Annotated in this window: 53 protein-coding genes and 1 riboswitch (1 of these 54 only partly in view); of the genes, 21 read left to right on the top strand and 32 right to left on the bottom strand. The window is 64.3% G+C overall.

The features are described from left to right. The 18 genes from ACLKOZ_RS02330 to ACLKOZ_RS02245 all read right to left on the bottom strand — a co-directional run. Positions 1-646, bottom strand: the 5' portion of a protein-coding gene (locus ACLKOZ_RS02330; RefSeq protein WP_436472512.1) for a DUF501 domain-containing protein. The gene continues 26 nt to the left of window position 1, outside the view; the window shows 646 of its 672 coding nt (coding positions 1-646); the start codon lies at positions 644-646; the stop codon falls past the left edge of the window. A gap of 27 nt (positions 647-673) precedes the next feature. Continuing rightward, positions 674-1,336, bottom strand: a complete 663-nt coding sequence (locus ACLKOZ_RS02325) for an FtsB family cell division protein (protein ID WP_436472511.1) — start codon at positions 1,334-1,336, stop codon at positions 674-676. Positions 1,337-1,492: 156 nt separating this feature from the next. Then, positions 1,493-2,773, bottom strand: a complete 1,281-nt coding sequence (gene eno / locus ACLKOZ_RS02320) for a phosphopyruvate hydratase (RefSeq protein ID WP_337346663.1) — start codon at positions 2,771-2,773, stop codon at positions 1,493-1,495. A gap of 130 nt (positions 2,774-2,903) precedes the next feature. After that, positions 2,904-3,500: a MazG nucleotide pyrophosphohydrolase domain-containing protein gene (locus ACLKOZ_RS02315; protein WP_337346751.1), complete on the bottom strand. Its 597-nt coding sequence runs from the start codon at positions 3,498-3,500 to the stop codon at positions 2,904-2,906. A gap of 61 nt (positions 3,501-3,561) precedes the next feature. After that, the gene (locus ACLKOZ_RS02310) at positions 3,562-4,707 is read right to left on the bottom strand and encodes an adenosine deaminase (RefSeq protein ID WP_337346664.1); all 1,146 of its coding nucleotides are present in this window, start codon (positions 4,705-4,707) and stop codon (positions 3,562-3,564) included. 39 nt (positions 4,708-4,746) lie between these two features. After that, positions 4,747-5,475 (bottom strand): DedA family protein, encoded by a 729-nt coding sequence (locus tag ACLKOZ_RS02305; protein WP_337350063.1) that lies wholly within the window; start codon positions 5,473-5,475, stop codon positions 4,747-4,749. Between the two features lie 179 nt (positions 5,476-5,654). Continuing rightward, a complete protein-coding gene (locus tag ACLKOZ_RS02300; RefSeq protein WP_436472510.1) occupies positions 5,655-6,314 on the bottom strand; it encodes a DedA family protein in 660 nt (219 codons plus the stop codon). A gap of 5 nt (positions 6,315-6,319) precedes the next feature. After that, positions 6,320-7,633, bottom strand: a complete 1,314-nt coding sequence (locus ACLKOZ_RS02295) for a thymidine phosphorylase (RefSeq protein ID WP_436472509.1) — start codon at positions 7,631-7,633, stop codon at positions 6,320-6,322. Then, positions 7,630-8,049 (bottom strand): cytidine deaminase, encoded by a 420-nt coding sequence (locus ACLKOZ_RS02290; protein WP_436472508.1) that lies wholly within the window; start codon positions 8,047-8,049, stop codon positions 7,630-7,632. Before ACLKOZ_RS02290 ends, ACLKOZ_RS02295 begins: the two co-directional genes overlap by 4 nt. Before the next feature lie 5 nt (positions 8,050-8,054). Further along, complete coding sequence (locus tag ACLKOZ_RS02285; RefSeq protein ID WP_436472507.1) at positions 8,055-9,380, bottom strand: ABC transporter permease; 1,326 nt, start codon at positions 9,378-9,380, stop codon at positions 8,055-8,057. After that, a complete protein-coding gene (locus tag ACLKOZ_RS02280; protein WP_436472506.1) occupies positions 9,377-10,750 on the bottom strand; it encodes an ABC transporter permease in 1,374 nt (457 codons plus the stop codon). Before ACLKOZ_RS02280 ends, ACLKOZ_RS02285 begins: the two co-directional genes overlap by 4 nt. Next, positions 10,743-12,368: an ABC transporter ATP-binding protein gene (locus ACLKOZ_RS02275; RefSeq protein ID WP_436472505.1), complete on the bottom strand. Its 1,626-nt coding sequence runs from the start codon at positions 12,366-12,368 to the stop codon at positions 10,743-10,745. The genes ACLKOZ_RS02280 and ACLKOZ_RS02275 overlap by 8 nt, the downstream gene beginning before the upstream one ends. Before the next feature lie 178 nt (positions 12,369-12,546). Then, positions 12,547-13,653 carry a BMP family lipoprotein gene (locus ACLKOZ_RS02270; protein WP_436472504.1) on the bottom strand — a complete coding sequence of 369 codons (1,107 nt, stop codon included), beginning with the start codon at positions 13,651-13,653 and terminating at the stop codon, positions 12,547-12,549. A gap of 287 nt (positions 13,654-13,940) precedes the next feature. Further along, on the bottom strand, positions 13,941-14,963 hold the full coding sequence (locus ACLKOZ_RS02265; protein ID WP_436472503.1) for an NADP-dependent oxidoreductase: 1,023 nt from the start codon (positions 14,961-14,963) through the stop codon (positions 13,941-13,943). Beyond that, entirely contained in the window at positions 14,960-15,391 is a 432-nt protein-coding gene (locus ACLKOZ_RS02260; protein WP_436472502.1) for an organic hydroperoxide resistance protein, read from the bottom strand. Before ACLKOZ_RS02260 ends, ACLKOZ_RS02265 begins: the two co-directional genes overlap by 4 nt. Positions 15,392-15,434: 43 nt before the next feature. Beyond that, the gene (locus ACLKOZ_RS02255; protein ID WP_436472501.1) at positions 15,435-15,869 is read right to left on the bottom strand and encodes a MarR family winged helix-turn-helix transcriptional regulator; all 435 of its coding nucleotides are present in this window, start codon (positions 15,867-15,869) and stop codon (positions 15,435-15,437) included. 123 nt (positions 15,870-15,992) lie between these two features. Then, complete coding sequence (locus tag ACLKOZ_RS02250; RefSeq protein WP_436472500.1) at positions 15,993-17,201, bottom strand: amidohydrolase; 1,209 nt, start codon at positions 17,199-17,201, stop codon at positions 15,993-15,995. 89 nt (positions 17,202-17,290) lie between these two features. Next, complete coding sequence (locus tag ACLKOZ_RS02245; RefSeq protein ID WP_436472499.1) at positions 17,291-18,424, bottom strand: mannose-1-phosphate guanylyltransferase; 1,134 nt, start codon at positions 18,422-18,424, stop codon at positions 17,291-17,293. Between the two features lie 257 nt (positions 18,425-18,681). Here ACLKOZ_RS02245 and sdhC point away from each other — a divergent pair, with 257 nt between their 5' ends. The 5 genes from sdhC (at position 18,682) to ACLKOZ_RS02220 (ending at position 23,087) form a co-directional block, all read left to right on the top strand. Continuing rightward, positions 18,682-19,062 carry a succinate dehydrogenase, cytochrome b556 subunit gene (gene sdhC, locus ACLKOZ_RS02240; protein ID WP_082576094.1) on the top strand — a complete coding sequence of 127 codons (381 nt, stop codon included), beginning with the start codon at positions 18,682-18,684 and terminating at the stop codon, positions 19,060-19,062. A gap of 3 nt (positions 19,063-19,065) precedes the next feature. Further along, positions 19,066-19,536, top strand: a complete 471-nt coding sequence (locus tag ACLKOZ_RS02235) for a succinate dehydrogenase hydrophobic membrane anchor subunit (RefSeq protein WP_337346678.1) — start codon at positions 19,066-19,068, stop codon at positions 19,534-19,536. Between the two features lie 101 nt (positions 19,537-19,637). After that, positions 19,638-21,437, top strand: coding sequence for a succinate dehydrogenase flavoprotein subunit (gene sdhA / locus ACLKOZ_RS02230; RefSeq protein ID WP_436472498.1), 1,800 nt, complete (start codon positions 19,638-19,640; stop codon positions 21,435-21,437). 1 nt (position 21,438) lies between these two features. Further along, complete coding sequence (locus ACLKOZ_RS02225) at positions 21,439-22,221, top strand: succinate dehydrogenase iron-sulfur subunit (RefSeq protein ID WP_307051608.1); 783 nt, start codon at positions 21,439-21,441, stop codon at positions 22,219-22,221. A 95-nt stretch (positions 22,222-22,316) separates the two neighbouring features. Further along, entirely contained in the window at positions 22,317-23,087 is a 771-nt protein-coding gene (locus ACLKOZ_RS02220) for an alpha/beta hydrolase family protein (protein ID WP_337346680.1), read from the top strand. Here the strand turns inward: ACLKOZ_RS02220 and ACLKOZ_RS02215 are convergent. The 8 genes from ACLKOZ_RS02215 to ACLKOZ_RS02180 form a co-directional block, all read right to left on the bottom strand. Further along, positions 23,044-24,099: a YihY/virulence factor BrkB family protein gene (locus tag ACLKOZ_RS02215; protein ID WP_436472497.1), complete on the bottom strand. Its 1,056-nt coding sequence runs from the start codon at positions 24,097-24,099 to the stop codon at positions 23,044-23,046. The two genes, ACLKOZ_RS02220 and ACLKOZ_RS02215, sit on opposite strands and share 44 nt — an antisense overlap. Before the next feature lie 37 nt (positions 24,100-24,136). Next, positions 24,137-24,742 carry a 2'-5' RNA ligase family protein gene (locus ACLKOZ_RS02210; protein WP_436472496.1) on the bottom strand — a complete coding sequence of 202 codons (606 nt, stop codon included), beginning with the start codon at positions 24,740-24,742 and terminating at the stop codon, positions 24,137-24,139. A gap of 4 nt (positions 24,743-24,746) precedes the next feature. Continuing rightward, complete coding sequence (gene trpS, locus ACLKOZ_RS02205; RefSeq protein WP_436472495.1) at positions 24,747-25,859, bottom strand: tryptophan--tRNA ligase; 1,113 nt, start codon at positions 25,857-25,859, stop codon at positions 24,747-24,749. A 17-nt stretch (positions 25,860-25,876) separates the two neighbouring features. Beyond that, positions 25,877-26,710 carry an exodeoxyribonuclease III gene (locus ACLKOZ_RS02200; RefSeq protein WP_436472494.1) on the bottom strand — a complete coding sequence of 278 codons (834 nt, stop codon included), beginning with the start codon at positions 26,708-26,710 and terminating at the stop codon, positions 25,877-25,879. A 10-nt stretch (positions 26,711-26,720) separates the two neighbouring features. Beyond that, positions 26,721-27,284, bottom strand: coding sequence for a hypothetical protein (locus ACLKOZ_RS02195; RefSeq protein ID WP_337346685.1), 564 nt, complete (start codon positions 27,282-27,284; stop codon positions 26,721-26,723). Between the two features lie 132 nt (positions 27,285-27,416). Next, a complete protein-coding gene (locus tag ACLKOZ_RS02190) occupies positions 27,417-28,250 on the bottom strand; it encodes an ABC transporter permease (protein ID WP_436472493.1) in 834 nt (277 codons plus the stop codon). Further along, on the bottom strand, positions 28,247-29,071 hold the full coding sequence (locus ACLKOZ_RS02185; protein ID WP_436472601.1) for an ABC transporter permease: 825 nt from the start codon (positions 29,069-29,071) through the stop codon (positions 28,247-28,249). Before ACLKOZ_RS02185 ends, ACLKOZ_RS02190 begins: the two co-directional genes overlap by 4 nt. A gap of 19 nt (positions 29,072-29,090) precedes the next feature. Further along, a complete protein-coding gene (locus ACLKOZ_RS02180) occupies positions 29,091-30,020 on the bottom strand; it encodes an ABC transporter ATP-binding protein (protein ID WP_337346753.1) in 930 nt (309 codons plus the stop codon). Positions 30,021-30,248: 228 nt separating this feature from the next. Between ACLKOZ_RS02180 and ACLKOZ_RS02175 the strand changes: the two genes are divergently transcribed. After that, a complete protein-coding gene (locus ACLKOZ_RS02175) occupies positions 30,249-30,689 on the top strand; it encodes a CHRD domain-containing protein (protein ID WP_436472492.1) in 441 nt (146 codons plus the stop codon). A gap of 86 nt (positions 30,690-30,775) precedes the next feature. Here the strand turns inward: ACLKOZ_RS02175 and ACLKOZ_RS02170 are convergent, their stop codons facing one another. Further along, positions 30,776-31,687, bottom strand: a complete 912-nt coding sequence (locus ACLKOZ_RS02170) for a bifunctional methylenetetrahydrofolate dehydrogenase/methenyltetrahydrofolate cyclohydrolase (protein WP_436472491.1) — start codon at positions 31,685-31,687, stop codon at positions 30,776-30,778. Between the two features lie 8 nt (positions 31,688-31,695). After that, entirely contained in the window at positions 31,696-32,994 is a 1,299-nt protein-coding gene (glyA, locus tag ACLKOZ_RS02165) for a serine hydroxymethyltransferase (RefSeq protein WP_436472490.1), read from the bottom strand. 137 nt (positions 32,995-33,131) lie between these two features. Next, positions 33,132-33,217, bottom strand: a riboswitch (ZMP/ZTP riboswitch). Between the two features lie 42 nt (positions 33,218-33,259). Between glyA and purU the strand changes: the two genes are divergently transcribed. The 3 genes from purU to ACLKOZ_RS02150 all read left to right on the top strand — a co-directional run bounded on the left by purU (position 33,260) and on the right by ACLKOZ_RS02150 (position 35,421). Next, a complete protein-coding gene (gene purU / locus ACLKOZ_RS02160; protein WP_436472489.1) occupies positions 33,260-34,120 on the top strand; it encodes a formyltetrahydrofolate deformylase in 861 nt (286 codons plus the stop codon). Between the two features lie 29 nt (positions 34,121-34,149). Next, on the top strand, positions 34,150-34,824 hold the full coding sequence (locus ACLKOZ_RS02155; protein ID WP_436472488.1) for a class I SAM-dependent methyltransferase: 675 nt from the start codon (positions 34,150-34,152) through the stop codon (positions 34,822-34,824). A gap of 78 nt (positions 34,825-34,902) precedes the next feature. Next, positions 34,903-35,421, top strand: a complete 519-nt coding sequence (locus ACLKOZ_RS02150) for a gamma carbonic anhydrase family protein (RefSeq protein WP_436472487.1) — start codon at positions 34,903-34,905, stop codon at positions 35,419-35,421. 94 nt (positions 35,422-35,515) lie between these two features. Here ACLKOZ_RS02150 and ACLKOZ_RS02145 read toward each other — a convergent pair whose 3' ends face one another. Both ACLKOZ_RS02145 and ACLKOZ_RS02140 read right to left on the bottom strand, forming a co-directional pair. Continuing rightward, positions 35,516-37,210, bottom strand: coding sequence for a flavin monoamine oxidase family protein (locus ACLKOZ_RS02145; RefSeq protein ID WP_436472486.1), 1,695 nt, complete (start codon positions 37,208-37,210; stop codon positions 35,516-35,518). Further along, a complete protein-coding gene (locus tag ACLKOZ_RS02140) occupies positions 37,207-38,745 on the bottom strand; it encodes an amino acid permease (RefSeq protein ID WP_436472485.1) in 1,539 nt (512 codons plus the stop codon). The genes ACLKOZ_RS02145 and ACLKOZ_RS02140 overlap by 4 nt, the downstream gene beginning before the upstream one ends. 132 nt (positions 38,746-38,877) lie before the next feature. Here ACLKOZ_RS02140 and ACLKOZ_RS02135 point away from each other — a divergent pair, with 132 nt between their 5' ends. Further along, complete coding sequence (locus ACLKOZ_RS02135; RefSeq protein ID WP_436472484.1) at positions 38,878-40,539, top strand: PucR family transcriptional regulator ligand-binding domain-containing protein; 1,662 nt, start codon at positions 38,878-38,880, stop codon at positions 40,537-40,539. Here the strand turns inward: ACLKOZ_RS02135 and ACLKOZ_RS02130 are convergent. Then, positions 40,518-41,312, bottom strand: a complete 795-nt coding sequence (locus ACLKOZ_RS02130) for a nitrilase-related carbon-nitrogen hydrolase (RefSeq protein ID WP_436472483.1) — start codon at positions 41,310-41,312, stop codon at positions 40,518-40,520. The genes ACLKOZ_RS02135 and ACLKOZ_RS02130 overlap by 22 nt on opposite strands. A 207-nt stretch (positions 41,313-41,519) precedes the next feature. Here ACLKOZ_RS02130 and ACLKOZ_RS02125 point away from each other — a divergent pair, with 207 nt between their 5' ends. From ACLKOZ_RS02125 to ACLKOZ_RS02110, 4 genes are all read left to right on the top strand, one after another. After that, positions 41,520-42,719, top strand: a complete 1,200-nt coding sequence (locus tag ACLKOZ_RS02125) for an ROK family transcriptional regulator (protein WP_436472482.1) — start codon at positions 41,520-41,522, stop codon at positions 42,717-42,719. A 121-nt stretch (positions 42,720-42,840) separates the two neighbouring features. Continuing rightward, a complete protein-coding gene (mmsA, locus tag ACLKOZ_RS02120; RefSeq protein ID WP_436472481.1) occupies positions 42,841-44,427 on the top strand; it encodes a multiple monosaccharide ABC transporter ATP-binding protein in 1,587 nt (528 codons plus the stop codon). A gap of 19 nt (positions 44,428-44,446) precedes the next feature. Next, positions 44,447-45,733, top strand: coding sequence for a multiple monosaccharide ABC transporter permease (gene mmsB, locus ACLKOZ_RS02115; RefSeq protein WP_436472480.1), 1,287 nt, complete (start codon positions 44,447-44,449; stop codon positions 45,731-45,733). 56 nt (positions 45,734-45,789) lie between these two features. After that, positions 45,790-46,884, top strand: a complete 1,095-nt coding sequence (locus tag ACLKOZ_RS02110; RefSeq protein WP_376048915.1) for a substrate-binding domain-containing protein — start codon at positions 45,790-45,792, stop codon at positions 46,882-46,884. Positions 46,885-46,999: 115 nt separating this feature from the next. Here the strand turns inward: ACLKOZ_RS02110 and ACLKOZ_RS02105 are convergent, their stop codons facing one another. Beyond that, positions 47,000-48,469, bottom strand: a complete 1,470-nt coding sequence (locus ACLKOZ_RS02105; RefSeq protein WP_436472479.1) for a pectate lyase family protein — start codon at positions 48,467-48,469, stop codon at positions 47,000-47,002. Between the two features lie 348 nt (positions 48,470-48,817). On the opposite strand from ACLKOZ_RS02105, the gene ACLKOZ_RS02100 reads away from it, so the two are divergent. From ACLKOZ_RS02100 to ACLKOZ_RS02070, 7 genes are all read left to right on the top strand, one after another. Beyond that, a complete protein-coding gene (locus ACLKOZ_RS02100; protein WP_436472478.1) occupies positions 48,818-50,269 on the top strand; it encodes an ABC transporter permease in 1,452 nt (483 codons plus the stop codon). Between the two features lie 2 nt (positions 50,270-50,271). Continuing rightward, positions 50,272-50,979: an ABC transporter ATP-binding protein gene (locus ACLKOZ_RS02095; RefSeq protein ID WP_436472477.1), complete on the top strand. Its 708-nt coding sequence runs from the start codon at positions 50,272-50,274 to the stop codon at positions 50,977-50,979. A 90-nt stretch (positions 50,980-51,069) separates the two neighbouring features. Continuing rightward, entirely contained in the window at positions 51,070-52,140 is a 1,071-nt protein-coding gene (locus ACLKOZ_RS02090) for a Gfo/Idh/MocA family protein (protein WP_436472476.1), read from the top strand. A 129-nt stretch (positions 52,141-52,269) separates the two neighbouring features. Further along, the gene (locus ACLKOZ_RS02085; RefSeq protein WP_436472475.1) at positions 52,270-53,199 is read left to right on the top strand and encodes a hypothetical protein; all 930 of its coding nucleotides are present in this window, start codon (positions 52,270-52,272) and stop codon (positions 53,197-53,199) included. 86 nt (positions 53,200-53,285) lie between these two features. Beyond that, the gene (locus ACLKOZ_RS02080) at positions 53,286-54,515 is read left to right on the top strand and encodes a hypothetical protein (RefSeq protein WP_436472474.1); all 1,230 of its coding nucleotides are present in this window, start codon (positions 53,286-53,288) and stop codon (positions 54,513-54,515) included. A 250-nt stretch (positions 54,516-54,765) separates the two neighbouring features. Next, entirely contained in the window at positions 54,766-55,974 is a 1,209-nt protein-coding gene (locus ACLKOZ_RS02075; RefSeq protein ID WP_436472473.1) for a serine/threonine-protein kinase, read from the top strand. Continuing rightward, a complete protein-coding gene (locus tag ACLKOZ_RS02070; protein ID WP_436472472.1) occupies positions 55,971-56,471 on the top strand; it encodes a hypothetical protein in 501 nt (166 codons plus the stop codon). Before ACLKOZ_RS02075 ends, ACLKOZ_RS02070 begins: the two co-directional genes overlap by 4 nt. The last annotated feature ends 28 nt before the right edge of the window (positions 56,472-56,499 follow it).

Raw genomic sequence — 56,499 nt, 5'->3', positions numbered from 1 at the left:
CGGACTTGCGGACCGGTGCGGGACGGCCAACGATATCGGGCAGACCCTGGGGTCCGTGCCTGCTCAGGTCCTTGGCCGGAGCCTCCCCCGCGGTGTCCCAGGCGCCGTCGCAATAGCAACGGTCCGCTGTCCACCATTCGCTGATGTCCGCGATGGCCTCATCACCGAGAGGGTTGACTCCCGGACCGGCCGCCAGCGAGTGCCCCACGAGGACGTGCAGGCATTTGACGCGGGTGGGCATGCCTCCGGCGGAGATACCGTCAATCTCCGGGACTGCGCCCACTCCTGAGCGTTCCCCAATGGCGGCCCGGGCTGCCAGGTACTCTTCGTGCGCCGACCGGTAGGCAGCGGCAAGCGGCTCATCGGCGGCCAGCCGCTCATTCATGTCGTTCATCAGCCCGGCGGCCTCCAGCCGGGAGACCGCTGAGGTGATCACGGGATGCGTCAGGTAGAAAGTGGTGGGGAACGGTGTGCCGTTGCCCAGCCGCGGGGCGGTGGCGGCCACGAGCGGGTTCCCGCAGACGCAGCGCGCCGGGATCTCCACAACATCGCGGACGGGCCTGCCCAGCTGGCGGCTAAGCACTTCGAGATCGTGCGCTGATGGCTGGCGGGACTTCTCCGGCGCAGTTGCCGTGTTTTCTTCCACTGGCGCGGCCATCCTTCCTCTATTGGTTCAGTCTGTGGCCGCACGCCTGATGGACTCCCACAGGGAATCCACCCACGGCAGATCGGCGGGGTCTTGTGCTTCAGCAGCGGACTGGCTGCTGCTGCTACCGGCCGGCAAGTCGCTGCCGAATACCCAGTAGCCGGTCTCACCCGGCATAACCATGTTAATGCGGTCGCGGGCCTGTTGTTTCACGTAGTTGGGGTCCTGCCACCGCGATACCTGTTGCCGGAGCGTGTCCTGCTGTGCCTGGCTGGCCGCAATGTCGGCATTCAGGGCGGCGATTTCGGCCCTTTTGTCGAAGAAGATCTTCACCGTGGGCGCCAGCATGATGGTGATCGCAATCATGACCACGGCCAGCGCGAGCATCCGCCCGGAGAAGGCCTTGGCCGGGACCGGATGGCCGTCGTCGTGTGCCGCATCCCTGGCGGGGCCGCCCTTCCGCGTTCCGCCCTTGCCAGGAAGGTGGACGCCGCTCCCCCGCGTCTTCGTCGCCGGCGCCTGAGTGTCCCTGTTTGCTGGGGCGGCGCTTTTAGCAGAGGCCACTTTGTCCTTGGTCCCGCCGAAATCGGCCCGGATGACCTCAGCTTTCCCCGCGGCTTCCTTGGCTGGCTCCGTGGTGGCTGGCGGCCGAGTGGCGGCCCTGGGAACTTTGGGACGGCGGGTAGCCATGACACTCCTGAAACGTGCGGCCTGCTGCGGCAGCAACTGTCTGCGCGGGACAACCCGCGGCTGAACAAAACCAGGCCGGGTGGACAGCCCGGCGAAACAAAAACCGGTGGCTATGGTCTTTCAACCATAACCACCGGTCAGTTGTTTATGCGGCTACTAGCCCTTGAAACGCGGGAACGCGCTGCGGCCGGCGTAGCGTGCAGCGTCGTCGAGTTCTTCTTCGATGCGCAGCAGCTGGTTGTACTTGGCCACACGCTCGGAGCGGGCCGGAGCGCCGGTCTTGATCTGGCCTGCATTGGTGGCCACCGAGATGTCAGCGATGGTGGTGTCCTCGGTCTCGCCGGAGCGGTGCGAGGTGATGGTGGTGTAACCGGCGCGCTGGGCCAGGCTGACGGCGTCCAGCGTCTCGGTCAGTGAACCGATCTGGTTGACCTTCACCAGGAGCGAGTTAGCCGTCTTGGTGTCGATGCCACGCTGCAGGATGGACGGGTTGGTGACGAAGAGGTCATCGCCAACGAGCTGGACCTTGTCACCGATGGTGTCGGTGAGGGTCTTCCAGCCTTCCCAGTCGTTCTCGTCAAGCGGGTCCTCGATGGAAACCAGCGGGTAGTCGGCGACGAGCTCGGCGTAGTACGCGCTCATTTCGGTGGCGGACAGTGCCTTGCCTTCGAACTGGTAAGCACCGTCGGTGAAGAACTCGGAGGAGGCGACGTCCAGTGCCAGGGCGATGTCCTGGCCCGGGGTGTAGCCGGCGTTCTTGATGGCTTCCTGGATCAGGTCCAGCGCTGCACGGTTGGACGGCAGGTTCGGTGCGAAGCCGCCCTCGTCGCCGAGGCCGGTGGAGAGGCCCTTTTCCTGCAGGACGGCCTTGAGGGCGTGGTAGACCTCAACGCCCCAGCGGAGTCCCTCAGAGAAGGTTTCGGCACCCAGCGGGACAACCATGAATTCCTGGATGTCGACGTCGGAGTCGGCGTGTGAGCCACCGTTAAGGATGTTCATCAGCGGCACGGGCAGCACGTGGGCGTTCGGACCGCCCAGGTACTTGTACAGCGGCAGGTCAGCGGAGGCTGCAGCTGCGTTCGCAACGGCGAGGGAGACGCCGAGGATGGCGTTGGCGCCCAGCTTGCCCTTGTTGGCGGTGCCGTCCAGGTCGATCATGGCCTGGTCGATGCTGCGCTGGTCAGTGGCGTCGAAACCGGTCAGGGCCGGAGCGATCTGGTCGATGACGGCGTCAACGGCCTTCTGGACACCCTTGCCGAGGTAACGGCCTTTGTCTCCGTCACGGAGCTCAACAGCCTCGTGCTCACCGGTGGAGGCACCGGAGGGAACTGCCGCGCGGCCGATCTGGCCATCGGAAAGCAGGACTTCAACTTCTACGGTCGGGTTGCCACGGGAATCGAGGATCTCGCGGGCGTGGATGGCATCGATAAGCGCCATGAATATGCTCCTTATGGGCGATAACTGGGAGTCTGACAGCGGAAAATTAGCGGAAAACTCGACGTCCTCGTCAGGGACAAGAGTAGTCGAGAGTGGTGGAGGTTACGGAAACCTATCCAACCCCCGGACGTCATGAAGGCGCGTTGCTGCCCTCATAAGCGGCCTGGTAGCGCCGGACTGCGCCCCGGAGGGCACGTTCGGCGTCGAATCCCTGACTGCGCGCGGAGCCGACAACGGCGAGCAGCAACTCGCCCAGCTCCTCTTCTGTTTGCACGGAGGGGGTTTCGACTTCCGGGGATCGAGCATGTGGGGACCCGGAGCGGGCTGCCCGGTCCAGCGCCTTCTGTGCCTTGGCCAGGGCCGGCAGCGCGTGCGGAATACCCTCGAAGGGGTCCTTGCGTTCTGGACGTTCAGCCCTCTTGACGGCATCCCATTTCTGCACAATCTCCTCGACAGTTGCCGGAAAGCTGTCCTGCAGGGAGCCGTCGGGCCGGAATACGTGCGGGTTGCGCCGGACCATTTTGGCCGTCAGCCCGCGGGCAACGTCGTCGAACGTAAAGCTTCCCCGCTCCTGGGCGAGCCGGGCGTGCAGCACCACCTGGAGCAGCACATCGCCGAGCTCGCCTTGGAGTTCGGAGTCGTCTGCGCCGGTCTCGATCGTCTCGGCGACCTCGAACGACTCCTCCAGGAGGTACTCCACCAGGGACCTGTGGGTGAGCGCGCCCATCCACGGGCAGTGTTCCCGCAGCTGGGCTATGACAATCAGCAGCCGTTCAACGGGGGTCTGGTCAGCCAAGGTTTGCGTAGGCGTCGTTGATGTACTCCACTAGCGCTTCCTTCTCCTCAAGGGGCAGGAAGGACGCCTCCGCCGCGTTGAGGGTGAGCTCGAGGAGGTCGTCGAGGTCGTAGTCGAAGGTTTCCACCAGGAGCTCGAACTCGTCAGTCAGGGTGACGCCGCTCATCAGCCGGTTGTCGGTGTTGATGGTCACGTTGAACCCGAGCTGGTAGAGCATGTCCAGCGGGTGGCTCTCGATGCCGTCGCCGAAGCCGGCAATCGCCCCGGTCTGGAGGTTGGAGGAGGGGCAGATCTCCAGGGCGATGCCGCGGTCCCGGATCCAGCTGGAGAGGTCACCCAGGGTGACCAGGCCGATGCTGTCCTCATCGCTCTCAGCGTCATCTTCGTCGTCGAACTCCACCATGATGTCCTCAGCGATGCGGACGCCGTGGCCAAGACGCAGAGCCCGGCCATCGACCAGGGCGGACTGGATGCTCTCGAGTCCGGCGGCCTCGCCGGCGTGCACCGTCGCGGGGAAGTTGTGCTCTGCCAAGTAGGTGAACGCGTCCTTGAAACGGGAAGGCAGGAAGCCGTCCTCGGCGCCGGCGATGTCGAAGCCGACCGCTCCCTTATTGCGGTGGCGCACAGCGAGTTCGGCAATTTCCTGGCCGCGGTCCGCGTGCCGCATTGCTGTGATCAGCTGGCCAACCTGGATCTCGCGGCCGGTCTCGGCCACGGCGTCGACGCCCGCTTCGAGGCCTTCCTGCACAGCCTCCACCGCTTCGTCCAGTGATAGGCCCTTCTGAAGGTGCTGTTCGGGAGCCCAGCGGACCTCGCCGTAGACCACGCCGTCGTCGGCCAAGTCTTCAACGAACTCCTTGGCGACGCGGAACAGGCCTTCCTTCGTCTGCATCACCGCCACCGTGTGGTCGAACGTCTCCAGGTAGCGGACCAGCGAGCCGGAGTCAGCGGACTCACGGAACCATTGGCCCAGTGCCACCGGGTCATCGGAGGGAAGCGTGTGGCCAACGGCCTCGGCAAGTTCGATGATGGTGGCGGGGCGGAGACCGCCGTCCAGGTGATCGTGAAGGGAAACCTTGGGCAGGCTCTTCAGGTCGAAATCGATGGCAGGGGCAGCGTCAACAATGGGCTCAGTCACGTACCAACCTTAGGGTCGGCGGACGCGCAACGCCAGCCGCTACTGGGTGCCAGGCTCAGGGTCCCCGGACGAGGAGGCCAGGATCGGGGCAGACCCTGCAGGCAGGGGTTGCGCCCCGTCCGGTCCGCCGTCGAGCCATTCATCCACGACTTCGGCGTCGTTGCGGGCAAGGTGCTTGTGCCACCAGCGCAGGGCGTGGTCGATCACGATGCCCAGGACGATCGCGAACACCACGGCAATGCCTGCACTCAGCAGCGGGTTGTGGTGGAGCCACGGGAACGAGCTGGCAAGGAGGCCGATGCCGATCGAATAGCCCACCCACGTAACGCAGGCGAACGCATCCAGCAGGAAGAACCTGCGGTGCCCAAAACCGGTGCTCCCGGCCACATAGTTCACGGCTACACGGCCCCAGGGGATGTACCGGGCCGTGAAGATGAGGACCGCCCCGCGCTTTTCGAGTTCATATCTCGCCCAGCCGAAAGCCTTCTGCACCTTCGGGCGTCGCATCCATTTCCAGCGGTCCAGGCCGATCCTGCGGCCCAGGAGGAAAGCCATGTTGTCCCCCGCGATGGCACCGATCAGGGCGGTGACGCCCAGGATCCACAGGTTGGGCTCCCCACTGTGGCGGGAAAAAGCTGCCAGCGCAACGATGAGGGTCTCGCTGGGGACCACCATCGCGAAGCCGTCCACAAAAAAGAAAACCAGCAGAACTGGGTAAATCCACCACTGGCCCGCTGCATGGAGCACGGCCTCATTGATAAACTCCACGCGGGTCTTGCTCCTAGACGAAAAAATGACGCAGCCAAAAGTGACGGAAATCGCTCTTCAGTGTCCCACGGCCAGGGCGTCGTTCGCTACGTCCCGGCCGTGGAAGTACGCTTCCAAACTTAGCGGCAGGCGGGCCGCTCCGTCGTCGTCCTGCGGGCTGATATCGGCAAGGTGCCGCGTCAGTCCCTGGGCGGAGTCCCGCCGTCGGCCGAGGCTTCGGGGTCCTTCATCCGTTCCACCACCGGCACCCTCCCGCGGATGCGGTTGATGACGAGGTCTACAACGATGCCGAGCGCCACGGCACAGACAATGGCGATGACTGCGCCCAGCAGGTGGTTATCCTCGAACCACTGCCCGAAGAACAGCCCGATGCCCACCGAATAACTGGCCCACAGGGTTGCCGAGAGTACGGTCAGGGCGACGAACCGCAGCCGCGGATAGTGCGTCACACCGGCGGTGAGGTTGACTGCCACGCGTCCGATCGGCACAAACCTGGCCACCAGGATCAAGGACGCAGGCCGTTTCCGCAATTCCCCACCTGCCCAGCGGAAGGCACTTTGCATCCGGGGGCCGCGCATCCAGGACCAGCGGTGTGTCCCTACCCTCCGCCCGATGACATAGGCGATGTTGTCGCCGAGGAAGGCGCCCATGCCTGCAACCAGCATGAGCAGCCAGGGGTTGGGGACATCCGCGGTGGCGGCCACTGCGGCCAGTCCCACCACCACGGATTCACTGGGTATCGGGGGAAAGAAGCCATCAATAAGGCAGCAGGCCAGAACGAGGAACAGAACCCAGGGCTGCCCGGCGGCGGCGAGGATGAAATCGTTGATGGCCTGCATTGTCCCTATGCTATTCGGTCGATGATGAGCTGCTGGGCCGGACGCGAACCTTCCGGAGCGATCACCACCGCGCGCTCCAGTACTTCTTTAGCGCGCGCGAACTTCTCCGGGGTGTCGGTGAGCAGTGTCATGAGGGGCTCGCCTGCGCGCACCATGGCGCCTGGCTTGGCATGCATCCGGACGCCGGCGCCGGCCTGGACACGGTCCTCCTTGCGGGCACGTCCGGCGCCAAGGCGCCAAGCCGCAACACCCACCGACAGGGCGTCGAGTTCAACGAGTACGCCGTCCGCCGGTGCGTAGATGACTTCCGATTCCTTGGCCACCGGCAGCTTGGCCCGGGGATCCCCTCCTTGGGCCTGGACCATGCGGTCCCAGACGTCCATGGCCCGGCCATCCTTCAGCGCGGCCCTGGGGTCGGCGTCGTGGATGCCGGCGCAAGCCAGCATCTCCTCCGCCAGCCGGACTGTGAGTTCGACGACGTCTTCCGGCCCGCCGCCGGCCAGCACCTCCACGGATTCCTCCACCTCGATGGCGTTGCCGGCGGTGAGGCCCAGGGGCGTGCCCATGTTGGTGAGCAGCGCCACGGTATTGACGCCGGCATCCTTCCCGAGGGCCACCATGGTCTCTGCCAGTTCCCGGGCTTGGGCCTCGTCCTTCATAAACGCGCCACTTCCCACCTTGACGTCGAGGACCAGCGACCCCGTGCCTTCGGCGATCTTCTTGCTCATGATCGAGGAGGCGATCAGGGGGATGGCTTCGACGGTGCCCGTGACGTCGCGGAGGGCGTAGAGCTTTTTGTCCGCAGGCGCCAGCCCGGCACCTGCGGCGCAAATCACGGCGCCTACATCCTGGAGCTGGGCCATCATCTCGTCGTTACTCAGGTCTGCCCGCCAGCCGGGAATCGACTCCAGTTTGTCCAGCGTGCCGCCAGTGTGGCCCAGGCCGCGGCCGGACAGCTGTGGTACCGCCACGCCAAAAACGGCTACGAGCGGCGCCAGCGGGAGCGTGATCTTGTCGCCCACGCCGCCGGTGGAGTGCTTGTCGGACGTAGCCTTCACACCGCCGTCGGGCCGCCGCAGGCCCGAGAAGTCCATCCGCTCGCCCGAGGCAATCATGGCCGCGGTCCAGCGGGATATCTCCGCCCGGTTCATGCCGTTCAGCAGGATGGCCATGTTCAGTGCCGCCATCTGTTCGTCGGCTATTGCACCCCGGGTGTAGGCGTCGATCGTCCAGTCGATCTGCTCGGGGCTCAGTACGCCTTTATCCCGCTTGGTGCGGATGATGTCGACGGCGTCGAACGCGTCAGTTCTTTGGGTCACGTCCAGTCCTCCAGGTTTTGGGGGCCAAATGCATCGGGCAGCACCTGGTCCATCGTCTTGATGCCTTGGGTGGTCATCAGCTCCATGCCGGGAGCGCGGAACTCATAGAGCAACTGGCGGCAGCGGCCACACGGCATCAGCACGTGGCCGGAGGCATCCACGCAATAGAAGGCGCGGAGCAAACCGCCTCCCGTCATGTGCAGGTTGCCTACCAGCGCGCATTCGGCGCAGAGTGACAGTCCGTAGCTGGCATTCTCCACGTTGCAGCCGCTGACGATGCGTCCGTCGTCGGTAAGGGCTGCGGCCCCCACATGGAACTTCGAGTACGGCGCGTAGGCGTTGTGCATGGCGGCCACTGCGGCCGTTTCAAGCGCCGGCCAGTCAACGGGGTTCGTGCCCTTCGCAGGTGTCTCCATGGCCGTCAACCCTTGACGTACGGGATGCCGCTGGCCGCCGGCGGCCTGGAACGTCCCACCAGTCCGGCGACGGCGAAGACGGTCACCAGGTAGGGCAGCATGGCCATGAACTGGCTGGGCACGGGGGTCCCGATGATAGTCACGATGCTCTGGAGGTTGTCCGCGAAGCCGAACAGCAGGGCGGCAAAGAAAGCTCCAATGGGGTTCCACCGGCCAAAGATCAACGCGGCCAGGGCAATGAATCCGCGACCGCCGGAGATCTCCTTAGTAAAGCTGTCGATCGCCACCAGGGTGAAGAACGATCCGCCGATGCCTGCGATGGCGCCGCCGATGGTGACGTTCCAGAAACGCGTTGCGTTGACCTTGATGCCCAGGGTGTCCGCCGCCTGCGGGTGTTCGCCCACGGCACGGACCCTTAGCCCCCATTTGGTCTTGAAGAGGCCAAGCCAGACGACGATGACCGCGACGTACATCAGGTAGCCCACCAGCGACTGCTTAAACAGGATGGGCCCAAGGATCGGGATACCGGACAGCACCGGAATTTCGATGTTGTCCAGGCCCACGGGCGAATTGAACTGGGCCTTGTTGGCCTGCATGACGGTACTGAACAGGAAGCCGGTGAGGCCGGACACCAGGACGTTGAGGACAACACCCACAATGATCTGGTTGACCAGGTACTTGATGCTGAAGAGCGCCAGGACCATGGAGACGACGGCACCCGCCACTGCTGCGGCAAGGAGACCCAGGAAGGGGTTCCTGGTCATCGTCGCCACCATGGCGGCGGTGAAGGCACCGCCGAGGAGTTGCCCTTCGATGGCTATGTTGACCACGCCGACACGTTCACACAGGACCCCGGACAAGGATCCGAACACCAGCGGTACTGCAAGGGTGACGGATCCGGCGATCAGGCCCGCAAGCGAAATGCTGGGCGTACGCGCTCCGCCTACCACCCAGATCAGGAAGGCCGCCACGAAGAGTACGGTGAAGGTAATGGGCAGCCAGGCCGGTGCTGCCTGGGCCTTCGTTTTGAGGAAGACCGCATACGCTGCGAGCCCCAGCAGGATCACCGAAAGCACCAAGCCGCCAAGGAACGCGGGCACTTCGAGGGCCGGGAGCTGGAAGAAGTCACTGCCGGTGGAAATGCCAAACTCGGCAGTCTGGTTAGGTCCCAAGAGGCCAAAGAAGACAAAGGCGACGAGTGCCAGGAGCGCCAGCATCACGGGGGTCTTCCATGTCACTGGCTTGGCCGAGACTCCTTGGGACCGGTTGGCGGCCTGCGGGGTCCCAGGCTCGCGTTTTCCTGGCAGGGGCGAGGTTGCTGTTGTGCTCATGCTGCGCCTCCGGTGGTTGCTGCCTGCTGGGACCTGCCGGCTTTAGCCGGCTTCCTGCGCCGTGGATTCAGCCCGAAAACGGCCCGCACCAGCGGCGGGGCCGCGATGAAGAGGACGATCAGGGACTGGACCACCAGGACGATGTCGATGGGGGTTCCGGTCTGGATCTGCATCTGCACGGCGCCGGCGCGGAAGGCGCCGAACAGCAACCCCGCCGCGAAGGTGCCCCACGGCGTCGAACGTCCCAGCAGCGCAACGGTGATCGCGTCGAAGCCGTAAGTGGCAGCCACCCCGTCGGTCAGGACCTTTTCCGTGCCTGCTACCTGGGCGACCCCTGACATGCCGGCGAGGGCTCCCGCGATTGCCATCACCAGGATGGTGGAGCGGGACACGTTGATGCCGGCTGTCTGGGCCGCCTTGGGGTTTGCCCCCACGGCCCGGAATTCAAAGCCAACCGTGGAACGGTTGAGGAGCCACCAGACCAGGATGGTTGCGGCGATGGCCAGGATGAAGCCCAGGTGCAGCCGGTACTGTGAGCCGAGGATTTGGGGGTATACCGCGGTGGCGTCCAGGATGGGCGAGATGGGGTTGGATTCGCCCGGTCGCTGGAAGGCCGGCGTGTTCAGCAGATAGCCCAGGAAGTACAGCGCCACATAGTTGAACATGATGGTCACGATGACCTCGTGGGCGCCTGTCCGGGCCTTGAGGAGCCCCACCAGCCCGCCCCAGAGTGCGCCGCCCACGATGCCGGCTACGAGGACCAGCAGCAGGTGCAGTCCCACCGGGAGGTGCAGCGCGAAGCCAACCCACGCGGCAAGGATGCCTGCCATGACGATCTGGCCTTGGGCACCGATGTTAAAGAGGCCCGCGCGGAATGCCAGGGCCACACCCAGGCCAGCCGTGATCAGGGGCGTCGCAATGGTGAGGGTCTCCATCAGCGGGGCAAACTGGACAGCCACGCTGGAAGCCATCGGGTTGAAGATCGCACCCTGGAACAGGGCTACATAGGAGCCAGTGGCCGCGGTCCAGACAGCGGAGAGGAAATCCGTGGGCCGGGCAAACAGGTACGTGGAGGTCGCACCCACCCGCTCATCGGTGCTGGCTATCAGCAGGCCGCCGATGACGAGGGCAAGCAGCACAGCCAGCAGGGAAACCATGCCGCTGCCGGTGAAGATCCGCCGGGCCAGTGTCTCGGGACCGCCAGGCAGCTTGCCGCTCTGCGCCGTGGCCGGAACCGCCGAAGGTTCCATGGCTCCCCCGGCAGTATCCAGGGCGGCAACCGCGGCAGTCTCCTCGGCAGCGGGACTGTCCTCATGGGGTTTCTCAGCAGGTCGGTCAGCCGCGTGTTTGCGGGGGTGCTTCTCAGACATGGTCGCCTCCTTCGGCGCTGGCGGTGGAGGTTCGTGGGGTTTCAGGGGTGCCTGTTTCCCGGCGCCCGTTCTCTGCGGGCAGGTTCCCTGCGTGCGCAGTGTCCGTTGGTGTAGCGTCCTCCGGCGATATCCCGGCCATCATGAGGCCGAGGACGTCCCTGCCCGTGCCCGCCGGGACGATGCCCACGAGCTTGCCCTTATAAACGACGGCAATCCGGTCGGCGAGTTCCATCACCTCGTCCAACTCCGTGGACACGATCAGCACAGGCGTTCCGTGGTCGCGTTCGGCAACGATCCGTTTGTGCAGGAACTCGATCGAACCAACATCAACACCGCGTGTGGGTTGGGAGGCGATAAACAACCGCAAGGGCCGGGAGAGTTCCCTGGCCATGACTACTTTCTGCTGGTTGCCTCCGGACAGCGTCCCTGCAGCCAGGGACCCTGACTCGGTGCGGACATCGAACTCGCCAATGCGCGTCTTCGCGTTCTCCAGGACTTTCGCCGGGCTCATGCTGATCCCCTTGGCGAACGGGGGCTGGTCGTAACGGTCCAGGACGAGGTTCTCTGCGATGGAGAACGTTCCGATCAGGCCGTCCACCGAGCGGTCCTCCGGAACAAAACCGACGCCGGAGTTGAGGACATCTTTGACGCTGCGGCCCAGGAGTTCTTCACCGTCGAGCATGATCGAGCCGTGAACCCGATCTTGCAGGCCAAGGATGGCCTCGGTCAGTTCCGTCTGCCCGTTTCCCTGGACCCCTGCCAGCGCCAGGATCTCGCCCCGGGCGATGTCGAAGCTGATGCCGTCTACTACGTGTTGGCCACTCGGGGCAATGACGGTGAGGTCCTTGACCTGGAAGGTCTTCTCCTGGGGCTTGGCTGGAGCCTTGTCCAGGGTGAGGCTGACAGCCCGGCCGACCATCATCGATGCCAATTCCGCCGTGGGGGCCGCAGGGTCAGCGCTGCCCACAACTTTGCCGCGCCGGATCACGGTGATGGTGTCGGACACCGCCTTCACCTCACGGAGTTTGTGAGAGATGAAGACGATCGAGGTTCCGTTGCTTTTGAGCTGGCGCATGATGTCCAGCAGCTCATCGGTGTCCTGTGGCGTCAGCACCGCCGTCGGCTCGTCGAGGATGAGGACCCTGGCGTCGCGGACCAGCGCCTTGATGATTTCCACCCGCTGCTGCACGCCCACCGGGAGGTCCTCCACCAGGGCATCGGGGTCGACGTCGAATCCGTAGCGGTCCGAGATCTCCCTGATCTTGCGCCGGGTGTCGTCCAGGTTGAGGAAGCCGCCCGCCTTGGTGGATTCCGCGCCAAGGGCTACATTCTCGGCAACCGTGAAGACAGGAACGAGCATAAAGTGCTGGTGCACCATGCCGATGCCGGCAGCCATGGCGTCGCCGGGGCCGCGGAAGGAAACTGGTTTGTCGTCAATGAGGATTTCGCCCTCGGTGGGCTCGTAGAGCCCATACAGCACATTCATCAGGGTGGACTTGCCGGCCCCGTTCTCGCCCAACAGACAATGGATCTGTCCGGGTTCAACCACCACGTCGATGTGATCGTTGGCGAGCAGGGAGCCGAAACGTTTGGTGATCCCTCTGAGTTCAAGTTTCAAAACTCTGACCAATCTCGAAGCGTCCGGTGAATCCCCACCGGACGGGATATGTGGCTGCAGCACCAGCCTAGTGCGTGCAGTCCTGCGTGGGCGGTCTCGCGGACCAGCGAACTCCAACAAAAAGCGCCACCGCCCGGCCAGTCGATGACCATCCGGGGGTGGCGCTCAGTGAAGGTGGCTAAGCCTTGGGGCTTGCCGCCGACTCGACCTTCAGCTTGCCGTCGATGATGTCCTTCTTGAGCTGGTCCAGCTCGGACTTCAGCTCAGCCGGGACCTCGGCGTCGAAGTTGTGGAAAGGTGCCAGCTGGACGCCGTCGTTCGCCAAGGTGCCAACATAGGGCGTGTTGGTGAACTTACCGTCCTTGTCGTCCTTAACCACGGTTTCAACGGCGTCGCCCATCAGCTTCATGACCGAGGAAAGCATGATGTCCTTGTATTCCGGTGCGGTCAGGAAGCCGTCGGAGTCAACCCAGATAAGCTTGACGTCCTTGCCCGCAGCCTTCGCCTCCATGAGAGCCGCGCCCGCACCCTTACCCACCGGACCGGCGACGGGCATAACGATGTCAGCTCCCTGGTCCAGGAAGTTCTGGGTGAGCTGCTTGCCCTTGTCCTGCTTTTCGAAGTCGCCGGTGAAGCTGCCGTCCTGGGTGGCTTTGTCCCAGCCAAGGACCTTGACGTCCGTGCCCTTCTTTTCGTTGTAGTACTTCACGCCATCGGCAAAGCCGTCCATAAAGATGGTCACGGTGGGGATCTTCCGGCCCCCGAAAGTGGCTACGCTTCCGGTCTTGGTGGTTCCTGCGGCCAAGTAACCGGACAGGAACGCGGCCTGGGCGGTGTCGTAGATGATCGGCTTGACGTTGCTGATGGGCGGGTCGTAGCCGAAGTCGATGATGGCGAAGTGGCTGTTCGGGTTGGCCGCGGCTTGGGCCTTGGTGGCATCGCCGAGCAGGAATCCGACCGTCAAGGTGAGGTCGCAGTTGGCTGCAACCATCGCCCGCAGGTTCGGCTCGAAGTCGTTGTTGGTCTTGGACTCGACTTGGTTGATCTTGATGCCCAGATCGGCTTGTGCCTTCTTCAAGCCCTCGTACGAGGACTGGTTGAACGACTGGTCATCGAATCCGCCGGAGTCCGAGACGATGCAGCCGGTGTAGTCACTGGCCGTCGCGGTGGGGCTGCCGGCTTCGGGAGGCGCACCGCAGCCGGTCAAGAGGAGTGCGGTAGCACCCATAGTGGCCACGCCTGCGACTGAACCGCGTTTGAGGTGTGCACGCAGTGATGTCTTCAAGATTCCTCCAGGATGAAGAGAGATGCGCTACGACGGGAATTCAATGAGTGTCTGTTTCAACCCTGAAATTCTGTTTTCACTGACGGTCCGCAGCACTGCGCCGAAGCGCTCTGATGAAAGCTACTTTAGTGGCCTGCGCCACTACCGGTAACACATCCCGGGCCGATCCTGAAGATTGTTGAGATTTTGTTACCAAGCAGTAGGTACCACGCCTATATGGCGCGGAGAAACACTTCTGGCCCCGTCGAAACGGGGCCACAAGTGTTCGTCTGTCCTGGAGGACGGCGCTAGAGGCGAACCAGCATCTTCCCGGTGTTCGCGCCGTCCAGGAGGTCCATGAAGGCCCGCGGAGCGTTCTCCAGTCCGTCCACTACCGTCTCGTCGTAGCGGACCGAACCGTCCGCCAGCCAGGCCGACATCTTCTGGAAGAACTCCGGTCCGTGCTGGCGCTGCCCGCCCACCAGGAACCCGCGCAAGGTGAGCTGCTTTCCGATGGCGAGCATGAGGTTGCGCGGAGCCGGTGTGGGCTCGGTGGAGTTGTATTGGGCGATGGCGCCGCACATGGCCACGCGGCCGCCGACATTCAGGACCGCCAGCGCTGCCTCCAGGTGCTCACCGCCCACGTTATCGAAATACACGTCGATGCCTGCGGTTCCGGCGGCCATTGCGAGCTGCTCCCGCACGGGCCCGTCGTGGTAGTTGAACGCAGCATCGAAACCCAGCTCCAGGAGCCGTTCAACCTTCTCGGGGGTTCCCGCACTGCCGATGACACGGGAAGCGCCCATCGCCTTGGCAATCTGACCCACGAGCGACCCCACAGCACCAGCGGCACCGGAAACGAACACGGCATCCCCGGCCTTGAAGTCCGCCACCTTAAGGAGTCCGGCATACGCCGTCAGGCCGGTCATGCCCAGGGCCCCGAGGAACGCCGACGCCGGCGCGAGGTCGGTGCGGGCAACGGATGCTTTGTCTGCGTCCAGGACAGCGTATTCGCGCCAGCCCAGCTGATGGACGACGGCGTCACCCACCTTCCGTCCCTCGGCCCTGGACGCGATGACCTCACCAACGGCGCCGCCGTCGAGCGCTGCATCCAGCGCGAAAGGCGCCGAGTAGGACTTGACGTCATTCATGCGTCCGCGCATGTAGGGATCCACCGAAATGTAGAGGTTCCGGACCAGGATCTGGCCCTCCTTGAGCGCCGGCAGCGGTGCCTCGGCCAGGCGGAAGTTCTCCTGAACGGGGCGCCCGGTGGGGCGCGATGCCAAGTGGATTTCACGGGTGGATGTGGGTAGTGCAGTTGTTGTGCTCATGCTGCGAACTCCAGGATTTTGATGTCCACCGTCATGTTTCCGCGGGTGGCGTTGGAGTAGGGGCAGATCTGGTGCGCTTTGGCTACCAGGCTTTCGGCCGTGGCGAGGTCAACGGCAGGGACAGCAATTTCCAGTTCCGCTGCGAGGCCATAACCAATGCCGTCCTCCAGTGCCCCGAAATGGATCTTGGCAGCCACCGCCGAATCGGTAAGATCGGCACGCTCCTTGCGCCCTACGAGGCGGAGTGCCGAATGGAAGCAGGCAGCGTAGCCGGCGGCGAAAAGCTGCTCCGGATTGGCGCCCAGGCCGTCTCCGCCCAGTTCCACGGGGCTCGCCAGGCTGACATCCAGCTTCCCGTCCTTGGTGCGTGCGTTGCCGTCCCGGCCTTCGCCGGAAGCCAGGGCCTCGGCCGTGTAGAGAGTCTTCATGTGTGTCCGTCCTGTTGGATATGGATGCCGGAAAAAGTGGTGGTCAGTGCGAGCGGTGGAGTGCTTCCGTGAGCCTGCCGAGAGTGGCGCGGAGCTGTTCGAGTTCCTGGTCCGAAAGTCCGGCAGCATCGGCAAGATGCTGGGGAATCCCGCTGGCCTTGCTGCTGAGCGCCCGCCCGGCCGCGGTCAGGTGGATGGCTACGCGGCGTTCGTCTTCGCCGGACCGGCGCCGCTCCACGAAGCCCAGCGCTTCCAAGCGCTTGAGCAACGGCGACAGTGTGCCCGAGTCGAGTCCCAGCTCCTCCCCCAATTCCTTAACTCCCTTCGGATCGGATTCCCACAGGACCAGCATCACCAGATACTGCGGGTAGGTCAGGCCGAGGTCGTCAAGAATGGGCCGGTACACGGCTGTTGCCGCACGGGAGGCGGCGTAGAGGGCAAAGCACACCTGTCGGTCGAGGCGGGGAGCTTCAGTCATGACCAAAACGATAGTGCACAATTCAATTGTGCACAACTTACTCGAGCGAAAAGAGCGCGAACTGGCAGGTAATGCCCCCAAATTGTGGAATTAAGGGTGTTAGCTGCCAGTTCGCGCCAGGCGTCAGACAACCCGGAGGTCGCGGATGGTCCTCAGGGCGGCGGCCGTCAGGACCTGGATGCCGAAGCCGAGGGCCCGCTCGTCCAGGATGTAATCGCCGCGGTGGAGATCGTACTCTTCGCCGCCGGGAGTCTTGGTGCCAAGCCGCATCATGGCGCCGGGCAGTTCTGCCAGGAACCAGGCGAAGTCCTCCCCGCCCATGGACTGCGGGGTCAGCACTACCGCGCCTTCGCCGATTTCAGCGCGCGCAGCAGCTTCGATGAGGGCGGTTTCGTGCTCGGAGTTGACTACTGGCGGGACTCCCCTGGTGTGCTCCAGCCGCACGTCCACTCCATACGGCGCGGCCACTTGGTGGACCACCTCATCCAGGAGTTCCCCGGCGCTGTGCCAAGCGTCCCGGTCCAGGCAGCGCATGGTGCCGGCCATGTATCCGCTGCCCGGAATGGCGTTGGGAGCGGACCCGGCGGAGATCTGCCCCCAGACCACGGACACCCCGCTGCGGACATCCACGCGGCGGGACAACACGGCCGGAACGTTCACGGCTATCTGCGACAGGGCAAACACGAGGTCTTCGGTCAGGTGCGGGCGGGAGGTGTGGCCACCCCGGCCTGACAGCTCGATCCGAATGGTGTCCGACGCCGAGGTGATGGCGCCGATGCGCGTTCCGATCTTGCCGACGTCGATACGCGGGTCACAGTGCAGCGCAAGGATCCGCGGGACGCCGTCCAGGACGCCTTGCTCGATGCACGAATGCGCACCGCCGGGCATGGTCTCCTCTGCGGGCTGGAAGATAATGCGGACAGTGCCACCCAGCGGCGTTTCCTGGTGCATGCGGTCAAGCACCAAGGCGATGCCCAGCATGGTGGTGGTGTGGACATCATGGCCGCAGGCATGGGTCACGCCGTGGTTCTTGGACGCGAACGGCAAGCCGGTCTCTTCGATGATGGGGAGGGCGTCAATATCACCGCGCAGGGCAGTGGCAATGGGGCCCTCACCGACGTCCACCGTCAGCCCGGTTCCATCAAGCCGCTTGGGTTGCAGGCCGGCAGCCTCCAGCCGTTCCACGAGCCTGTCAGTGGTTCGGAATTCCTTGAACGACAGCTCAGGGTGCGCGTGAAGGTCCCGGCGGAAATCAATCAGTTCCGGAAGGAGCGGCTCCAGCCATGGCCCCACCAACGCGGTGGGCTCAGCTTCAGTAGTGTAATTGCGCACAGATTTACTCTAGCGAGCGTCCACGGAATAGCGGCATCACAGGCGGCGCGTTACGGATTACTCGTCCCGGAGCGACTCGGACCATTGAACTACAGGACGTCGGTGTCGCCGCTTGCCTTCAGCGCATCAACAGCACCCTTGACCCGCTGGGCGTGCTGCTTGGTGGTCACCAGAAGGGCGTCCCCGGTGTCAACGATGACAACGTCCTTGATGCCGATAAGGGCAATGACGCGCTTCGTGTCAGAGACCACCACGCCGCTGGCGTTCTCGGTGAAGACGCGGGCTCCCTCGCCAATAACCGTGACGTCATCCACTTCACGGGCGCTGTTGAGCCGGCCCACCGATGCGAAGTCTCCGACGTCGTCCCAGCCGAAAGTGCCGGGGACCACTGCGACGTCGCCTGCCGCGGCAGCAGGTTCGGCCACCGCGTAGTCAATGGCGATCTTGGGCAGGGTGGGCCAGACCCGTGCCGTGACTGCATCCCGTTCGGGGGTGTCCCACGCCTGGGCAATCTCCTGCAGGCCCTTGAAGAGTTCCGGTTGGTTGGCTTCAAGGTGCTTGAGCATCAGGGCAACGGGAGCCACGAACATACCCGCATTCCAGACATACTCGCCGCTGTCCACATACTGCTGGGCAACGTCTTCGTCCGGCTTCTCCACGAACTCCACCACCGCCTGGGCACTGGGGGCTCCTTCGATGTGGAGTTCCTGCCCGGCCCGGATGTAGCCGAAACCGGTGGACGGGTGGGTCGGCTTAATGCCGATCGTCACGATCTTTCCCGCGGCTGCCGTATGGATGGCCTCCCGGACGGCTTCCTGGAAAAGGTGGTCCGGGCTGATCACCTGGTCTGCGGCAAAGGAACCCATGATGGTATCCGGGTCCCGTTCGTGCAGGATGGCGGCGGCGAGGCCGATGGCTGCGCCGGAATCCTTCGGCTCGCTTTCGAGCACGAGGTCGGCGTCCTGGACCTCGGGCAACTGGCGGCAGACGGCGGCACGGTGTGCCGTGCCAGTGACCACGAGGACCCGCCGGCCCGCCAAGGGCTCGAGTCGGTCGTACGTGGCACGAAGCAAAGTGCTGCCAGACCCAGTGAGGTCGTGGAGGAACTTGGGAGCTGCTGCGCGTGACAGGGGCCAGAGACGGGTCCCCACTCCGCCTGCCGGAATCACCGCAATAAAGCGGTTAAGGGGTGAAGCCGGGCTTGTCAGTTTGTTTGTACTCATCACCGCTTACTTTAGCGGACCCGCCCGCGGAGGCCTCCCCAAAGGGCAGCTGGCACGCCCCGAACCGCCCGATCATGTGGCGTTCGTCTCAAAACAGGCGCAAAACCGCGGCAGCAGGAGTCACCAAGGAGTTCCTAAATTGAATAAGCTGTGAGCGAAGCCTAGATTTAGGCCTGAGCTACGAGTGCTCTCGCAGCAGGCGTTCCCCCCGCGTGGATCTCATGCCAGCGCCGCTGTGTTGCAGGGAGGTTTAATCAGTGCCGACAAAACCAGCTGGCACCTTGTACCGCGGCCGTGAAGGCATGTGGTCCTGGGTAGGACACCGTATTACCGGTGTTGTGATCTTTTTCTTCTTGTTGGTCCATGTGCTGGACACCTCATTGGTGCGTGTGTCCCCCGAGGCCTACACGGCTGTGATCGGTGCCTACAAGAATCCCCTGATGGCCCTGGGTGAAACGGGCCTTGTCGCCGCGATTGTCTTCCACGCCTTTAACGGCCTGCGGATCATCGCCGTCGATTTCTGGAAGAAGGGCGCGAAGTACCAGCGCCAGATGCTGTGGACGGTCCTGGCCCTTTGGGTAGTCGTTATGGTCGGCTTCTCCATCCGCCACCTTTCCCTCGCCCTCGGAGGTCACTAAGCCATGACTGCAACTCAGATCCAGAGTCCGCGCAGCGGCAAGATCGCCCCGCAGTACCGTCGCAGCGGCGCATCGAGGGGGAACTTCGAGATGGCCGCTTGGCTGTTCATGCGGCTCTCAGGCGTGGTCCTGGTTGTCCTGATTTTCGGGCACCTCTTTGTGAACCTGCTCGTGGGCGAAGGCATCCACGCCATCGACTTCGGCTTCGTGGCCGGCAAATGGGCCGATCCGTTCTGGCAGTTCTGGGACCTGGCCATGCTGTGGCTCGCCATGCTGCACGGCACCAACGGCGTCCGCACCATTATTAACGACTACGCCGAGAAGGACTCCAGCCGCTTCTGGCTCAAGGCAGTGCTCTATGCTGCCACCGCCGTCATCATCATCCTCGGCACCCTGGTGATCTTCACCTTCAACCCGTGCCCGTTGGACGTCAACGGCGTGCCGCTGCCGGGTGGTTTCTGCCCCGCTGCGTAGCGACCATCTGGAGCCCGTGATTGACCGCGGGCCGCGTTTTGCGGAGCAGGCAACGCCTGCCCGTTGTTTTACACAGAATTTTGAGAGAAAGAGCGTCTGGTATGCAGGTCCATAAGTACGACGTCGTCATCGTCGGTGCCGGTGGCGCTGGCATGCGCGCCGCGATCGAATCCGGTCAGCGCGCCCGCACAGCAGTACTGACCAAGCTCTACCCCACCCGCTCGCACACCGGTGCGGCGCAGGGTGGCATGTGCGCGGCACTTGCCAACGTCGAGGAAGACAACTGGGAATGGCACACCTTCGACACCATTAAGGGCGGCGACTACCTGGTTGACCAGGACGCCGCCGAAGTCATGGCGAAGGAAGCCATCGACGCCGTGCTGGACCTTGAGAAAATGGGCCTGCCGTTCAACCGCACGCCTGAAGGCCGCATCGACCAGCGCCGCTTCGGCGGCCACACCCGCGACCACGGCAAGGCACCGGTCCGCCGCGCCTGCTACGCTGCAGACCGCACGGGCCACATGATCCTGCAGACTCTCTACCAAAACTGCGTCAAGCACAATGTGGAGTTCTACAACGAGTACTACGTCCTGGACCTCCTGACGGTCGAAGAGGACGCGGTCCGCGAGGACGGCACGCCGTACAAGCAGAAGCGTGTTGCCGGCGTCGTGTCCTACGACCTCGCCTCCGGTGAACTGCACGTATTCCAGGCCAAGTCCGTGGTGTTCGCCTCCGGCGGTGCTGGCAAGGTCTTCAAGACCACCTCCAACGCCCACACCCTGACCGGCGACGGCATGGGCATCGCATTCCGCCGCGGCATCCCCCTGGAGGACATGGAGTTCTTCCAGTTCCACCCGACAGGCCTCGCCGGCCTGGGTATCCTGCTTTCCGAGGCAGCCCGCGGTGAAGGTGCCATCCTTCGTAACTCCGAGGGTGAGCGCTTCATGGAGCGCTACGCCCCCACCATCAAGGACCTCGCACCCCGTGACATCGTGGCCCGCTCCATGGCCAACGAAGTCCGTGAAGGCCGCGGCTGTGGTCCGAACAAGGACTACGTCCTCCTGGACCTGACCCACCTGGAGCCTGCGCACATCGATGCCAAACTCCCGGATATTACTGAATTTGCACGGACCTATCTGGGCGTGGAGCCTTACACGGAGCCTGTCCCGGTGTTCCCGACGGCCCACTACGCCATGGGCGGCATTCCCACGAACATCACCACCGAGGTCCTGCAGGACAACGACACCGTGGTGCCGGGCCTGTACGCCGCCGGTGAAGTGGCATGCGTTTCCGTCCACGGCTCCAACCGACTCGGCACCAATTCCCTCCTGGACATCAACGTGTTCGGCAAGCGCGCCGGCATTGCGGCGGCTGAATACGCCAAGACGGCCGACTTCGTGGCACTCCCGGAGGACCCCGAGGCTTACACCATCGAACTGCTGGACATTGCCCGCAACGGCAACGGCGACGAGAAGGTGGCCGTGATCCGCAAGGAACTCCAGGACACCATGGACGCCAACATGCAGGTGTTCCGTACGGCCGACACGCTGAATCAGGTCCTTCGGGACATCGAGTCCTTCGAGGCCCGCTACAAGAACATCAGCGTCCAGGACAAGGGCAAGCGCTTCAACCTGGACCTCCTGGAAGCCGTTGAACTCGGCTTCCTGCTGGAGTTGGCCAAGGTCATGACCGTGGCAGCCCTGCACCGTGAGGAATCCCGCGGCGGACACTTCCGCGAGGATTTCCCGGACCGTGACGACGAAAGATTCATGAAGCACTCCATGGCGTACAAGGACGACCACGCCCCGGCCGACGGCTCTGCAGAAGCAATTGCCGGCATCCGCCTGGCCACCAAACCGGTTGTCTTTACCCGCTACGAGCCGATGGTGAGGAAGTACTAAGATGTCCGCCGAACTTGCTGAGCCAGCCTCAAAGATCGAACTGCCCGCCCACATCGGAGGCGGCGGCGAGATCCCCACATTCGATGTCACGCTCCGCGTGCGCCGTTACAACCCGGAGGTGTCCGAGGACGCCACCTGGGACGATTTCAAGGTGACCATGTACGGCACCGACCGCGTGCTGGATGCCCTGCACAAGGTCAAGTGGGAGATCGACGGCAGCGTTTCGTTCCGCCGCTCCTGCGCCCACGGCGTCTGCGGCTCCGATGCCATGCGCATCAACGGCCGCAACCGCCTCGCCTGCAAGACACTCCTGAAGGACCTGGACACGTCCAAGCCCATCACGGTTGAGCCGATCAAGGGCCTGCCGGTGGAGAAGGACCTGATCGTGGACATGGAGCCGTTCTTCCAGTCGTTCCGTGAAGTCATGCCCTTCCTCATCAACAAGGGCCACGAGCCCACCAAGGAACGGCTGCAGTCCGCCGAAGATCGTGAGCGCTTCGACGACACCACCAAGTGCATCCTCTGCGCTGCGTGCACGTCCTCGTGCCCCGTGTTCTGGACGGACGGGCAGTACTTCGGCCCGGCCGCCATCGTGAACGCCCACCGCTTCATCTTCGATTCACGTGATGATGCCGGCGACATGCGCTTGGAGATCCTGAACGACAAGGAAGGCGTGTGGCGGTGCCGCACCACCTTCAACTGCTCCGAAGCGTGCCCCCGCGGCATCCAGGTGACCCAGGCCATCGCCGAGGTCAAGCAGGCAATCCTCTCCCGCAAGATCTAGTTCACGTCTTACCGAACGACGGCGTCATGCACTGAAAGTGTCAATGGCGCCGTCGTCTGTTTTAACACACGACGGCCATAACGAAAGGGCACGCCATGTCCCGCTCCGAAAAAGTCAGCTTCGCAGGTTCCACCGGGGAACTCCTGTCGGGCATTATCGACGTCCCGGAGGGTCCTGTACGCGGCTGGGGCGTGTTCTCCCACGGCTTCACGCTGGGCAAGGACAGCCCGTCCGCTTCACGGATGTGCAAGGCCCTGGCTGACACAGGCATCGGCATGCTCCGCTTCGACAACCTGGGCCTGGGCGAATCCGCCGGCCACTGGTCGGAGGGTTCCTTCAGCCATAAGGTGGCCGACACCGTCAAGGCTGCCGAGTTCATGCGGGAAGAGGGCAAAGCCATCTCGCTGCTGGTAGGCCACTCCTTCGGCGGGGCCGCCGTACTGTCTGCCGCCCGCCAGATACCAGAGCTCGACGCCGTTGCAACAGTGGGCGCCCCCTTCTCACCCAAGCACGTGGCGCATGTCTTCGACGCTGCCCTGGACAAGATCCTCAGCGAGGGCAGTGCCGAAGTGGACCTCGGCGGGAAGCGCGTGGAGATCCGCAAGCACTTTGTGGAGGACCTGGAAAACGCCGACCTCACGGACTGCATCCGCCAGTTGCACAAGCCGCTGATGGTGCTCCACTCCCCCACGGACAACACGGTGGGCATCGAGAATGCCAGCTCCATTTTCCAAACCGCCCGCCACCCCCGGAACTTCGTCTCCCTCGAGGGCAGCGACCACCTGCTCACCGGCAAGGGTCAGGCAGCGCGGGCGGCGAGGATTATTTCTGCCTGGGCCGACCAGTACCTGGACGCCGGGAAGTAGCGCCCGGCCTGTCCTTGGCACGCCCCTCCACGGGCACCTTGCCGGGTTGCACGCGGCGCGAGCCCCAGCCGGCTTTCTCGTGCTCAGACGGAACACTGCGGAGGTCCGCGTCACGGATGGCGGACCAGCTGGCGCATACAAGGTAGACCTGACTGACCAGGTTGAACCAGATCAGCAGGCCGATAATGATGGCAAACGGCGCCAGGATGGGATTGCGGCCGGCACCTGCAAGCAGTTCGGTGCTGAATACCTGCAGCGCAGCCGTCCCGACTCCGGCGAGGATAGTGCCCTCCAGCAACGCCCGCCTGGACAGCTTGAGCCCTCCGGCAAGGCGGAACATGATCACCGCGGTAACCCAGTTCAGTGTCAGCGGAACGCCGATCTTGATCACCGTAGTGAGCGGCCCCGCCACGGCGTCTTCCAACTGCAGGAAATCCGTGACCCAGCCTGCCGCGGTCCCAAACACAAGCGAAGCTCCGGCGCTGATGACCAAGGCGACACCCAAGAGGAGGAGGGTCCCGGCGTCGCGCAGTTTGAGGACAATGGGGTTGACCTTCAGGGGCGGGAGCTGCAATACGCCGCGGAGTCCGTCCCGCAGGGCAGCGATCCAGCCCAGCGACGTCACCACCGTGACCACTGCCGCAATCACCGCGGTCCAGCCAAGGCCGTCGGGGTTCAACAGGTCCCGGGGATCCACAAGGCCTTCCCCGCCGTCCACTTTAAGCAGTCCCGGAGCACTCTGGGCCACGCTGGCGATAATCGTGTCCAGGAGGGCCGGCTGGCCCCGCAGCACCAGCCCGGCGATCGAAAAGCCAGTGGCCAACAGGCCGGTGATGGAGAAGAACATCCGGAAGCCGATGCCGGCGCTCATCAGCGGGCCGTGCTGGAGGTTGTAGTGCCGCCAGGCGCGCATTGGCCGGAAAGCGTTAAGCCGCGCCAGGAGCCACTGGAACATAGCCACAGCACTGGCCACCGGGCCGCCGTCGGACCTCTTGGCTTTGCCCCACTCCATCCGTTTCTGGATGACGGCAAGCTTCAGGCGCGAGCGTTCAGTGGGAAGAGGCGGGTCCCCCGGAGTTGGCGGCTGCGTCCGCGGCCCAGGCCCCGGCGTCGTTGTCAGTTTCGGTCCCAAAGTCCAGCTCTTCCCGTAGCTGCCAGATGCCGTCAGCATCGTGCTCGTAAAGTCCCATGCTAACCACAGGGAACGTCGCCCTATAGTCCTTCAGGACCGTTTCAGCTTCGTCGAGGCTTTCGGGAGCGACGTCGTGGGCGATCGTCACGTGGGGGTGGTACGAGAACGGCAGGTCACGCTGGAGCGGTCCGGTCTGGAGTTTCTCGTGCAGCTCCACGCAGGACTCGAATCCGTCCTCCACGTTGATGTACACCACCGGGGACACAGGCCGGAAAGTGCCGGTGCCCGCTATGGTCACCATGAACGGTTCCTGCCTCCGCGCCACCTCGCGGACGTGCTCCCGCGTAGCCTCCCAGTCCTGGGTGGGCGTGGTGGTGATCAATGTGATGTGGGCAGGGATCACCGCCGCCATGGGATCACCGAACGAAGCGCGCCACCGTTGAAGTTCTTTCGCGATGGCAGGGGGGAATCCCAGAATGACGCCTACGCTCATTCCTGCACTGACATTGCTTGAGACCGACATCGGGTTAGCGGACTCCCGGGGCGCCGCCATAGGGAAGGAATCCCACCTTGGCATAGACGTCGCTGAGAGTAACGGACGCGATCTCCCGGGCCTTGTCCGCGCCGTGGGCCAGGAGCCGGTCCAGCTCGGCAGGGTCCGACAGGAGCTCGTTGGCGCGGTCCCGGATGGGGGTCAGGTGGCCCACGACCGCTTCCGCCAGGTCCACTTTGAGGTGTCCGTACATCTTTCCCTGGTAGCTCTCCACCAGCTGCTCCACGCTCTGGCCGGTCACCCCGGAGAAGATGGTGAGCAGGTTGGAGACGCCAGGCTTGGTTTCGCGGTCGAAGCGGATTTCCGTTTCCGTGTCCGTGACCGCGGATTTGATGCGCTTGGCCGTGATCTTGGGCTCGTCGAGGAGGTTGATCAGGCCGGCCGGCGATTCGGCAGATTTGGACATCTTCGCCGTGGGGTTCTGCAGGTCGTAGATTTTCGCGGACTCCTTCTGGATGAAGGGCTGCGGTACCGTGAACGTTTCGCCGAAGCGCGAGTTGAAGCGTGTGGCGAGGTCACGGCTCAGCTCCACATGCTGGCGCTGGTCCTCCCCTACCGGGACGCCCTCCGGCTGGTACAGGAGGATGTCGGCGGCCTGCAGGATGGGGTAGGTAAACAGGCCAACGCTGGCGAAATCAGTGCCCTGTTTCTGCGCCTTGTCCTTGAACTGGGTCATCCGGGACGCTTCGCCGAAGCCGGTAATGCAATTCAGGACCCACGCGAGCTGTGCGTGTTCGGGCACCTGTGACTGGACGAACAGGGTGCACTTGTGGACGTCCACGCCGCCGGCGATGTATTGGGCCGCAGTGATCCGCGTACGCCGTGCCAGCTCCGCGGGATCCTGGGGGACGGTGATCGCGTGCAGGTCCGGGATGAAGAAGATTGCGTCGTATTCGTCCTGCATCCGGACCCAGTTAACGAGGGCGCCGAGATAATTGCCGAGGTGCAGCGAATCTGCCGACGGCTGCATGCCGGACAGGATGCGGTGACGCACACCGGTGGCGGGTAGGTCCGCTTGCGCGTGGGCGGTCACGGCGTCAGGTGCCGGCGACGCGGCGGGGCCGGTGACTGTTGAAGAGGTGGTCATTCGTTGTGGCCTTAAATCTAGAGCCGGTAGTCCACTACCAGCGGTGCATGGTCAGAGAAACGGGTATCCCATGACGGCGCCCGGTCAACGACTGCGGAGAACGCTGCTGCAGCCAGTTCCGGGGTGGCCAGGTGGTAGTCGATCCGCCAGCCAGTGTCATTGTCAAAGGCCTGGCCCCGCTGCGACCACCACGTGTAAGGGCCGTCCACACTGCCGGCCAGGCCCCGGTGGACATCCTTCCAGCCGATGTCCTCGCCGAAGAACCGGTCAAAGTACGCGCGTTCCTCAGGCAGGAAGCCGGCCTTCTTCACGTTGCCCTTCCAGTTACGGATGTCCAATTCCGTATGGCCCACGTTCAGGTCACCTACCACCAGGGCGTGGTCGCTGTGCTTGGTCAGTTCCGGCAGTCGCGTGCTCATGGCGTCCAGGAAACGGTACTTGTCCACCTGCTTGGGAGTTCCGGCTTCACCGGAGTGCACGTAGGCACTGGCAACGGTCAGCTGCACCGGTTCCCCGGCAGCATCGGTCAGCCTGAAATCCGCTTCCACCCACCGGCCGGCGGTGGCGAAGTAGTCGTCCCCGATGCCGTTGCGGGTCTCCAGCGGCTCTTCGCGGGAGGCGATTGCGACGCCGGCGCGGCCCTTGGCTTCGGCTTCAGCGTGCAGGATGTGCCAGCCATCGCCGAGGAGCTCCCGGACGATTGCGTCAGGGGCCCGGACTTCCTGGAGGCAAAGGATGTCCACCTCGCGGGGCTCCAGCCACGCCGCCATGCCATTCCTGAAGGCAGCGCGGAGGCCGTTAACGTTGACTGATGCGATGCGAAGGTGGTCCTTCTTCAATGCCGAGCTCACCCGCTCCACTCTAGTCGATGACCGTTCCGGTGACCGGGTCCTCCGTGCCACCCGAGGAGCGGATCATGTCCCGGGCATTCGTGGCGGTGATTTCGATGGTCTCCAGCGCGCGGCGGATGGTGTCCTGGTCGGCGGCCTCACCCTTGGCGCGCTCCTGCTCCACCACCCGGACCTGAACCTGGACGATCTTGAAGGAGTGGTCAAGCTTGAGGTCGCGGACTTCGTCCGCTTCGGAGCGCTCGTAGACCACGCGGGTGCCGCCATGGTCCGCAGAGGACGACGACGGCGCGCGGCCAGCTGCAGTGTTAAAGGCATTCTGGGCTTCCGTCAGCTTGGCGCCGGCCTTCTTGGCTGCCTTCTGGATGCTGAAGACCACAAAGGCTGCCAATGCGAGCCAGAAGGCGGCGATAATGGCCACAACCCAACCCACGACGTCGTTCTGGTTGGCCGCGAAGATGACCGCGACCACAAAGGCGACAACGAAAATCATCATTCCCGGCCCACTGATCCGGAGCATGGAGAAGCCGCCCTTGGCTGGTTTGGACGCAGAGTGAGGGTTACCCAGAGATCGCATTCCTACATTGTCTCAAACGCTGCGGCGGGCTACGGTACCTTCCACCCCCGGCGAACACCACCCCAACTAGGTAGCAGCAGATGTCGTTTTGAGCGCTCATAACGACATCTGCTGCTACCTAGTTGGGAAGGGCTACTTCAGGAACAGCTTGCGGAGGCGGACCGTGGTGAGCAGCATCCCTAGCGCCGTCATCACTACGTAATAGCCGATATGGATGGCGGTGGCCGGAGTGAAGGTTCCGACGCTGATCTGGCGCAGCAGTTCCACCCCATGCCAAAGCGGCATGGCCTGGATGAGCCACTGGATGTACTGGGGGTAGACGCTGAGCGGGTAGAACGTAGCGCTGAACAGGAACATCGGCAGCATGATGAAGTTGATCCAGTCCATCTGCTGAAAGGTCTTCAGGAAACTGGTGATGCCCATCCCCATGCTGGCGAATCCGAAGGCGATCAGCACTGAGGCCGGAATCATCAGAATGGCCCAGGGAGTGGTGATCAGTCCCATCAGGCCCATCACGGCCGTGAACCCGGTGGCATACAACAGGCCGCGCAACAGGGCCAGGAAGATCTCGCCCAAGGCAACGTCCAAGGGCCCCAGGGACGTGTAAAGCATGCCTTGGTAGAGCTTGGCGAAGTTCATCTTGAAAAAGACGTTCCAGGTGGAGTCGTACACGGCGCCGTTCATGGCGGAGACGGCCAGCAGTGCCGGTGCGATGTAGGCCGCGTAGCTGATCTCGGTCCCATCGGGTCCCTGTACTGAACCCACAATGGCACCCAGCCCAACACCCATGGAGATCAGGAACAGTACCGGCTCAAAGAAACCGGACAGCATGACCAGCCAGTTGGTGCTCTTAGTGGCCATCAGCCCGCGCGAAATGACGGCTTTGGCGTTACGTGAATACAGCGGTCCGAAGGTCCTGTTTCGGGCCGCCTCCGCCACGCTGTGGCCGCCGGTGACGATGCTCATTGCCCCAGCCTTTGGACGAACTGGCGTCTGGTAAGGACCCAGCCCACCGCTGCGAGTACCACCAGCACCACGACATGGACCATGGTGAGAACAGGCGGTTCCTCGTACCCATAGCTGAAGACCCTGCCCAGTTCGGTGCCGTGCCAGATGGGTGAGATCCAGCCAATCCACCGGACGGCCCACGGCAGCGTATCAAGCGGGAAGAATGTTCCGGAGAAGAGGAACAGCGGCATGACGATGAACCGCATCACCAAGGCGAACTGCCCTTTGTCCTCCTTGATGGATGCCGAGTACGCCATGAGCGGCAGGCCAAAGGACAGCCCGGCCAGGGTCGCCACGACGATTCCCGCCCAGCCCCAGCCGGAGGGCGAGGCACCGAACAATGCCACGGCTGCGAAGTAGATGGCTGACTGCAGCAGCAGCCTCAGGGTAACGGCGATGATCTGCCCGGCGGCGATCTGCTCCGGTGTCAACGGGGAGGCGTGCGGGCCGTAATAAATCCGGCGCCATTTGAACCCGTCCATCACGGGGAAGGTGAACTCGTTGGCAGCGGTCATGACGGCGGCGGACACCAGCAGCGCCGGGGCTATGAACGCCAGGTAGCTGACTCCGCCGAAGGCGGCTGCGTCGTCGGCGTCCACCAGGGTGGCAAGCCCCACACCCATCGCAAAAAGGTAGGCCACCGGCTGCCCCACGCTATACATCAGGATGGACCAGCCGTAGCCCTTCATGACCCGGAGGACCTGCTCCGCATAGTAGAAGGCACCCCACCTGCGTGCCCGGGCGGCGGATACCTCGGGCGGATGGGCACGTGGGGCCATGGCGGTCAGGGCAGCATCGTCAGTCAACGAGGCTCCTGCCGGTCAGGCGCAGGAAGACGTCCTCCAGCGAAGACCGCCGCACCAGGGATGTCAGCGGCCGCAGTCCACGGGAAGAAACCTGCTCAAGGGCAGCCTCGCCGTCGTTCGCGTAAATGAGCACCCGGTCCGGAAGCGCTTCGAGGCGTTCGCCGATCCCCTGCAGTTCCCCGCCAATAGTGCCATTGCGCTCCGACCCGAACCGCAGCTCCAGCACCTCGCGGGTGGAGTGTTCCCGGATCAGCTGCGCCGGCGATCCTTCGGCCATGATCCTCCCCTTGTCCACCACGATGAGCCGGTCGCACAGTTGCTCCGCTTCATCCATATAGTGCGTAGTGAGGATCAGGGTCACGCCCTGCTCTTTGAGCCGGAACAGCCGGTCCCACAGGATGTGCCGCGCCTGCGGATCGAGGCCGGTGGTGGGCTCATCCAACAGGAGGATGCGCGGTTCGTTGATGAGGGAGCGGGCGATGGTGAGGCGCCGCTTCATCCCGCCGGACAGGGCATCGACCTTCGATTTTGCTTTGTCGGTGAGCTGGGCGAACTCCAGCAATTCGTCGGCCTTCGGCTTGAGGTAGCTCATGGGCAGGCCAAAATAGCGGCCGTAGACCAGCAGGTTGTCCCGGACCCTCAGTTCCTCGTCCAAATTGTCCTGCTGAGGCACCACGCCCAAGTGCGCGCGGACCTCCGGCCCGTGGCTGTCCGGGTCCAGTCCCATGATGCTGAGGTCGCCGGAGGTGCGTTGCGTGACCGCGCCGATCATCTTCATGGTGGTGGATTTTCCCGCCCCGTTTGGTCCAAGCAGGCCGAACGACTCCCCTGCCGGAACGCTGAAGGTAACTCCGTCGACGGCGGCCACGTCGGCGTAGGTCTTGCGCAGGTTTTCCGCGGCGATAACTGTCTGCTGCTTCATCGGAGGGCCAGCGGGGGCGGTGGAGGACACGATGGCTTTATTGTGCACCCTCCGCAGACTAGTGGAGCCCCCCGGAATGTGAAAGAGGACTTGCACTTGGTACCAGGAATTGTCGACGGCGGCACCTCCGACGCGAGTAGCACCGTGAGCTATTGCACGCACCGGGACCCCGGCGTAGCGTGATTTCCGCTAGGGGCCGGAACAAAACCATCTATCTGAGGACGCATCATGAAAAGTCACGCGCTGCGGACCGCGGCAGTAGCGGCCGCTATCCTTTCCCTGGCAGGAACCGCCGGCCCTGCCACCGCAAAGGCCGGCGGCTCTCCGGCCATCCCGTTGAACACCGAGCAGGAGGTCACCGGCTCCAACACCGGCGCCAGCGGCTTCTTCACCTACTCCATTGACGGCTCAGAGCTCTGCTACACGCTCACCGCTCGCAACCTTTCCGAACCGGCGACCGCCGCACACATCCACTTGGCACCCCGGAATGTGGCCGGTCCCGTCGTGGTACCGCTAACTGTGGGCAGCGGAACCAGCTGGACCGTTGACACCTGCACCACAGCGGACCCCGCACTGCTGGCAGCCATTGAGGCCAGTCCCCGCAGCTATTACGTCAACGTCCACACACCTACCTTCCCGGGCGGCGAGATCCGCGGGCAACTTAAGTAGGGCTGCGGCTTCTACAACAAAGCCCGACGTCGGCACCTGGGTAGGTGCCGACGTCGGGCTTTGTTGGTTGCTGTCCTGGCTTGGTGCTAGGCGATTGCCGAGCCGCTTTTCGCGGCCAATTGGCGTTCGGCGGCTTCCACTACGTTGGTCATCAGCAGCGCCACGGTCATCGGGCCGACTCCCCCGGGGTTCGGCGAAATCCAGCCAGCTACCTCAGCAGCAGCGGGATCGATGTCGCCGTGGACCTTGCTCTTGCCCGTCTCGGGGTCACTTTCACGGGTGACACCGACATCGAGAAGGGCCGCTCCCGGCTTCACGTCCGCAGCCTTGACGATGTGCTTGACACCCGCCGCGCCCACAATGACGTCAGCCTGCCGCAGCAGCTCCGAAAGGTTCTCGGTGCCAGTGTGCGTCAGGGTCACGGTGGCGTTGACGGCCCGCCGGGTGAGCAGGAGGCCGATTGAGCGTCCGATGGTGACGCCGCGGCCCACCACCACCACGTGTTTGCCGGCGAGGCTGTAGCCGTTGCGCTCCAGGAGCTCGATAACGCCGCGGGGCGTGCACGGCAGCGGCGAGGTGATCTCGCCGTTGACGTTGAGCACCAGCCGGCCGAGGTTGGTCGGGTGCAGGCCGTCGGCATCCTTGGCGGGGTCGATCCGCTCGAGGATGGCGTCGGTGTCCAGGTGCTTGGGCAGCGGCAGCTGCACGATGTAACCGTGGCAGGCGGGGTCCGCATTGAGATCATCAATGAGGGCCTCGACCTGCGCCTGGGTGGCATCTGCCGGAAGCTCACGCTGGATCGAGTTCATCCCGATTTCCACAGACTGCTTGTGCTTCATGGACACGTACAGCTGCGAGGCCGGGTCGGCTCCCACCAGCACCGTGGCAATGCCCGGAGTGACGCCGTGGGCTTTGAGGGCCGCGACACGCTCCGTCAGCTCGGATTTGATGGCGGACGCGGCTGCCCTGCCGTCAAGGATCTTCGCGGTCTGCACCATGGACGGGGTTACCACTGCTCGTGCTGCGGGTAGAGCGGGAAGTCGGCGGCGAGCTTGTCCACGCGGGACTGCAGGGCCTCGACGTCGGTAGCCGCGCCGGCCTTCAGTGCGGTGGCGATGATCTCGGCAACCTCAGTGAACTCCTCGGCGCCGAAGCCGCGGGTGGCAAGTGCCGGGGTGCCGATGCGCAGGCCCGAAGTGACCATCGGCGGGCGGGGGTCGAACGGAACGGCGTTGCGGTTCACGGTGATGCCCACGGAGTGGAGGAGGTCCTCGGCCTGCTGGCCGTCCAGCTGGGAGTTGCGCAGGTCAACGAGGACCAGGTGGACGTCGGTGCCGCCAGTAAGGACCGAGACGCCTGCTTCGGCGACGTCGGCCTGGTTGAGGCGGTCGGCGATGATCTTGGCGCCTTCAAGGACGCGCTCCTGGCGCTCTTTGAATTCCTCGGTGCCGGCGATCTTGAAGGCAACGGCCTTGGCTGCGATGACGTGCATGAGCGGACCGCCCTGCTGGCCCGGGAAGACGTTGGAGTTGAGCTTCTTGGCCCACTCCTGCTTTGCCAGGATCACCCCGGAGCGGGGACCGGCGAGGGTCTTGTGCACGGTGGAAGTGACGACGTCGGAGTAAGGCACCGGGCTCGGGTGCAGGCCTGCGGCAACCAGCCCGGCGAAGTGTGCCATGTCGGTCCAGAGCAGCGCACCCACTTCATCGGCGATGGAGCGGAAGGCTGCGAAGTCCAGGTGGCGCGGGTAGGCGGACCAGCCGGCGATGATGACCTGCGGCTTTTCGGCGATGGCCTGCTCGCGCAGCTTGTCCATGTCCACGCGGAAGTTGTCCTGCTCCACCTGGTAGGCGGCGACGTTGTACAGCTTGCCGGAGAAGTTCAGCTTCATGCCGTGGGTCAGGTGGCCGCCGTGCGCGAGGGACAGGCCCAGGATCTTGTCACCGGGGGTGATCATGGCGGAGAGTGCTGCGGCGTTGGCCTGCGCGCCGGAGTGCGGCTGGACATTGGCGTACTCGGCGCCGAACAGTGCCTTAACGCGGTCGATCGCCAACTGCTCGGCGACGTCTACGTATTCACAACCGCCGTAGTAGCGGCGGCCCGGGTAGCCCTCGGCGTACTTGTTGGTCAGGACGGAGCCCTGGGCTTCCATCACGGCGCGCGGGGCGAAGTTTTCCGACGCGATCATTTCCAGGGTGCCGCGCTGGCGGCCAAGTTCCTGGTCGAGGACTGCGGCGATTTCGGGATCGAGCTCGGCCAGCGACTGGTTGCTGACTGCGGCTGTTGTGGTGGCGGTAGTAGTCACGAAAAACTCCTGGCTAGGGATACGGGCACTGCTAAGGTCAGGCTACCGGCTGGCGCACGCCGCCGCCGCTTGATGACAGGGCGTGAAAGTGCGTGCTGTTTCCCGGCAGGGTTGCAGCACTTGTCCGGCAAGACATGACCCTCGGCCCAGGCGTACGATCCGTGGTCTTCGTGATTGCCGCTCCCTGGTGGTTAGCCACCCAACGCCAGTTGCGACTGAACAAGACTACCAAATGCGGCACGTGGGCGCGGGTAGGCTGGTAGGCGTGAGTAATGAGCAGCTGAACCAAGCGTATGTAGTAACCCTGTCCTGCCCGGACCGCCCCGGAATCGTGCACGCCGTGGCCGGTGCCCTTTTGGTGGCAGGCTGCAATATTACGGACTCGCAGCAGTACGGCAGCCCCGCCACCGGAAACTTCTTCATGCGGGTGGAAGTCACGACGACGGCCGCCAAGTCCGAGCTCCAGTCAGCACTTGAGCCGGTGGTCGAGGCTTTCGGGATGCAGTGGAGCCTCAACGCCGTGGACCAGAAGGTGCGGACCCTGCTGATGGCCAGCACGTCAGCCCACTGCCTCAACGACATCCTCTTCCAGCAGCGTTCCGGCACCCTCCCCATCGACATCCCCGCCATCGTCTCAAACCACCGGGACCTCGCCGGGCTGGCCGAGTTCTACGGCATTCCGTTCCACTACATTCCCGTCACGCCTGACACCAAGGCCCAGGCCGAGGACAAGCTGCGGGCCATCATGGCCGAACACGACATCGAACTGACGGTGCTGGCCCGCTACATGCAGATCCTTTCGGACGACCTTTGTGCCGAACTGACCGGCAAGGCCATCAACATCCACCACTCATTCCTGCCCTCCTTCAAGGGCGCGCGGCCATACCACCAGGCCCATGCCCGCGGTGTGAAGCTGATCGGAGCCACGGCCCACTACGTCACGGCCGCGCTGGACGAGGGGCCGATCATCGAGCAGGAAGTGATCCGGGTGGACCATGCCCGCACGCCGGAGCAGTTCGTGCAGATGGGCCGGGACGTCGAAGGCCGCACGCTGGCCCAGGCAGTCCAGTGGCATGCTGAGCACCGGGTGCTGCTGGACGGCAACAGGACCGTTGTCTTTAACTAGGGGATTGAACTAGCGGAGCGGAGGCAGCCATGGTGCCTGGCAGGGAGGACCTCGGCAGTGAGCAGCGCCTCGCCGAGTTCTACAACCGCCGTGCCGCGTCCGGTTGGGATCATCCCCTGTCTCCACGGCGTGTGGAGGCACGCGAACGGTTCATTGGCCTGCTTAAGTCCGAAGGCCGCCACGACGTCCTCGAAATCGGCACTGGCCCCGGCCAGGACGGCCTGAAATTTGTCCAGGCCGGTATCCATTACACCGGTGTTGACCTCGCCGAGGAGCACGTCCGTCAGGCCCGCTCCAAGGGCCTGGACGTCTCGGTCGCCAGCGCCCGGCGGCTGCCCTTCGCCGATGGCGCCTTTCCTGCTGTCTGGTCCATGAGCACGCTGCTACACATCCCCGCTGCTGACATCGACGGCGTCCTGCGTGAACTGGTGCGCATCTCGGCACCCAACGCTCCGATCGCCGTCGGCCTCTGGTCAGGTGATGACGAGGAGGTGCTGAACCCCGAGGACAACCTTGAACCCCGGCGGTTCTTCAGCCGGCGCAGCGACGAAACGGTGCGGAGGGTTTTCGGACGGCACGGAACCATCGAGGATTTTGTCACCTGGCCGGAGGGCACGGGCGAGGAATCCGGCCCCGGCGCGGGGAACTGGACGCAGCACTACCAGTTCCTCATCCTCCGCACCCCACCCGCCCCAACTAGGTAGCAGCAGATGTCGTTATGAGGCGCCAAAACGACATCTGCTGCTACCTAGTTGGGGTGGGGGATGTCCTAGGCTTGGGCCATGGCTCCCCTATACGATTTCGCCGGCGCGTCACCGGCCGTCCACGACTCCGCCTTCATCGCCCCCACCGCATCGATCATTGGCCAGGCCACCCTCGCCGAGGACTCCAGCGCGTTCTACGGTGTCTCCGTCCGGGCGGACACCGCAACCATCAGCGTAGGGGCCGGAAGCAACCTTCAGGACAACGTGGTGCTGCACGCTGACCCAGGCTTTCCTTGCAGCGTTGGGGCAGGAGTCAGCGTGGGGCACGCCGCCGTCGTCCATGGCTGCACCGTGGAGGACAACTGCCTGATCGGCATGGGGGCAACCGTGCTCAACGGCGCGGTGATCGGCACCGGCTCGCTCGTGGCGGCCGGCGCCGTCGTGCTGGAAGGCACTGTAGTGCCGCCGCGGTCACTCGTGGCCGGGGTCCCCGCCAAGGTACGGCGGGAACTCACCGACGAGGAGTTCGACGGCGTGAAGCAAAACGCCGCCCGCTACGTCGAACTGGCACGGGCGCACCGGGAACTGCACGGCTAATCCCCGCCCGTCCCAGGACACGCTATCGGTGTGGGGACGCCCAAAAACGGGTGTCCCCACACCTATTCTGCGTCCTCAGGCTGTTTCTGCGTCCTCAGTCCAGGCTGATCGGCCCCATGGCGTCCAGGAGCTCGCCCGGCCCGGGGTTGCCCGGCACCGACGAACCGCCCAAGTGGTTCACCACTCCCCACACGGCGTTCAAGCCGGTGGTCACGGCGCCTTCGGCCCAGCCCGCGGTGAAGGACACATCGTCACCGGCGAGGAAGATCCCGCGCTGGCTTTCGGGCAGCTTGTCCTGCTTGAAATGCGTAAACAGCCGCTGCTGGTAGCGGTAGTGCCCCGGCAGGTTTGCCTTGAAGGCCCCCATGAAGTTGGGATCGGCCTCCCAGGAAACCGTGATGGGCTGGCCAACGATGTGGCTGGCGATGTCCACTCCCGGGTAGATCTGCTCCAGTGAGTGCAGCATCAGTTCAACGCGCTCGTCCGCATCCAGCGCCAGCCATTTCAGCGCGTCATCATTCCAGGTGTAGGACAGCAGGATCACGGCGGGCTTGTCCGGGCCGTCATCCAGGAGGTAGGTGGCCCTGTTCAGCCGGTCCGTCAGGGTCATCGACAGCACCTCACGGCCTGTGTCCGGATCCACGTCCTTCCAGAACGGCCGGTCCACCATCACAAACGTCTTGGACGACTGCATGTAATGGGAGCGCTCGATCGCGGTCCACAGCTCGGCGGGGAACAGTGCCTCCTCCGTGTGGATGCGCGTGGACAGCAGCCAGGACTGGCACGTGGTCACCACAGCCGGGTAGCTGGCCTCCCGGCCCCAGCGCTCCCGGATCCGGAGGCCGCCGTCGGAACCGCGGCTGATCCTGCCCACAGCCCCGCGGGGCGAGCCGGAGTGAAGGGAAGCCAAGGACGTGCCTTCCGGCCAGTGGGCCATGCCCGACGGCGCGTGCTGCCATAGTGCCTCGGGCAGCCGTTGCGCTCCCCCGCTGATGAGCCGGTGCTGGTCATCGGCGTCCGTGTAGACCACACGGAGGATTTCCAGGATGGAGTTGGGGAAGTCTGTGTCCCAGCCGCCGGTGCCGAAGCCCACCTGGCCAAAGGCTTCACGGTGCGCAAAACCGGCTTCCTTGAAGGACTCGCTCCCGGCGATGAAGCCATAGAAGGTCTGCTCGTCCATGAGCGGCAGCAGCTCGTTCCACAGGTCCTTGATCCGGCCGGTGTCGCGGGCGCGGATAGCCTCCTGCATTTCAACGAACTTGGCGCCGTCGTTGACCGCGGCCTTCCAGGCGTCCGCCACCTCGCGGAAGAACGGCGGCAGGTCCTGGGCGGTCTCGGCGTAGTGCTTCTGGCCGGCCAGTTCGATGACCGTGCTCGAGGTGACGGGCGCCAGCGGGTTGGGGAAGTCCTGGGTTTCCAGCCCCAGCAGGTCCACGTAGTGGTAGAACGCCCTGCCGGACACAGGGAACCGCATCCCCCCGAGGTCGGCCACCACGCCGGGGGCGGACGGGAAGCTGGCTGTGCGCAGGCGCCCGCCGATCCTGTCCGCTTCGTAGACAACAGGGCGCAGTCCCAGCTTCATGAGCTCGTAGGCAGTGACGAGGCCTGAAAGCCCTGCGCCCACAACTGCCACTTCGGTGCCATAGAGCTCCGGCGGAACCGCGCCGAGGCCTGCGGGGTGGGCGAGGTAGTGGTCGTAGCTGAACGGAAAATCCGGGTTCAGCATGGTGATAGGGCCGGCCTGGGTGCTGGACGGGTCAGAGGCCGGGAGTTCGGTGGCGACGGTCATGAAAGCTCTGCCTTCTTGGGTTCGGGGGTGGACAGCGTTGAAGTTTCCGGGCGGCTTCGCTCACGGTATTCCTCCTGGCTCAGCGCCGCCACCCTGGAGTTCCGGCGGCCGTAACCGAAGTAGGCCGCCACGCCCACCAGCATCCAGATTCCAAATGTCACCCAGGTGTCGGCTCCGAGGTTGGCCATAAGGTAGGCGCACATCAGGGCACCGAGGATCGGGGTCAGCGGGAACAGCGGGACGCGGAAGGTGCGCTCCAGTTCGGGCCGGGTGCGTCGCAGGTAGATCACGGCAACGTTGACCAAAGCAAAGGCGAACAGTGTTCCGATGCTGGTGGCGTCGGCGAGGGCACCGAGCGGGACCAGCCCGGCGGTGAGGGCGACGGCGATGCCCACCAGGAGCGTGCCGGCCGCGGGGGTGCCGGTCCGGGGTGAGACGCGGCCGAAGACCTTCGGGATGAGGCCGTCGCGTGACATGGAGAGCAGGATGCGGGTTTGGCCGTAGAGGACGGTCAGGACGATGCTGGCGATAGCCAGGACGGCACCCACCGCAAACACCAGGGCGATCCAGGGCTGGCCGGTGGTTTCCTCCAGGATTTTCACCAGGGCCGCCTCGGTGCCGTCGAACCATCCCCAGGGGCGGGCACCGATGGCTGCCACCGCCACCAGGACGTAAATTGTGGTGACGATGACCATGGAGAGCATGATGGCCCGGGGAAGGTCCCGCTTCGGGTTGCGGGCCTCCTCGCCGGCGGTGGAGGCAGCGTCAAAGCCGATGTAGGAAAAGAACACCCGGGACGCTGCGGCGGAGACCCCGGCGGCGCCCATGGGCAGGAGCGGTTCGAAGTTGCCCGCGTTGAAGGCAGTGAGCGCCACGGCGCAGAAGAAGAGCAGGATGCCCACCTTGACCACCACGATGGACGTGTTGATCCAGGCGCTTTCCTTGGCACCGCGGACCAGCAGGATGGTGGCCAGCACCACGATGACCATGGCCGGGATGTTGACCGCACCGCCGTCGCCCGGGGGCTGCGAAACGGCGTCGGGCAGGACCTGCCCGAACACGGCCAGGGTCTCGTTCACATACTGGCCTGCCCCGACTGCCACGGCGGCGACCGAGACGGCGTACTCAAGGACCAGGCACCAGCCGCAGATCCAGGCCATGCCCTCGCCCATGGTGGCGTAAGTGTAGGAGTAGCTGGAGCCGGCCACGGGGACCATGCCGGCCATTTCTGCGTAGGAGACGGCGGAGAGGAGTGCGGCGAACCCGGCAATGGCGAACGAGATCCAGATCGCAGGCCCAGCCAGCGGAACGGATTCGCCCAGGATCACCAGGATGCCGGTTCCGAGGGTCGCGCCGACACTGATCATGGTCAGCTGCAGGACCCCGAAACTGCGGACCAGTTTCGGTCCGCCCTGGCCACTTTCGGCTTCACTGACCATTTGGCCGATCGGTTTCCGGCGCAGCAGTTGCGCGCCCAGTCCGGGACGGCCGGCTTCGCGGCCCGTGGCCGGTCCGGAGAGTGTTGGCACAGTCATCGTTGACGTCCGTTCGTGAGTAGTTGGTGGGTTTCCCTCACCCAGCGTAGGGGTGTGAGCCGCATCTCAAGGATGTGCAAAGTGACCTATAGTTTTCAGTCATGAGATGTATTGCACCAAACCAAAGCAGCGATGGGCACTCTGGCCAGGGGTCCGTTCGTGCAGCCTGAGGCGGCGGAACGCCTGGATGCCGTAACGCTGGGAGAGTTTCTGGCCGCACTCCCGGCGGACCTCGCGGTCCTTCACGATGCCGGCAATGGCGGTGCGCCTTTGCGCTGGGTGGAGCCCAGCGAACTGGAGGATCCCACGCCATATTTGCTGGATGGGGAGTTCGTCCTGACTGCGGGGCGGCCGTTCCTTGACGACGGCGGAACGAAGGAGAGTGCGGAAGCCTACGTCCGGCGGCTGGTCGCCGCGGGAGTCGCAGCCCTGGGGTTCGGGCTGGAGCCGTATTTCGACGCCGTCCCGGAGCGGGTGCGCTCAGCGTGCCGAAAGCACCAGCTCACCCTGGTGCAGATCCCCAGCAGCGTACCCTTCGCTGCCATCGGCCTGGAATTCTCCCAGCTCCTGGAATCCGGAAATGCACGGGTCTTCCGTCAACTGGCTGACACCAACCGGCAACTGATGCGGGCAGTGCTCTCTGCCAGGCCCGAGCATGAACTCCTTGCTGCACTGGCCCAACGGGTCCCGGTGTGGGCCCAGCTTTTCGGGGCCGATGGCCGAGTGCGGGCCCGGGCGGCAGCAACCGGGACCGGCGGGACCAGCCCTGCCGCCGCCGTCGAACATTCTGCACTGCAACCATTGCTGAAGCGCCTGCTGGCCGGCACGGGCCCGCGGGTGGAGACAGATTCGTTTCCGGCAGACGGTCCGGCCCTCGTCTTCGGCCATCCCCTCCGGAGCACCAAGGACGCCACCCTCGGAGCCCTCATCCTGGGGACGGACAAGCCACTGACCCCGGCGCAGAACAGCGTGGTTTCCTCGGTGGTGGGGCTGCTGGAACTGCTCGTGCGCCAGCGGACCAGCGGATCGCTCGCTCCCAGCCAGCTGGCAACAGCCCTGCTGCTGCATCCGGAAAGCCTGACCGCCGGTTCAGCCCGGCAACTGAACGTGCTGCGGGACCTCCTGGCGCAGAGCGTTTCGGGGACCAGGTCCGGAGCTGTCCGCGTGATCCAGGGCGTGCGGGCGGACGGCTCAGCGCCGGCTTCGGCGGATGGCCCTGTCAGGGAGTTGCTGCAATGGCGAAGGCTGTTCGACACGAAGATGGTGGAGCTGACGGACTACGGATTTGCCGCCGTGACCCGGTTCAAAGTGGACGACGCCCTGCTGCATGAGGTGGAGGGACTGGGCTGGCGCCTGGTAGTGGGCGATCCTACGGACATGGCGGGCCTTCCGGCTGCCTACCAGCGTGCCGCGTCAGTGCGGCCCCGCGTCAAGGCCAGCGGAGAAAGCGTGCGCGTGGATGAGGTGACGTGGTCAGTCACGGGACTGTTGGGCCGCAGCGCCGGCAGCATGCTCGCAGCGCGGCTGCTGGAACCGGTTCTGGCACAGGAGCCTGACCGCCGCAGCTCCCAGCTCAATGTCCTGAAGTCATGGCTGGGTGAAAATGGCAACTGGGATGCCACAGCCAAGGTCCTCGGCTTGCATCGGAACAGTGTGCGGCGCCAGATCAACGCCCTGGCCGAGCTGCTGGCCATGGACCTTAGCTCCGCCCAGGTGCGGGCTGAACTCTGGATTGCCCTTCAGTACGTTGACGCACTCGAGGCCGGGACGCCTCAAACACCCCAGGACCGGTAGAGCTCCGGTCGGCGTTCACGGAGGTAGGGCACCACGTTGCGGGCTTGCCGTGCGGCGTCCGGATCCACTTCGGCATACAGGATTCCGGCCTCAGGTCCCGCCGTGGCCAGCAGCGATCCGTCCGGTCCGGTGATGACGCTGCCGCCGAGGAAAGCGCAGCCTTCCTCGGTTCCGGAATGGTTGGCATAGGCGATGGTCAGCTGGCTTTCGAGCGCTCGGGCCCGCAACAGGACCTGCGGGACCGTGTCGAAGCCGTGCGCCAGTGCGGTAGGCACCAGGAGCAGCTCTGCCCCACCCAGCGCGGCAGCCCTGACCGTTTCCGGAAACTCCACGTCGTAACAGATCACCATGGAGGTCTGGAAGCCGTTGAAATCCACGACGGCGGGACCCGCCGCCGCCGGGCTGAACGCCGTGCGCTCGTCCTCACCAAAGAGGTGCACCTTGGCGTAGCTGAGCAGCTCAGACCCTGCCGCGTCCAGCAGCGTGGAGGTGATGTGCCAGCTGCCCTCGTCCGTAACCGACGGAAGGCTGTAAACCAGGGCAATTCCGCGTCGACGCGCGATGGCGCTCAGCGCTTCCTTGATGGCGGGAAGCCTCGCAGGGTCCAGCTCCGAACGAACCCGCAGCGGCGCGTAGCCCACGGGAAACAGCTCAGGGGTCACCAGCACGGATGCGCCGGCCACGGCAGCCTCCCCCGCGGCCGCATCCAGGGCGGCGCAATTTGCCTCAATGTCGAGTACGCGGGCGTTTGCCTGCATCAGGGCCAGCAGCACCTTTACCACCTCACATAATCGGGACGGCCACAGGAAGGAGTGCGTCCGCTTTTTCCAGCCTAGCCATCGGCCGCCGGGCCATTTGGGGCCAATTGCACCGATGGGGGCCTTCCGACGGGCGGATCGTCCCGTTCTTGCGGCCCTTCCGGCGGACCGCTTGCGTTAACTTCTTGACTACAAGAGTCACCATAGGGCAATCTTCTTTGCATGTCCGCAACACCGCGCTCGATGAGGAGCAACCCCAAAAATCCAGGATCCCAATCCGCCCTGAGGCAGTTGAACCAGCAGCGGATCATCGAGACCCTGATGGGCGGACCCGCCACCCAGGCCGAGCTCGCCAGGCAGACAGGCCTGTCCACGGCCACCGTCTCAAACATCGTCAAAATCATGCAGGATTCGGGGCTGGCATCGACCGAGCCCATCACCAGTTCCGGGCGCCGGGCGCTGAATGTCAGATTGAACAGCAACGGTGCCGTCGCCGTCGGAATCGACTTCGGCCGCCGGCACCTCAGGGTGGTCCTGGCATCGCTCAGCTACCACGTCATCGCGGAGGAATCCGTGATGCTGCCACTCGGCCACCAGGCCGAGGAGGGCATCCAAGCCGCGGTGGTCCTCCTTGAAAAACTGATGCGGGAAAGCGGAGTGGTCCGGAGCGCAATAGTGGGTGCCGGCGTCGGAATTCCCGGACCGATCGACCGCCGGACCGGAACCGTGGCGCAGGGTGCCATCCTCCCTGAATGGGTGGGAATCAACATTCTCCAGCACCTCGAGGACACCCTGAAATTCCCCGTGTATGTTGACAACGACGCCAATCTGGGAGCCTGGTCTGAAGTGACCTGGGGGCCTCACACGGGGGTCGAAAACCTGATGTTCCTGAAGATCGGATCGGGCATCGGTGCGGGCCTGATCCTCAACGGCGCGCCCTACTACGGCAACGTCGGAATCACCGGTGAAATCGGCCACGCCACCATCCATGAGCAGGGCCTGGTGTGCCGGTGCGGGAACCGCGGATGCCTCGAAACCATCGCATCCACCACCACCATGATCGAGCTCCTCAGCCGCCGCGAGGACAGGCCCCTGACACCGGCGGACATCGTCCGTAAGGCCCTCGCGAAGGATCCGGCAACGCTCCGCGTCGTGGACGATGCCGGCCTGGCAGTGGGGCGGGCGCTAGGCAACGTGGCAAACCTCATCAACCCGGAAGTGATCGTGGTGGGCGGGCCCCTGGCCGGCCTTGGCGGCCTCCTCCTGGACCCCATCAGGCGGGGCCTGGTGCGCCATGCCGTGCCCGTCATCGGCGAGACAACCACCCTTACCATGTCATCCCTCGGGGACCGCGCCGAAGCTCTCGGGGCGGCCGCGCTGGTCTTCCAGTACGCCGGGATCCGGCGTTCCCAGACCGATTAGATTTCGGGAGGTTGCGTTCAAGACTTGACGACAACGGCTGTGATCCAGTTTACTTTTTCATCAGACGGCCCCGCGGTTTGCGGGGCGGACAACGAAGTCATCATTGGAGGCGTAAGGGCATATGACGTCCCAAACCACGCAAAGTGATCCAGTAATCCTCGAGATGCGCTCCATCACGAAGGAGTTCCCCGGCGTCAAGGCGCTGTCGGAGGTCAGCCTCCGGGTCAAGGCCGGCGAGATCCATGCCATCTGCGGTGAGAACGGCGCCGGCAAATCCACGCTCATGAAGGTGCTGTCCGGCGTCTACCCGTACGGCAGTTACGACGGCGACATCGTCTACCAGAACGAGGTCCAGCAGTTCAAGGACATCCGGGCCAGTGAGCACGCGGGCATCGTCATCATCCACCAGGAACTGGCACTCATCCCGGAACTCTCCATCATGGAGAACATCTTCTTGGGCAATGAGCCGGCGCGCCGTGGCGTGATCAACTGGGGAGAGGCGCGCAAACGCTCCATCGAACTCCTCGCCCGGGTAGGCCTCCGCGAGGATCCGGACACTCCCGTCAAGGAAATCGGCGTCGGCAAGCAGCAACTGGTGGAAATCGCCAAGGCCCTGAACAAGTCGGTAAAACTACTCATCCTGGACGAGCCCACTGCCGCCCTGAATGAATCCGACTCCCAGCACCTGCTGGACCTGATGCTCGGCCTCAAGGCCAAGGGCATCACCTCGATCATCATTTCCCACAAGCTCAACGAAATCGAACAGATCGCGGATGAGATCACTATCATCCGCGACGGTAAAGCGGTGGAAACACTGAACATCGTGGCCGACGGCGTGGACGAGGACCGGATCATCAAAGGAATGGTGGGACGTTCCCTTGAGTCCCGCTTCCCGGAGCACACCCCGAAAATCGGCGAGGTGCTGTTCGAGGTCCGCAACTGGACAGTGGGCCATCCCCAGGTGGCAGACCGGCTCGTCTGCAAGAACTCGAGCTTCACGGTGCGCCGCGGCGAGATCGTCGGCTTCGCAGGGCTCATGGGCGCGGGCCGCACCGAACTTGCCCGCTCCCTGTTTGGGCGTTCCTACGGGAACTACATCTCGGGCCAGGTCTTCAAGAACGGCCAGGAAATCCACATCCGGAACGTTCCCCAAGCCATCAAAGCGGGACTGGCGTACGTCACTGAAGACCGCAAGAGCCTCGGCCTGAACCTGCTGGATGACATCAAGACCACCACCGTTTCGGCTAACCTCAAGGCCATTACCAAGGGCCTCGTCGTAGACAACCGCAAGGAATTCACGGTGGCCGAGGGGTACCGCAAGAGCCTTCGGACCAAAGCGCCCACAGTCAATGAAGGGGTGTCCAAGCTCTCCGGCGGCAATCAGCAGAAGGTTGTGCTGGCCAAGTGGATGTTCACCGGCCCGGACCTCCTCATCCTTGACGAGCCCACGCGCGGAATCGACGTCGGCGCCAAGTACGAGATCTACGGCATCATCCAGCAGCTTGCACAGCAGGGCAAGGGCGTCATCGTGATCTCCTCCGAGCTGCCTGAGCTGCTCGGACTGTCGGACCGGATCTACACCATCTTTGAGGGCTCCATCACGGGAGTACTGGATAAGGAACACGCCACTCAGGAAAGCCTGATGCGCCTGATGACCTCAGCCACCCGCGCCGGCAACAACGCCGCCCCCACTGCACAAACCGCATAAGCCCGAGGACGGAACAATTATGAAAGCACTTAAAAGGATTTTCGGCGGTGACACCCGCCAGTTCGGCATGATCATTGCCCTCGTGGCACTCGTGCTGTTCTTCCAGTTGTTCACCGGCGGTAAGGTCCTGACGCCGACCAACATGATCAACCTGTTCAACGGCAACTCCTACATCCTGGTCCTGGCGATCGGGATGGTGCTGGTGATCATTGCCGGCCACATCGACCTCTCTGTCGGCTCTGTTGCCGCAGCGGTGGGCATCGTAGTGGCCATTGCCATGCGGGACTGGGGCATCCCCTGGTACCTTGGCATCCTCCTCGGCCTGGTCCTGGGCGCAGTGATCGGTGCCTGGCAGGGCTTCTGGGTGGCCTACGTGGGCATTCCTGCCTTCATCGTCACCTTGGCCGGAATGCTGCTTTTCCGTGGCGCCAACCAGTTCGTGGGCAAATCGTTGACCGTTCCCGTGCCGGAGGAATTCCGTGCCATGGGTGCAGGCTTCCTGCCGGAGATCGGCGACTTCGCCCGTTACAACGCCCCCACAGTCATCCTCGGATTCCTGCTGATCGCCGTCGTGGTGTTCCTTGAGTTCCGCAACCGCCGCATCGAAGCCCGCACCGGTGCCACCGTGGATCCGCTCTGGGTTCCCATCACGCGGCTGGTCCTGCTTGCCGGCGCAGTCCTGTACGTCACCTGGTTGTTCTCGACCGGACGCTACGGAACCTCGTTCCCCGTCTCTGGCCTGATCCTCGTGGGCCTGGTGGCGCTGTACGTCTTCATCACCAGCAAGACCATCCTTGGCCGGCACGTCTACGCAGTAGGTGGCAACCGCCACGCCGCCGAACTCTCCGGTGTGCAGTCCAAGAAGGTCAACTTCCTGGTCATGATGAACATGTCCATCCTGGCGGCACTCGCCGGAATGATGTTTGTGGCCAGGTCCACCAGCTCAGGACCCGCGGACGGCGTGGGCTGGGAACTTGACGCCATTGCGGCCGTCTTCATCGGCGGCGCGGCGGTCAGCGGCGGCGTCGGCACCGTGATCGGTTCCATCGTGGGTGGCCTCGTTATGGCTGTGCTGAACAACGGCCTGCAGCTGCTGAGCGTCGGAGCCGACATGCAGTCGATCATCAAGGGCCTGGTGCTGCTGATTGCCGTGGCCATCGATGTCTACAACAAGAGCCAGGGGCGCCGCTCCATCATCGGAATGCTGATGAACGGCCTGCGCTCCAACCAGCCGCCCACCCCGGAGAAAGAGATTGCCAAGACCTCCGAGATCATCACTCCCGCAGAACCAGCCGAGTCAAAATAGCCCGCGACGGCGGCCGGCACGTCCGGCTGCCTTTGGACCCAGAAAGAGAAACTCACATGCGTAAAATCGCAAAGACCCTGACCGTCCTCGCGGCCGTCGCAACGCTCTCCCTGACAGGGTGCGGCCGGTCCGACGTCGACGCCGAAGCCGCCAAGGCGGGCACCGCCCTGTCCGGCTTCCCCCAGGACGCCGTGATCGGCGTCGCCCTTCCCAAGAAAACCAGCGAGAACTGGACCTTGGCAGAGAAGCTGTTCAACGACGGACTGTCCTCGGCCGGCTTCAAGCCCAATGTGCAGTTCGCTAACAACGGCGTCTCCGAACAGCAGAACCAGATCTCCACAATGATCACCTCCGGAGCCAAGGTGATCGTGGTCGGCGCCGTGGACGGTGCACAGCTGGGCACCCAGCTCCAGCAGGCCAAGGACGCCGGCGCGGTCATCATCGCCTACGACCGCATGCTGACAAACACCAAGGCCATCGACTACTACGTGGCGTATGACAACTTCAGGGTCGGTGAACTGCAGGGTCAAGCGTTGCTGGAAGGCATGGCGGCCAAGAAGGCTGGCCCCTATAACGTCGAACTCTTCGCGGGATCCCCGGACGATGCCAACTCGAAGGTGTTCTTCGACGGCGCCATGAGCGTCCTGAAGCCCAAGATCGACGACGGGACCCTGAAGGTGGTCTCCGGCCAGTCCGATTTCCAGCGGGCTGTCACGCAGGACTGGAAGCCGGAAAACGCCCAGCGCCGCATGGACGCACTGCTCTCGGGCAGCTACGCCTCTTCTGAGCTGGACGGTGTCCTGTCTCCGAATGACACCCTGGCCCGGGCCGTGATCACGTCCATCAAGAGCGCCGGCAAGTCCGTTCCGATTGTGACCGGCCAGGACTCCGAGGTGGAGTCCGTGAAGTCCATCATGGCTGGCGAGCAGTACTCGACGATCAACAAGGACACTCGCAAGATTGTCGAACACACGATCACCATGATCAAGGACCTGCAGCAGGGCCTCGCCTTGGAAATCAACGACAACCGCAACTACAAGAACGAGTTCAAGCGCGTTCCTGCTTTCCTGTTGCCGCCGGCGATCGTGACCGCAGCCAACGTGAAGACTGCCTACGTGGACGATCCGACCCTGGGCCCGATCACCAAGTAACAAACTGAACGCGGAATGCCCCGGCTCCCTCAGTGACCAGTTCACAGGAGCCGGGGCATTCCCCTTTAAGCGATGCGCGCCCAGGTATCGTGCGCCCAACGATGCTGTTTTATAACTAAGACGCCGGGCCGTCCACGCGTAGGACGCCAGGCCCTGTGAAGTGCAGTGCGTGGTTGCGCACAGCCTGCGGCGTGGTGAAGGCCCTGTAGCTGTACGCGTCCGCCGGGTTCCAGCCGACGTCGGTGGTGAAGTCCCAAGCGGTCCAGCCCGGTGCGGGTGTGCCGCTCAGTTCCGCCTCTGCCAGTGCCTCCGCCCGGTTGGTTTCGTAGGAGGCCCGGGCCACGGACTCCAGGTCCGCCGGGGCTCCGTTGAACCACGACCCGGTGTCGCTGAAGCGGTGCCCGTTGTAGCTGCTGACCATGATGGATGCGTCCGCGCCGGGTCCCGTGTAGTCGAAGGCGTTGTACTCGGAGAAAATCCTGGACTCGTAGCCTGCGCCCAGGAAGTAGCTGCTGCCGCCCTGTGCCTTACTGACCATCGGGTACTGCTGATGGTCGGTGCTGCCCACAAAGTAGTTGTTCGCCACGTGCACCTTGCCGAACCTGACGCGGGGGCCGCGTTGCTGGATGTTCTCCATCAGGTTGCCGATGTAGCTGACGCGCAGCTTGCCGCCGTCCTTGTCCACGTGCTCGTCGCCGGAGCCGAGCAACATCGTCTTGTCGTGGTTGTGCAGTTTGCTGTTGGAGATGGTCACATAGTCGGTGCCGTCCTTGAGGTCCAGCAAACCGTCATGCCGGTTGGCGGGCTTGCCCCGGAACCCCATGGGCGCCTCACTGTCCGGGTATCGTCCGTCGGTCAGCCGGACGTGATCGACCCAGAGATGGTCTGACGTGACTGAGGACAGGGCGTCGAACCGCGCGTTCCAGGCACCCTGGCCGTCGTCCGGGGACCACGTGGTGAAGAAGTCTACGGGTGCCTCCACGCTAAGGTTGCGCACCACCACGTTCGTGGCGCTCAGGATCACGATGTTTGCACCTACAAACCCCGCGTCGTTACCGAGGCCCATCAATGTGGTGTTGCTGGGGAGGCTCACCTCGATCTGCCGCTTCATGTTGTTGCTGCCGGTCTGGCGCAGCTGGCGCATGGACCTGCAGTAGTCGAAGGTCTGGTCGCTCCAGGTCCTGCCCTCCGGACCGAAGCAGGACATGTACTTGTTGATGTCGTAGCCGGGCGCATAATCCTGCTCCCCGAGAATGCGCCCGTCCGGTGTCTGGTTGCCGTCGATGGTTCCACGGACATAGATGATTTTGGGCGCTTTCGGCTCACCATGGTTGGCCAGCGCTGCCTTCAGCTCTGCCAGCGTGCCCACCTCGTAGCGGTTTTCGGCCGGAGCGCCCGCCCCGCCGTTCGTGACGCCGTCGACGGCGGCCCAGCCCGTGGGTGCCGCGTCGTCGGCGCGGATAATGCCCCCTCCGGTCAGGGACGATGGCGCTGCGCCACCGGGCGCGCTGGTTCCGGGTGCTGCGTTGGCGGATCCGGCAACAGCGAGCCCTGCAGCGAGCGCCAGCGCCGAGGCGGACGCCACCACTGCTCCGGTGAGGCGAGGACGGGCAAGTCTCGAATGGGATGTCGATTTCAAACGTATGGAGGACGTCATTGGCCTTTATTTCCGGCATGCCAAACAGACCACATGCCTAGTCGGGTGCGGATACAGATTTCGGGGAACCGCCGCTCAGAAAACGCTTTCCGAGCGGCACTACTATTCTTACGTCGGGCGTGACAAAGCTGTCAAGGGGTGTCCTTTTTGGCCGCTCTTCAAACAAGAACGGCTTTCACAGCGCAAACATAGGTTCGCCACGTTTCCCGCACAGGGACGGGCACGAGTCTGGGATCAGAACGCCGGTCTTCCGCCGGCCGAGATCTTAGGAGTACAGTGAGCGTCCTTGCCCGGAGTGTAGGCAATGCCTTCAGAAACAAGGTTCGAACGGCTGCAGTCGTTGCGGTCCTGGCAGTGGCCATCGGTCTGGCACTGGCCATGCTGGTGGCCAACCAGGCCGTGAGCGCCAAAGTCCAGGAGCTGAATGCCTCCGTCGGGACTGTCCTCACCGTCAACCCGGCCGGAGGCCAGGGCTTCGAAGGTGGCGGCGAACCGCTGACAACCGAGCAGGCCGCCACCGCCGCTGCCGTTCCCAACGTCAGTTCCGTCGTAGGGACCACTTCCCTCAGGCTCCGGAACGCTGCCGAGGCTGCTGCCCAGACGGCCGCCGGCGCCCCGACAGGCCCCGGCGGAGGCCAGGGCGGCGGACCCGGGGGCACGTCCGCAACTACACTGACCACCAGCCTGACAGCCGCCATCGATGCCGGCACGCTGGGCAACCGCAACCAGGCGGCCAACGGCACTACGGGTGCCACCGGCACCACCACGCAGCCTCCCCGCTCGCTGCCGATCACCGCCACCGGCATCGGCGCGGAGATGGACAGCACCGGCAAAGCGCTGACCATCACTGACGGATCCGGCCTGGGCGACTACACCGCGGAATCGGCCAACGCCCTGCTGGGCACCACACTCGCGGAAAAGAACGGGCTCTCGGTGGGGTCCACGTTCACCATCAATGACCAGACCTACACCGTGGCGGGCCTGTTCGATTCCGGCACGACGTTCGGCAACAACGCCCTTTACGTGACTCTTCCGACGGCGCAGAACCTTGCGGAGCTCCCAGACGAGCTGTCCAGCATGATTGTGACCGTGGACTCGTTGGAAAATGTTCAGTCCACGAAGGCTGCCCTGGAGACGGCCCTCGGCACCGACAAGGCTGATGTCACCCAGGGCCAGAACCTGGAGACGGCGGTCAGCTCCCTCGGCAGCGTCAGGAACATCTCCTTCATCGCCTTCGTTGCAGCTCTCGGCACGGCTGGGCTCATCATCTTGCTGATCATGGTCATGCTGGTCCGCGAACGCCGCCGGGAGATCGGTGTCCTCAAGGCCATCGGCGCACCCAACCGCACCATCGGCCTGCAGTTCGTGCTCGAAGCCCTCGTCCTGGTGGCCATGGGCAGCGCCGTGGGTGCCGCGATCGCATCCTTCGCCAGCGGCGGCATCGCCTCGGCGCTGATCAACACCAACACCACCACGACGGCGACCCCCACCGGCCCCGGGGCCGGTTTGCCAGGTGGCGGCGCAGGCTTCCCTGACGGCGCTGGCCTACCTTCCGGCGGACCGTTCGGCGGAGCCTCCCAGCTGCTGACCTCCGTCACCGCCAGCGCCTCCCCCGGCGTCATTGCCGCCGGAATAGCCGCAGTATTCGGAGTCGCCATCATCGGCGCGCTTGTCCCCGCGCTGCTCACGGCCCGCATCCGCCCCATCGAAGTCCTGCGAGGAGAATAACCATGATTGAAGTGAAGAACCTGGTCCGCACCTTCAACTCGGGCGACCGCACCATCAAGCCAGTCAACAATGTGAGTTTTGAACTCGAGCAGGGCACGTTGGCGTCCATCGTCGGCAAGAGCGGCAGCGGCAAGAGCACCCTGTTGTCCCTCTTGGGTGCGCTGGACAAGCCCACCAGCGGAGACGTCGTCGTGAACGGTGTCAGCTTGGCGAGCATGCCGGACGGGAAGCTGACCGAATACCGACGCCGGGACATCGGCTTTGTGTTTCAGCAATTCAACCTCATCCCGAACCTCTCCGCGGTGGACAACGTGATGCTTCCGATGGAGTTCGCCGGGATGCGCAAGGCCGGACGCCTCCAGCGCGCAAGAGATCTTCTCGAACAGGTACAGCTGGACCAGGACAAGCAAGTACGGCGGATCAACCGGCTCTCGGGCGGCGAGCAGCAGCGTGTGGCGATTGCCCGTGCTCTGGCCAATGAACCCAAACTGATCCTGGCGGACGAACCAACAGGCAACCTGGACGAACAGACCGGTGATCACATCATCGAGCTTCTCAGTTCGCTCAGCCGGGAGCACAACACCACCATCCTGGTGGTCACCCACGACCGGGCGCTGGCCAACAAGGCGGACCGCCGCTTCAGGCTCCAGCAGGGCAAGCTGACGGAAGAGGCTGCCCGCACCCGTTCGACGGTGGCAACCCCGGCATAGCGAAAGGGAGGGTCCCGCCCACGGATCCTCCCTCACTTCCCTGCAGGTTTTTTCCCGCCCCTCTCTCATTGCAATGAGAGGATGGCTCTCATGAGTGCGCCTATCGCCAAGCCGTGGCTGTCCAGCCAGTCCGACCAGGACCCCAGGTCCGCTACCGGCAACACCCTGAAGTGGGGAGTAGTAGCCACCGGCGGCATCGCCCGGTCCGTGTCCGAAGATCTGGCTCTCCTGGCCGACGCCGAGCTCTACGCCGTCAGTTCCCGCGGCCAGGAGACTGCGGACAACTTCGCCGCGGCCTACGGGTTCGCCAAGGGATACGGGGACGACGACGGCGTCCACGGCTACCAGCGGCTCCTCGCCGACGATTCGATTGACGTCGTGTATGTGGCCACGCCCCACGCCCAGCACCACCAGATTGTCCTCGCTGCCCTCAACGCAGGGAAACACGTCCTGTGCGAAAAAGCCTTGACTATCAACGCCCGCGAAGCGAGCGAGCTCATTGGTGTGGCACGTAAAAAGAACCTCTTCCTGATGGAAGCGATCTGGAGCCGGTTCCTGCCGGCCATGCAACGCGCCTTCGATATCGCTGCCTCAGGGGAACTGGGTGATGTGCACTGGGTCAGCGCCGATCTGGGCTTCCCCGCGCCCTACTCCCCCACGTCCAGGCTTTGGGCAAGGCAGGACGGCGGCGGGGCGCTGCTCGACATCTCCGTCTACCCGCTGCTCTGGGCGCTGGGAACCCTCGGCTTCCCGCAGACCGTCAGTGCCACTGGCGTTGTCAACGACGACGGCGTGGACGCCCAAAATGCGATGACTCTCGGTTACAACCACGGCGCCCAGGTCCAGCTGACGTCGTCGCTGTTGGCACACGGTCCACGGATCGCAACGGTGGCCGGAAGCCTGGGATACCTCCAAAGCGTGGGCTCCATTAACAATCCGAGCGAACTGCTGGTCCGGATCGGCCGCGGGGAGCTCCGCCGCGAAGTGTTCGACGTCATCGGTCGGGGCTACACCTATGAACTCCGCGAAGTGACGCGCTGCATCCAGCAAGGGCTTATAGAAAGCCCTGTCATGCCCCTCGAGGATTCCCTGAACACCATGCGCCTTTTCGATGGCGTGCGCGCCCAACTCGGTGTCAGCTACCCAAACGACGCGCATTAGGGCCGACTGAATATGAATGACAAAGAAAGTCAATTTGATGGGAATTTGTAGATTTTTTCATGGACTTCGATCAATAAGCGGTCTTACGATGTAAACATCGTCGGTTGATCCGCTCTGGGGGTGGTACGCATGGCTAGAGGTCTATCGCCATGGCGTGCGCTCCGGCCAGTTCTCCTCGCTGGAGCCGCCACACTCACCTGGCTGACGCTTTCCACCACTGCCGCGACTGCCGATTCGCCCGATTCGGATTCGCTACTGGGCGGGGTAACTTCGTCGGTTTCGTCCCTTGCAACCCCGCTGGCCAGCACGCTGCCGTCCCTGCCCGAGGTTGCCACGCCGGCCCCTCAGCCGGTGCCATCGCCCGGACTCCTGCGGCCCGTGGCGGGCACACTCACTGGCGCCGCAGACCAGTTGGTCACGGCTGTCCCGGTCGTGAACGAGGTTGTTCCTGCGGGCACGGTCTCCACTGTTGTCGTCCCTGTTGCTGTTGTGGCCGATGACGCCGCCGCGGGACTGGTGGAAACTGTCGCTCCGCCGCTCGTTGAAGCCCTTCCAGTTCTTGAGCCTGTGGTGCAGCCAGTCTCGGAACTGGTCACGGGAGCTGTTCCCTTGCCCGTGACCCTGCCCAGCGTCCCGGACAGCGGATCCGTTACTACTGATTCCGCAAGCATTCTGAACGAGGGTGACTCTCTGGCGGATCCGGCCGCCTCTGGTAATTTCTCAGGGATCATTCCGGAGCAGCTTGCCGGGGCTGCCGGCACAGTAGGCTTCCCGGCCTCTCCTGTGGCTGCCCTTGCCGGAACATCTTCCTCCCCTGGCACGCTTACAACTGCCGCCTCGGTGCCTGAGCTACCACTGGCAGGCAGTCCGTCACCGGCACCTTCCGGCCCCAGTTCCGGGGCTGGGAGCGGAGCACCGCCGTCGGGCCCCTCAGGCTCGGCGGCCTGGCTGAACGACCTTGATCTTGAATTCCTGCTCCCGGGCGCTTTCCCGGTCAGCGGATCCTCTGAGCATGCCCCCTCACCGGTGTCATTCGACCCCGGTTCCTCTCCTGACTAGTTGAGCCCTGCCTGCCATTCCGTGGCAGGACAAGGCAACAGGGTTGCTTACCTGCGCCCCACCTCAACTTCTCAGGAGACAAAACCATGCATTCCAACCTTCGCAGAGGGCTGCTTAGCACCCTCTTTGCCGGCGGGCTCCTAGCCCTCGGCGCCACCGCGGCCAGCGCTGCGGATACAACCAGCGGATCCGACCTCACCGCATCCGCCCTGGTCTCAGCGGCGACATCCGCGAACACGACGTCGTTGGGCCTGCTGGGTGACCCAACGCCGTCGGACACCGCGGATGTTGCCGCTGTGGTCGACGTCAACCTCGGCCTCGGAAACGGCAGCCTGACCGGCACCGACACCGACACCGCCGCCGACGTGGCCGTCGCAGCCGACGTCGCACTTGGCCTCGGTAACGGCAGCACCAACGACGGCGGAACCACCGCCGACGTGGCCGCCGCAGCCGACATCAACCTCGGCCTCGGAAACGGCGTCCTCGGCAGCACCAACGACGGCGGAACCACCGCCGACGTGGCCGTCGCAGCCGACGTCGCACTCGGCCTCGGTAACGGCAACCTGACCGGCACCGACACCACCGCCGACGTGGCCGCCGCAGCCGACATCAACCTCGGCCTCGGAAACAGCGTCCTCGGCAGCACCAACGACGGCGGAACCACCGCCGACGTGGCCGCTGTGGTCGACCTGGGCCTGGGCCTCGGCACCGACGGCACTACCGGCACCACCGGTGGTGACCTGGACGCCGCAGTTGATGTCGACCTGGGCCTGGGCCTCGGCACCGACGGCACTACCGGCACCACCGGTGGTGACCTGGACGCCGCAGTTGATGTCGACCTTGGTCTGGATACCTCAGGTCTTTTGGATGACGTGACAGCTGGCGTCGGTGGATCCGTCATCATCGGCGGCGCCACGGACGGCAGTGTCACCCCCGGTACGGAAACACCCGGCACTGAGACCCCAGGAACCGAAACGCCGGGCACGGGAACGCCGGGCGGAACGGGCACTACCGGCGGCACAGATACCCCGGGAACCGGCACGACTGGCACCACGGGAAATACCGGCACCACCACCGGTACAACCGGCTCTGACAGCACCGGAATCACTGTTGTCCCGGCTGGGGGCACCACCGGCACCACTGCAGGCTCGGCATCCGCAGCGGCCAACACCCTGGGCAACGCCAGGGGCAGCACCACAGGCCAGGGCGGCACCGCCACGCTGGCCAAGACAGGAATCGATGCATCGCTGATTCCCATCGCCCTGCTCATGCTGGTTACAGGCCTGCTGATGTTCCGCCGTCGCAAGACGTCCTAATAATCAGAAGGTGGATCAAGAGGTTCTGAACCTCGACAAGCACCAACAATCGCTGCCGTTCGCGGCAGCCGGCGAAAGGAGGTGGCCGCCAGCCCGATAGCACATGTCCTTGTGACCAGTGGTCCGGGTGCGAAGGCCTCCATCCCTTTGCACCCGGACCGCAGGCGCGCACGATAACCACTTCAGGAGGCGTTACCGGCCGGTATAATTTAGGAACAATAGTGCCGCAGCGCACCGGAGGGAGCTGGTCATGGTGGCGGATTCGCCTAGCTCCATCAAGAATGAAGTGGTTGGCGGACGGTATCGCCTGGGAGAAGTGATCGGCCGGGGAGGCATGTCATCGGTGTACTGTGCCAGGGACGAGCACCTTGGCCGGGATGTGGCACTGAAGCTCTTCGCGCCGCAGGCCCCGGACTCCGATGAACTCAAGCGGCAGGAAGCCGAAATCCAGCTGCTCGCAACCCTTAACCATCCAAGCCTGGTAACACTGTTCGACGCCGGAATCGATACCCGCATCCCGGATGAGCCCCGGCCGTTCCTGACAATGGAGCTCGTGGACGGGCAAGACCTTCGCAGCCGAATCAGGCACAGTGCAGTTCCGCTGGACGAGCTCGCCGTCATTGGTGCAGGAATCGCCGATGCCTTGGCCTACGTGCACAGCCTGGGCATCATCCATCGCGACATCAAACCAGGCAACATCCTGTTGGTGCAGATCCGTCCGGGGGAACCCCTGCGGCCCAAACTGACGGATTTTGGCATCGCCAGGATCGCGGACTCAACACGGCTTACCACAACCGGAACCCTGGTGGGCACGGCCGCGTACCTCAGTCCGGAGCAGGCCATGGGTGCTCCCCTGTCACCGGCAACGGATATCTACTCGCTGGGCCTTGTCCTCCTGGAATGCATCAAGCAGACCATAGAGTACCCGGGAAGTGCCGTCGAATCTGCTGTGGCCAGGATTCATCGTGCACCGGAAATACCAGACGACGTGCCGGCGGAGTGGGCTGACCTCATCCGCTCGATGACTGCTGTCGAACCGTTGGAACGCCCTACAGCAGCGGATGTGGAAACGGCACTACGCCAAGCCCTCGTATCCCCCGTCTCCGCACCTGGCGAGCTCGCACCGGAAACCACGCGGGTGCTTCCGGCCATGCCGTTCAGGCCCCCGACAATCACCACTGAAACCAAGCTCCCCGGCTACCAGGAGCATATGGCCGAAGCGGCAGCGTCCAGCGGTTCAGAAGCGCGCGGCCGAGTCCGGGTACTCTCCCGGCTTCGCCACGCCGGAAAGCGAATCTGGCTCGTGCTCGTCCTGGGCATCCTCACCATAGGAGCCATCGCAGCTGCACTGACATTCAGCCTGGCACCACAGCCAACGCCCGACGTCGTCCCGTACCCGTCCGTCACCGGCACCTTGGGTGACCACCTCAAGCAGCTTCAGGAGAGCGTCGAGCCATGAGTCCTGCCCCTAACGGACACCGTCGCATAGCCGCCGCCCGGGCCGTGGCCGCTGGGGCGACGCTTCTACTCGCCGTGTTTCTGGCGGGTTGCGGCTCCGCGGATAACGGCCTCAAGCCCGACGTCGCCCGGCAGCTCCAGCAACGTGTTCTTGGCGTGACCCAGGCCGCGGCGGGCAATGATCCGGCGAGCGGTCTTGCCGCTTTGGACAGTCTTGAGGCAGATCTGGCCTCCGCCGTCGGGAACGGACAGGTATCCGAAGACCGCAGGCGGAGCATCATGACCGCCGCTACCGCTGTCCGGGCTGACCTTGCGGCAGCCAAGGCGGTGGCCGACGCCGCCGCGGCGAAGGCTGCAGCGGAAGCTGCCGCTCAACAGGAGCAGGCCGAAGCCGAAGCTGCTGCTCAAGCCGCAAAGGAAGCCCCCGCCCCCGCGGCACCGGCGCCCGCCGAGGGCAAAGGCAACGACGGCAAAGGCAAGGGCAAGGAGGACGACTGACAAGAGGCGGCGCCCCGGTTTCCCGGGG

The organism is Arthrobacter sp. R4 (assembly GCF_051365025.1).
Classification (GTDB): Bacteria; Actinomycetota; Actinomycetes; order Actinomycetales; family Micrococcaceae; genus Arthrobacter.
Note: the sequence above shows the minus strand (reverse complement) of the source record. Positions and strands in the feature narration are given on the sequence as shown.

Bases quoted from the DNA above. Each gene is read 5' to 3' on its own strand.
- ACLKOZ_RS02325 (WP_436472511.1), bottom strand. From the start codon at position 1,336: ATGGCTACCCGCCGTCCCAAAGTTCCCAGGGCCGCCACTCGGCCGCCA.
- eno (WP_337346663.1), bottom strand. From the start codon at position 2,773: ATGGCGCTTATCGATGCCATCCACGCCCGCGAGATCCTCGATTCCCGT.
- ACLKOZ_RS02315 (WP_337346751.1), bottom strand. From the start codon at position 3,500: ATGGGCGCGCTCACCCACAGGTCCCTGGTGGAGTACCTCCTGGAGGAG.
- ACLKOZ_RS02300 (WP_436472510.1), bottom strand. From the start codon at position 6,314: ATGCAGGCCATCAACGATTTCATCCTCGCCGCCGCCGGGCAGCCCTGG.
- ACLKOZ_RS02290 (WP_436472508.1), bottom strand. From the start codon at position 8,049: ATGGAGACACCTGCGAAGGGCACGAACCCCGTTGACTGGCCGGCGCTT.
- ACLKOZ_RS02285 (WP_436472507.1), bottom strand. From the start codon at position 9,380: ATGAGCACAACAGCAACCTCGCCCCTGCCAGGAAAACGCGAGCCTGGG.
- ACLKOZ_RS02280 (WP_436472506.1), bottom strand. From the start codon at position 10,750: ATGTCTGAGAAGCACCCCCGCAAACACGCGGCTGACCGACCTGCTGAG.
- ACLKOZ_RS02265 (WP_436472503.1), bottom strand. From the start codon at position 14,963: ATGAGCACAACAACTGCACTACCCACATCCACCCGTGAAATCCACTTG.
- ACLKOZ_RS02260 (WP_436472502.1), bottom strand. From the start codon at position 15,391: ATGAAGACTCTCTACACGGCCGAGGCCCTGGCTTCCGGCGAAGGCCGG.
- ACLKOZ_RS02255 (WP_436472501.1), bottom strand. From the start codon at position 15,869: ATGACTGAAGCTCCCCGCCTCGACCGACAGGTGTGCTTTGCCCTCTAC.
- ACLKOZ_RS02245 (WP_436472499.1), bottom strand. From the start codon at position 18,424: ATGAGTACAAACAAACTGACAAGCCCGGCTTCACCCCTTAACCGCTTT.
- ACLKOZ_RS02235 (WP_337346678.1), top strand. From the start codon at position 19,066: ATGACTGCAACTCAGATCCAGAGTCCGCGCAGCGGCAAGATCGCCCCG.
- sdhA (WP_436472498.1), top strand. From the start codon at position 19,638: ATGCAGGTCCATAAGTACGACGTCGTCATCGTCGGTGCCGGTGGCGCT.
- ACLKOZ_RS02225 (WP_307051608.1), top strand. From the start codon at position 21,439: ATGTCCGCCGAACTTGCTGAGCCAGCCTCAAAGATCGAACTGCCCGCC.
- ACLKOZ_RS02220 (WP_337346680.1), top strand. From the start codon at position 22,317: ATGTCCCGCTCCGAAAAAGTCAGCTTCGCAGGTTCCACCGGGGAACTC.
- ACLKOZ_RS02215 (WP_436472497.1), bottom strand. From the start codon at position 24,099: ATGGAGTGGGGCAAAGCCAAGAGGTCCGACGGCGGCCCGGTGGCCAGT.
- ACLKOZ_RS02210 (WP_436472496.1), bottom strand. From the start codon at position 24,742: ATGTCGGTCTCAAGCAATGTCAGTGCAGGAATGAGCGTAGGCGTCATT.
- trpS (WP_436472495.1), bottom strand. From the start codon at position 25,859: ATGACCACCTCTTCAACAGTCACCGGCCCCGCCGCGTCGCCGGCACCT.
- ACLKOZ_RS02195 (WP_337346685.1), bottom strand. From the start codon at position 27,284: ATGCGATCTCTGGGTAACCCTCACTCTGCGTCCAAACCAGCCAAGGGC.
- ACLKOZ_RS02190 (WP_436472493.1), bottom strand. From the start codon at position 28,250: ATGAGCATCGTCACCGGCGGCCACAGCGTGGCGGAGGCGGCCCGAAAC.
- ACLKOZ_RS02185 (WP_436472601.1), bottom strand. From the start codon at position 29,071: ATGGCCCCACGTGCCCATCCGCCCGAGGTATCCGCCGCCCGGGCACGC.
- ACLKOZ_RS02180 (WP_337346753.1), bottom strand. From the start codon at position 30,020: ATGAAGCAGCAGACAGTTATCGCCGCGGAAAACCTGCGCAAGACCTAC.
- ACLKOZ_RS02175 (WP_436472492.1), top strand. From the start codon at position 30,249: ATGAAAAGTCACGCGCTGCGGACCGCGGCAGTAGCGGCCGCTATCCTT.
- ACLKOZ_RS02170 (WP_436472491.1), bottom strand. From the start codon at position 31,687: ATGGTGCAGACCGCGAAGATCCTTGACGGCAGGGCAGCCGCGTCCGCC.
- ACLKOZ_RS02155 (WP_436472488.1), top strand. From the start codon at position 34,150: ATGGTGCCTGGCAGGGAGGACCTCGGCAGTGAGCAGCGCCTCGCCGAG.
- ACLKOZ_RS02150 (WP_436472487.1), top strand. From the start codon at position 34,903: ATGGCTCCCCTATACGATTTCGCCGGCGCGTCACCGGCCGTCCACGAC.
- ACLKOZ_RS02145 (WP_436472486.1), bottom strand. From the start codon at position 37,210: ATGACCGTCGCCACCGAACTCCCGGCCTCTGACCCGTCCAGCACCCAG.
- ACLKOZ_RS02140 (WP_436472485.1), bottom strand. From the start codon at position 38,745: ATGACTGTGCCAACACTCTCCGGACCGGCCACGGGCCGCGAAGCCGGC.
- ACLKOZ_RS02135 (WP_436472484.1), top strand. From the start codon at position 38,878: ATGGGCACTCTGGCCAGGGGTCCGTTCGTGCAGCCTGAGGCGGCGGAA.
- ACLKOZ_RS02125 (WP_436472482.1), top strand. From the start codon at position 41,520: ATGTCCGCAACACCGCGCTCGATGAGGAGCAACCCCAAAAATCCAGGA.
- mmsA (WP_436472481.1), top strand. From the start codon at position 42,841: ATGACGTCCCAAACCACGCAAAGTGATCCAGTAATCCTCGAGATGCGC.
- mmsB (WP_436472480.1), top strand. From the start codon at position 44,447: ATGAAAGCACTTAAAAGGATTTTCGGCGGTGACACCCGCCAGTTCGGC.
- ACLKOZ_RS02110 (WP_376048915.1), top strand. From the start codon at position 45,790: ATGCGTAAAATCGCAAAGACCCTGACCGTCCTCGCGGCCGTCGCAACG.
- ACLKOZ_RS02095 (WP_436472477.1), top strand. From the start codon at position 50,272: ATGATTGAAGTGAAGAACCTGGTCCGCACCTTCAACTCGGGCGACCGC.
- ACLKOZ_RS02090 (WP_436472476.1), top strand. From the start codon at position 51,070: ATGAGTGCGCCTATCGCCAAGCCGTGGCTGTCCAGCCAGTCCGACCAG.
- ACLKOZ_RS02085 (WP_436472475.1), top strand. From the start codon at position 52,270: ATGGCTAGAGGTCTATCGCCATGGCGTGCGCTCCGGCCAGTTCTCCTC.
- ACLKOZ_RS02080 (WP_436472474.1), top strand. From the start codon at position 53,286: ATGCATTCCAACCTTCGCAGAGGGCTGCTTAGCACCCTCTTTGCCGGC.
- ACLKOZ_RS02075 (WP_436472473.1), top strand. From the start codon at position 54,766: ATGGTGGCGGATTCGCCTAGCTCCATCAAGAATGAAGTGGTTGGCGGA.
- ACLKOZ_RS02070 (WP_436472472.1), top strand. From the start codon at position 55,971: ATGAGTCCTGCCCCTAACGGACACCGTCGCATAGCCGCCGCCCGGGCC.